We start from the raw sequence: 51010 nt of genomic DNA on the forward strand, positions 1-51010 counted from the left end.
TCGGGTGTTGAAACCGGTAGGTTGAGATGCTACACTTACTATAGCTACATCCGAATAACCAACAGTGCCCGAATTCAATTCAATAACTTTTCTTCTGAAATAAGTTGTTTTTTGCAGGGAGTCTGTCAGCGTGAGATTTTGACTGGTTGCCCCGGGAATATCCGCCCATATCATCTGATCACTGGATTGTTGCCATTGATCATTATACACTGGACTGCAGGAGCCACCCTGGTCGGCGGCGCAAATAATGTCTGCTGGTATGGAATCGTATCCAATGTTCTGAAATGATGATGCACTGTCTAAAGCACCCGGAATCAGGGGCTTCACCACCGTCACATTCAACGTAACGTTACCCGGCGAAGAAGCTACTGAAATAGAAACGGGTCCAAGCGTATCCCACTCAACCATTGCAAATGAAACTGGTTTTTCAGGCGTTATGCAGGCGTGAAGGTTGATGCTGTCGGCAATTGTGCCACCTTGAACACAAAGGTTCATGGTAGAAGTGCTGTCCCAACTACCGTTGATATCATATTGGTATATGGTTCCCTGCACAACACACGTAGGCCCGGTAATATTTACCTGGCTGAAAAGTTTATTCGTTACTGTTGAAAGCAACGCAATTAGTGATACCGTAAAGATTATTTTTTTCATTGTGTTTATTTAATACTGCCTCGTCCACTAACGGTCGCTGAGACGGAAGAATGCTCAATTAATACTGTAATCCCGGAACAGACTGATAGTGATATTGGATAGTTTTGATAATGTTCAAATCCTGGTCTTTTATCCATTTCAGCCTGCCAAGTCCATCGTAGAAATAATAAGTTATCTTGTTATCTGCATCACACGCGCTGGTCATACCCATCAGTGGGGTATAAGTGTAGGTGGTCATTTGCGAATTCGAGGGGTAAAGTCGAAGCTCATCAATCGTTCCCGTGCCTGACACCGTTACAGCTGTCGGTGCGGTAAGCGTATACTCATAATAATACCAGCCGTTAATATTTTTGCCGGCAACAAACGAAGCTGATCCGCCGGTCGGAGTTATGGTTACCGTACCTCCTAGTTTCTGCCAAAAAGAGACAACTGTTTTAACACCGCCAATAGCTGATTTAGAAATGCTTCCATTGCTTAGGTTATAACATTTACCTCCTGTTGGGGAACTGGGGTCAGATACTGGCGCTCCGGCAAATGTCCATCCGCCTTTTCCATCTGCTTCAAAGCTTGTAAATGCAACCTGGCTGACAGGGGCATTTGTGATCTTTGCAATTGGCTCAGTATTTAGGTAATCCCAGATGTAAGAATTAGCGATGCCATCACGTGCTGTAACCTGCACCGGGTTGCCACCCGTAAACGTATAAAACGATTCATCCACATACCGGCCATCTTTGGATATGGTATTTCCCGAAACAGAGGCATTGGTGAAACTGGTTGATGTTGCCTGGAGATTGATCAATTTGGTTCTTCCAGGATACGCGAAGCCAACGGGACTGGTGGACGTATCGAATCTTGTAAAGCTGGCATGCAGCAGGTTGAGATCTTTCCATTCATTGGTTTCAATCGCTGCGTTGTAAAATTCACTCTGCAAGCGCAAGATAGGTTTCAGTAGCGTGTCTGCCGACGTTTGAGCGGAAAGGTAACAGGATGACTGAAGGTTCGGAACATCATTTGCATAGCTCCTGCGTCTGTATGATACAAATTTCTTTCTATCTGCCGCCAAGTTTAACCTGAATTGCAAGGCGACAGTCAACCTGCAGTTATTTATATCATTGGTTTGGGGCGTACACGTTGCAATACTCGAATACATATTGGTTGAATCAACATGGAATTTTGAATAATAGTAACTTAAACTATCGGGAATAGCATCGCAGCTGGCAATCCTGAAATCCATAACGTATTTGGCATTTGTCGCCAGACTATCACCGGTAGAGTTAGTGGTTACTTTCCTGGTAGGCTGGTGATGATAGGGACTAGTAAAATACACGGTAGAGGTAGTTATGAGGGGATTTCCCGTGACCGGATCGAACGTGGTTGATACGGTTTTATCCTGAAACTTATAAGAAGTCCTTAACTCATATTCTGAGTGGCTAAATAATCCGGGGATATTAATCTCAATTAGCCCCGGGGTAGATATCGGATCTTGCTGATAAACAGGGTAATGATCCGTTTCTTTTAGCAATTTACCAGACTGATCGAAATGCATTTCCGTTTGTAACTCATCACGCATGAACTCAAAAGGAATTGGGACGCTGGGATAATTTGGGATATTCTGGTTACACAAACCTGACTGGAAGAGTGTCCGCACACAAACGTCCGGTGGAGTGGTTGCCCACATTCCGGAAGTATAATACAGGTACTTGCTGGTTCCATTGCCAGTTTGCGAAACATCCACCTCATTATAACCAACATTCTCACCCTGTAATGTCGCCAAAGGACGCAAGCTTCCCGATGAAATATAATACTCATGTGCATTAAAGCCATCGCAAGATGAACATCCGTTAGGACTGCAACTATAGGGAGTGATCAGTTCTTTAAAATCGTTTCTTATTACCTGAACATAGGTTGGAATACTATAGAGAACTCCACCACTCGATGTTGAGTTTCCCGCATAGCTGTATGAAGTAACTATGTTTGTGGGTGTGACGGCATCATTATTCGTGATAGTTTTTATGCGAAGACCTCCTACGGTCAGTGAGGCAGATTGAGGTACATATTGATATTGACCTATTTGTCCAGTTGCTCCTCCCCTGAAATAGCCTTGCGCATTAGATGGGAAAGCTAAAGTTCCTGTGTAATTGCCAGCAGGCAAACTTAATTGTGTATTAAAGGTCGAAAGAACCGGAATGTACCCCGAGTAATATACCTGAGTTCCACTACTATTAAGTATCGTCAATGTTGGTGACCAGCTTGTATCCTTATTGTAGACAAAAACAGTACAAGCCCCATCTGAGTTGAGAGTGAAAGGATATGTTTCAGTGTATACGCTCTGGGATTGGCCATAAGCTCCGCCAATTGTGAAGCCCGTAAGAGAAATGTTTTGCAAACTGGAACTAGTATAGGTATATATACTTTTAGGTTCAAATTCAAACTGTGTATACCCGTTTGTGGGGTAGGTAATTTTTTGCAGACTGCCCCCACGCATCTGAGGCCAGGCAGCATCCCTATTAGCTCCCGCGGTTACCTGAGGAACTCCGTTTGTTATTACGGTAAAAGTGGGCACCAGGCCAGGATTTGAAGATTGACCATTTGGGTACCCCCAGTGGTCAATTCCGAACGATAGTTTCCTTGGCACTGCTTCAGAAAAATAACTGAACTTATATGGTGGTATTTTCAAAGAGTTATCACAGGTTAATTCCTGCATGCTATCCAGTCGTAATCTATATTCATCCGAATGAAGATTGTCTGCCGAATAACCATTGTAGAATGTGGAATTTAATGCTGTGTTATCGAAAAAATATCCATAGTAAAAACTGTCTTTCTTACAAAATCCATTCAAATTTGATATATTAATGCTCCCTAGTGAATAAGAACTGGTATTGGAGCCGTCCACCATTGTTGTACCGCTTAGTAAACCGGCGCTGTTTGAAAGATCACTTCGCGGAGATGCGGAAGGAGTAAAAATTATTGATCCGTTCTTGAAATTAATTTGAGAAAGTCGGACTCCTTGCACGATATTTTTTGCCAGGTTAAAACCGTTTTGAATAGTGTTATCCGGCGGTATGGTATGTTGATAGTTAGTGCTCGTTACGGGCGACCAAAGCTGTGCATAATAACTATAGCTTTCCTGCTGATAAACCAAGGTTATGGAATCTGTTCCGTCTGCAGATATTATTTTATTAAGAAACCATGAGGATGCAGCGGCTGTTGTGTTAGAGGGGCCGTTTACTGCGGTAAAAGGATTCGTCGCCTCAAGCGGCTGTACCGCAGGAGTATTATTTCCTACCTGGCCAAAATAATATTTTGTACCATCTGATGAAGTAACAATAAACCCAATAAATCCCTGACCCGATTGGATAAACGGCAGAATTTTAAAATCCCGTTCGGGTACCAGCATTGGAGTTCTGTCGTCATTGAAATAGAATTTTCCGCTGGTTCCCCCAAAATTGAAGAAATAAAGATCAGGTTCCCCATCTTTAAATCCTTTTGCAATAAAACCATCATCATTTTCACTTGTAAAATAGTTACAATATCCGGTATCAGTGTAGTGGCCATTGGTAACATTACTTGTGCTATACCCTCGGTCATCTGGTGCTCCGACAACCGTCCTGGTTATCATGCCACCAGCATTAAGCGACCATCCCGCTCCTACCCAACTCGCCTGTTCCTGTACTTTCAGTCCGGAAGCGTGGTAGCTCAAACTGATCGGCAACTTGAGTGAACCCGACTCAACTGTATAAATTGGTATATCAATATTGGGTAATCCCGTATGGTAACTTACGGGAATATCGCCATATTTACCCAGGGAGGCAGCTGTCGGTGATGCAATAGATACTCGCCCAATAGTGTTGGTAGTATCTTGCGCTTTCACATTTAAGGATGCCATAAAAAAGCAGCCTATCAAAACAATTAATCTTTTAATTTTATCCATATACTATTAATAAAAATTTTACAACTATTCCTCACCGTTAGATGAAGCAATTATATTTAAAAATCATAACCCACCCTGAACTTCAAGGGCTGTGTTCTAATCGGTTGCTCATAACTCAAAAAATCCCATAAAATCTGGACTTTTGTTTTCTTAAACATTTTGCTTTTTATATCTACCACTTTGCTCATTCCTATCAGCCCGCTTTGTTGCCAGATATCCGATTTACCCAGTTGTTGCAATGAGTTGAATGGCTGCTGATAATTATATTCAAAGCCTCCCGTTGCGTAAAAGCTCTTTTTCAGTTTATATTCAAAATAGGAACGCACGCCCAGCCCCTCAGGAGTGAGATGAATATGCTGGATATCTCTACCCCAACCTTGTTTGTAACTGGCTCCGACACCAATGGTACTTTTATTATTTAATTTATATCCAACGGTTAAACCGAGGTCGGTTGTTGTAGGGAAGCTATATGAACCCCTTGTCGTTTGAATGTTGGAGCCATATTCCAATCTCTGCAGAAAAGGTTTTGTTTTCTGTTCATTGGGTTTAAAGTCAGGCATCTCCATATCGCCGCTTCCTCCACCGAGTGAATTGAGCTTATCTTTAAATTTATTTAATTCGCCCTGGGCCGCCTGCATCTGGGATTGCAGCATAGCCATTGCGTTTGGACCCGAGCCAATGCGCCCTGTAATTAACTGCTGTACCTGGCTGGTAGTTTGCAAACCCTGCAATGCCTGGGCGGTGCCATAATTAGCTGGAATACCAAATAAATTACCCAGTAGCGAATGGTCTTTCATGAATTTTTGAAAAGCTGGTAACTGGCTGAGAATGCTCAACGCTTTCTTTTCTATTTTATCTGGGTCTTTCAGCATCTCTTTATATTCTTTTACCTGGGCCGAATAGTAATAAGCAGTTTTATTAAGCTTAGCATATTCATTTTTTAATCCGCCAGGGAGGTGGGTATATTGAGAGAGCAAGTCTTTAATTTGATTCTTACGGTCAGCTATAAATGCTTTTATTTTTTCAGATTCCTGCAAATTGCTTTGCAACAAATCAAAGCTTTTGAGCGGATTACTGGCTTTATCACTAATACTATTAAACTGTTTTAAGAAGGAAAGGGACGTTCCAAGGCTATCCATGTAAGGATTGTATTCGCCACCAACAATTTTCGTTAGTGCAGATGTTCTGCTTTTTATTTTATTTGAGAGTTCCTGGTACTTTTGAGTTGCATCGGTAACCGCAAGCTCCGGATTTAGTTTTTGTAATTTCCGTTGCAGCTTTTGTTCCTGCCTCTGAAATTTTGCAAGGTATTTTACTGACTTCTTTGTAAGCTGGTCATTAACTGAAGAAAGTTTTTTATCAACCTTGGAATAGTATTTAGATGGAAGATCCTGCAACTCTGAAATAGAGCTATCAGCTTTTTGTACAGTGTTTAATGCTGAATCCTTTTGCTGGGAATAGCAAAGATCCGACACAACAAGACATAGCAATAAAAGTAGGCAATCAGTTAGTTAATTCACGCAGCTGATGGGGCAGCTGTTTATTTTTTAATTAGAGATATAAACATAGAATTCATTTTTGAATTTACATATCTTTTATCAAGATATTTTTATAAATGTGTTTATATATTTACTAACAGTTTGATTATCAATAAATTATAGAAATATATGAATCCAAATTTTCGAATATCCATGACCGTTATCTTTTGCAGGCTGCTTTACTTCGGCGCTCCAGGGTCTCATTTTCCGCTAAAGAAAATAACCCGGGAAATGTTTTTAAGATGCCGGCGCAGACTCCTTCTTGTTTCGGGAGATGCGGATAATATAATTGCAGGTACCCTTAACCGTTATCTACATGCGTTGTTCTTTAAATCTAGCCGGCATGCCTCGTAGCTACGCCGGTAGCCTGCTGTTGCATCGGCCCCGGCAACCCAACCGTTATCATTCAACTCATATTATCGTTTACCCGTACACGTTATATTAATAAGGCAATCGAATTGTTACCGCACAACCTTTGCCCAGGGAGCTTTGTATTTCAATTTCCCCGTTAAAAGATTCAACCCTGTCGATCATATTCGAAATACCTATTCCCTTTCGTTCTTTTAACGGATCAAAACCCTTCCCGTCATCTGTCACTATTATCTTAATAAATTTATCTGCTTCCGTTATATGAATACCAACATTCCCTGCGGCAGCGTGTTTTATGATATTATTCAACTGCTCCTGTATGATCCGGTATATATTTAATTTCAGCTCATCATGTAATAAGCCTGGTGTAATGTTGTATTCAAACAAGACCTTTACGGCATTGGTTTGATTTAAATTATCGGCAAGCCCTCCTATTAGTTTTTCAAGATCTATGTTTTTTAAAGGCGTTACCTGTTTGCTGCTGAGAAGCCTGATCTCTTTAATTGAATTGTCTATCAGTTCAATCGGGTACTTCACCAGTGCCTCAACAGCTTTATTGGTTTTAGCTGCCATACCCAGGTATAATTTGGTACCCGCCAGGATCTGGTTAATGTTATCATGTAATTCCTGCCCGATGTGATTTCGTTCCTGCTCCTGTCCTATAATAACAGCCCTGGTAATTTTTTTCTGTTCCTGTATTTTTTGATCCAATATTTTTTGTTCCATCTCTTTTAAATCCTGTTCGGCTTTTTTTCTTTCAGAAATGTCCGTGGAAACGCCAATGATCCCCACGAGTTTACCCTCCTGGTCATACACCGGGGAGTCCGTTACAAATACAGGAAAATTAGTGCCGTCTTTCCGCTGAACTAAAAATTCTCCGGACCATGAATTGCCCTTTTTTAATTCATTCATTATTTCATTGGCCTCTTCCCTGCTTTGCACCGACGGTGTCAGATCCATAATATTATTGCCCATGGCTTCACCGGCTGACCAGCCATATATTTTTTCAGCGGCCTTATTCCAATAAGTCACCGAGCCGTCCATAGTCGTTGCAATTATTGCCTGACCCACGGTAGCCAGGAGAAGGGCTTTAAACCTGTTTTGTTCCTGCTGCTGCCGGAGCGCCTCTTTAGATTTTTTCTTTTGCAGGGAAGCTTCAATTGCAGCGGGTAATCTTGCCAGCCTGTCCTTTAATATATAATCATCTGCGCCCAGCCCTATGATGCCAGCGGCAAATTCTTCCGAGACGGTTCCGGTAACCAAAATAAACGGTATATCTATAGCATTCCGGTGGACTATTTCAAGCGCTTCCGTTGCATCAAATTGTGGCAGGGAGTTATCAGAAATAATAACGTCAGGCTGAAATTGTTTTAGCGCCTGCGTAAATTCGTCTTTATTCATTGCCAGTAAAGATTCAAAGAGAAGCCCTTCTTTTCTAAGCAGGTTTACAATAATTTCGGCATCAGTTACATTGTCTTCCAACATTAAAATTTTTAAAAAATTTTTCATTGTGGTTTTCGGTTAATATGCAGCTTGATGTAATGACCGGCAAAAAGCATTTTGTAAAGTAACTGAAACTAAAGCTATCAATAAAAGTTGAGATGCACCCCGCTTCCTTTTGTTTTTTCGGCGGTAGCTTCCAGGCAGAAATTTATCGGAAAATATTCCATAAATAACATAAATAATTACACCAGTCATTACGGGGCATAAAGCCCGGCTGAAGCCGGGCATTTCAATGTGCTATTGGGTATGAATGGAGCCATTATATTGCGATTCCTTTTTTACGGGTTCTTTTTTTTTTGAGTTCCGGGCCGTCATCCTCTCCGCCGCCTGCCGCTTGTTTCTGATGATTCATTTGCTTTTGTTCCTGCTTTGCTGATTGACCGGGTAAAGAAAGCTCTGCCTTCAGGCCGGCGACCTGCTCCCTGCCGAGCTTCACCTGGTTTTTATTAAACACCTGGATGTCCTTGTATTGCGGATCAGCCTGGATAAAGTAGGTTTCCTCCTTCCCTTTCACTTCCATCTTCACTGCCTGCAGGTTCCCTTTCTCCATTGACTTCATCAGGTCCTCCTTTAATTTTGGATCACCCAATTCTTTTATGGGATACTGGCCCAATGCCTTTTCCAGGTTATAACCATAATTTTCATGGTAGCGGTTTAACTTATAGTTCCCATTTTCCTCTTTCTTTGAAAGATCGAGTTGCACCCAAGCCGTGTATTTTTCCCCCTCTTTGCTGGCAAGCTCTTTATGGACCGGGCGCCCGTTCAGCAAATTAAAAGCCTCCTTCGTCGTTACACCATTGCCTTTATCGAGGTAGAATGTCTGTGATCGTTCCTCTGGTTGTAACAACTTTGCATCATACTTATTGAAAAAGTACATCTCATTCTGGTCGCCTTTTCTAAAATGCAAGGTATTCTCCATTGCCTGGTTGTTGTAGGTGGCTTTGTGCTGCAGGGTAAATTCTGTTTTACCCTCAGTAATATTTTGTTCTAAAGGGCGCTGGAGGCTTTCACCAAAGCCCTGGTACCGGAGGTTATCTTTCAGGTACTCCAAGTTTTTTTCGTTCATAACATTGTTTTTATTGATTAATAATTGTTGTTGTTCTATATGATCGATGAGGGCATCCGTAAAAAAGTTGCCATCGGAATTATATAAGCCATTTGCATGAGGATCATTGCCTTGTTTTCCTATTGAAATAACTACATAGTGATCACTGTCACTGATATTGTTATCAGCAAACTCATTGGCTGCATCTGTGTTATCGAAAAAGAATATATCATCAGGATCGATGAAATAAGGAGAGTTATTATATGCCACCCAATAATTCTCACCGGATATTATCTGCTCATTCATCTGCCTGCATCGTTTTTGCCTTTATGATATCTCTATTCTTTATCTCCAGGGATAAATTACGACCGCCATTGTTTTCCATCAGCTGTATATACAATAGTTTTTGATCAGGAATAGTAAATACGGGAAGGGCAACCACTATGATTATTTTAGACTGGCCAGGCACGGTACCCGTGTTACCATAAACATATAAGGGCGTTTGCTCCAACTCCTGGGAAGAGGTACGTTTGGCCTGCTTTTTATCTTTTATAAAAAAGCGCAACAGTTCTATAACATAAGGGATGTTGGAATAATTTTTTAATTCCAGCTGATAATACAAAATTCCGTTTTCAATGAAAATGCCCTTTAACCGCAGCAGCATTTCATACTTTGCATCTCTTAGACCGCGCATTGATTTTTTCTGTCCAGCAATTTTTTCAAAGATGGAAGGCTTATTATCTATTTGAATTTTTAATGAAGGATCGGTGGCATAATGAACCAAAAAGGAATATAGCTTTCCATCCGCTGTAATGACCGTCATATTGGTTTCGGAAAAATTTTCTTTTGCCGCCTTCACTTCCAACACATTTTCTACTCCCCTTACTCTTTGCACCAGGACATCCTTGCTACCCCTGTCCACGCTTTTGATCATTAAAGGAAAGACCAGGCTGGTAACTTTATTGGTACCTATGGATACACTGTCTGTTTGTGCTGTTAAAGCGCTGCTGCAAAATATGATTAGCAGTAGCATATTGAATCGTTTCATTTTATTTATCTTTTAATAATATTTTATAACCTGCTTTCACCGTTACTTTCACGAGCTTTATTTTTTTACTTAAAATTGTTTTAGCCGCCTGTACACCGGCGGAAGCTGCCCGCATCCCGATGGAAGGATCGAGATCATTCAACCCGATTTGCTGCAGGGAATTATCGGCACTTTGCCTGGCCACATCCCGGGAAATGGCGCCCGGCATATAAATACCTTCTAAACCATCCATATCATAGACTGACAGAGATACCGGCAGGATAGCATTACCGCAGCGTATATCCTTTATCGTTATAATCAGCCGTTCACCATGCAACGAAGCGATCCCATAGATGAAATTGTCTTTGGGCACCAGCCTTCCCGCGATGTTGACTTCATCCGGTAATCTTAATTTCACGGTTGAGCCGGATACGATGGTCTGCGTTTCATGGATGACAGCCGGGATTGCATTGGCCTCATTTGACAAGGGTTCGTCAAGTGAGAAAAATTGACGGCTTGCGCTATCGCCGGTTAGGCAAACTGAAAAGACCTGCTGCTGATGTTCCGGGGATTGCATTTTGTCTTTCAACCGCTCCGGGTGTTGAATATCCAGGATCTTTTCCAACATCCCGTTCACCTGGCTCATTTCAGGGTCATTGCTTCCGCTACCAGCCTGCTGCATAGTTTGTATCATTCTTTGCAGGCGTTCTGTTTCGTGGTTTTCTGCCGGGACGGAAATTTCTTCCGCGTGATTTTTTAATTGGGAAGCGTTGTTTAAGGCTTCATTCAACTGGCTGATCTTATTATACACCTTCGTTTCATTGGGATCGGAATACGGGGTATAGGAAGGAGACGTGTCGCCCGGTAAGGTTACTTGTTTTTTGAAATAGGGATCTTCTTTCATCAAATCCCTGAACTTTTCAGAATCGGCCTGCGCCTTTTCATAAAAGGCTAACTTATCGGCGGGATCTTTCTTAACATTAGCGTCCGGCAATTCCAGGTCTAAGCCGGATTGGCCCGTTGCTTTTTTATTATTATCTCCTTTACCTCCTCCCAGTGCCCAAAAAGCCAGTGTTATAAAGGGTACCATGAGCAGGGGAAGCACGAGTAAAAACCTTCGTTTTCTTAAAAATTGTGGTGAATGCTGTTCCATATTTTATTTTTTAGATGACTGGTAGATAATTTCAATTTGCCGGATACTGTCCGCGAGGCCGGGCCTGACCTGCAAGCCGCAGCTATCCATGTATTTTTTATAGTTTTCAATCCGGTTATATTCCTTGTCTGACATGATAGAGATATTTGCTTTTTTTTCTTCGATCACATGTTTGGGCATACGGATAGCGGTAATTGAAATAGTAGCCTTATAACCTGGGGAAAAGCTTTGAATAATAATGCAGCAACTATAGGTCACCGTTAGTGCAGAAAAAATGATCAGCAAATATTTCTGGCTTTTTACAGAAAGCAGGTCAGCTTTTCGTTGCATAAATTCTGCCCAGCGGGTTTGAAGTTGCATGGTCTTGCCGACGATCCTGGCAGCAATCTTATCTGCAGCAGGGTTTATGGTCTTTCGTTTCATCGCTTTTCAATTTTAAGGTCTTTATTTTCGAGTATCGCCCATCGTTCGATTAAAAATCCATGGGAATTGTTGTCGGAGCGGGATACATTACGCAGGTATCCTTCCGTGATTAAACTGCGGGATACAATGCTGGTGGCACGGATAATCTTTTCTATTGCATAACACCGGAAATACCAGGGTGACTGCGCTATATTTAATACAATGCTGTCAATTGAAATGTGCTGACTGATATTGCCCGCAATGATATTGGTATAGTAACCGCTTTCCTTGAGATCGTCATATTGCCGTTTGGCAGAAGCGTCGGCGAGGTACAATGCTCTTGTAATGTTCGCCTGTATTACCTTCTCGTCCGGGTCAAGGGTAAAGAAATATTCATGAAAGCTTTTGATGTGATCCCTGGCTTCCACAGGAATATTATCTTTTCTTTCAGATGCATAGGCTTCGATAGCTTTGCCGTTGGCAAGAATATAAATTTTCGAACGGGCTTCAGCGATCATGGTGAAACTTTTACCAAGAACAAACATGCAAAGACTGATGCATCCTATGATACAAATGATTGTGAACGTGCGTACGTACTTAAAGGCGCTGTCAATATTTTTCATTTGCCGGAAGATCATTTACCTGAAATTTTATCTTTGAAATATTCGCCTGAAGTTGACTGGTAACCGCCCCCGAAGAATTCTTTGGTATTGCCATAGGCATCAGCAGCGACCGAACTCGTATTGGATACCAGGGAGCGTGTCGTATTGCTGAACCCGGTAGTTACCTTGTGCAATAATGAATTACTTCCTCCCGCGTAGATGATATAATTCGCGACGCTCGGTACGGTGAAATAACCGGCAATGCCAATGATCATAAAGATGAGGTAAGCCATATCGGCGGAACTGAAGAAAGTATTTCCCTGGTCCTGTATCTGGCTGATGTCGAGCTTCAGCATGTTCTCCTGTATTTTGCCCATGACTGCTCCAAAGATATTGGCAACAGGAAGCCACAGGAAGATATTTAAATAGCGTGCAATCCACACCGTTAGTGTATGCTGGAAACCGTCAAATACGGCGATGCCGAATACCAACGGCCCGAGGATAGCGAGCACCAGCAAGTGAAAAGTACGGATGGTGTTGATGCAAAGGGCCGCTGCCTCATAAAGTACTTTTAGTACTTCGGACAAAAATTCCTTAATGCCGTTTTTGAAATTGTAATAATATTTCGACATGGCAAAGCTTACCGAATTGCCAATCCCTTCAATCCATCCTTCATCGGATGGATCTTCGTTGTAGGTATAACGGTACCATTTATCCCTGTCGCCTTCCCCTGACTCGCCCATATACATCTGCCAGTAGACTGTCTTTTTAATCGCTGCTTCCTTCATCTTCAGCAATGCCGTGATGGCTTTATCAGAATCGGTTACCATAGCGGAGGTAGCGCTGACAGTAGGCTGCATGACCCCGTTGATCATCGCGATCACCGCAGGAAATATCAATACCGCAAAGCCCAATACAAACGGGCGGAACAGCGGATAAAAATCGATGGGTTCGGCCCTCGCAATATGCCCCCATACCCGGGAGGCAATATACCAGGTCGCTGCAAATCCAGCCAGGCCACGGCCTACACCGATGAGCCGGCTGCACAACGGCAGCATGTCCGTATAGAGTTGGTCGAGTACACTTTGCATGCTGTGGATTTCGTCCGCCACACCGGCCTGTAGTAGTGTCATAATTTTATTTTAGTTCGTATAAATGGCGCATCACCTCAATATCTTCCTGCTCTTTCTCCTTTTGTATGGAAAGTATGGATGTGCTGTTATTGAAATCCCGCAGGAACACCAGTTTGTCCTGCATATCTTCATAGATCCCGTCAATGGCATGGAGCCGTTCCTCGTCGGACATCCTTAATTTACCGGCGGTGATGACATTGAGCAGCGCGTCGAGATTTTTCAAACTTTCGCTAACCAGGTTCGTGTACACCTTACCGATATAACCTATTTCATTGAGGGTGAAATGAGGGTCCTCTTTAAACCGGGTGAAGTAGCTTCTATACTCCTTCACCAATTGCAGTTGCATGCTGATGATCGCTGCAATCCTGGCATATTTGGCTACTGCCGGACTTGCGGCCAGCAGACCATCCAGGAAGTCTTTATGCAAATTGAAATTGCCCTGCGAGATATTTTTGATAGTATTATAGCCCCCCGAAAGAATTTCATACCCTTTCTTCATGTCGCTCAATATCTGTTTGAACTGCGTAAGCTTTTCTATATCGAGCGCCAGTTGCTGTAGTTCCTGGGCCTGTGCACCGGCTTTATAGCCAGGCATAATTAACAGCAGGATACATAGATATTTCATTACTTTATATTATACAGTGACTTACTTATTTCAGCTTCAGATCGTTCATTGATTCGATGTACAGACAGCAATTGTGCTTCATGGCTGAACGAATTGGCAAAGGCGTATTTACTTTCCATATCCGTATACAAGTCATCGATCCTTTTCATCCGTTCATCATCTTTCATGGTAAAAGTATTCGCTGTGACTAAAGCTAAAAGCTGATCCATATTGGCGGCTATCTCATCGAGTAACTTTGTAAAGACAGCATCGAAATAATCTATTTCATTTGCTGTAAACCCGCCGCTTGTTTTCATACTTTTATAGCTGTTCGTATAGATTTTTTTGATGTCGGCCGCGCGGGCAATAATATCGGTTACCCTTGTATAACTTTTTATTTGAGGGTTGATATCCTTCAATGAATTAAAGAAATCCAGGTGCAAATTGAATTCACCCTTCTTAATAGCGCCGATGGCCGAAAGTCCCTCCTGCGCTATTTTATATCCCTTCCCGGCATATTCGATATAGATTTCATTTGCCGCAACCTGGTCAAGCAAATATTGTATCCGGGTTTTCTTTTGATTGAACCATTCTTTCCACGTTTGGCCGTAACAGGTATGACTAAACGAAATGATAGTTAACAGAAATATCTTTTTCATGGTATTCCGTATAAGGCTTTTACTTCAGCGATTTCCTGCATACTTTTGGAGCGTTGCAGGCTGAGCATCTGATTCTGCGTGTTGAACTGCTGCAGGTCGGCAAAATTTTGATCAATTTTGTCCGCCGCCCGGTCAATGATATTGAGCCGCGCCGCGTCGGTCATCTGCAGGGAAAAAGAATGAATCACCAGGAGAATCTGATCCAGGTTCTTCATGCTTTCACTAAGGATGCCTGAGTACACTTTTGCCATATATTCAACTTCACCGGTTGTGAAATGGCTGTCCTCTTTAAAGAGGCTGAAGGCGCGTTTATAGTCCGCCACGAGCCGGGCTTGCGTTTGCGTAATGTCTTTGATCCTTTGGTAGTAGGTGATGATATCCTTTACTTCCTTCAGCTCCCGGTAATATTGGCTGTACAGGTCTTTTTGTTTCCCAACCCAGTCGCTGATTTCCCCCAGCTTTAGTTTCGACATCGAATTTTCGAGGACCTTCTGGGCATTCTCGAGCCAGATGGTCTTATTCTGTAACCGCTGGACCTTCAGGTCGATGGCGATAATGGCCTTCTTAACGGCAGCCTTAATAACCCCGGCCGGTTGGCTTCGTGCAGGCATATACGTTATGCAGCATAAGGCCATTACCCATATTCTCTTTTTCATAATTTCGTATAAATGGTGGTTCCCATTCTCATTTCGTTTTCTTTGAAATATAATATTCTGCCATTGGCCTGAATAACCAGCGTTTGTGCTTCCGGGTTATAGTCGCCGGTCCAGTGCACCAGCCTGTATTCTGGCTTATGATTTTTCATTACAAACGTTCGCCTTGTGACTTTACAGGCACCCGTATGATCGAAAGACACCTGAATCGTGTCTCTTACCTCTGCAAATTCATTCGACCACCGGGTGGCATATACACCCGAAACATTTACCGGCTTTTTAAAACAAGCCGTAAGGAACAAGCTGATCATTATTATCCCGGCTATTTTCATAATTTTTATTTTAATTCCTGCGCAAGGGCAGCAATGCCTTTTTCTATGCTACCGTATTTCCGGGCATATTGCTTCATTTTCTCTTTTTCAGTTTCCTCCGTGGTATAGGCCAGGTATTCCTCTGGTGACACTTCGGTGCGGTAGACTCTCGATAAGATTCCTCCCAGGGAAATAAAAACTTCCTTATATTTTTTGGTGGGGTCATTGGCTTTATTGACCGATAGCACGAGCGCCTTTTCCTTTTCCGTTAATCCCAGTAATTCCTGTACCTGGTCGAACTTGTTCTGGTACTTCGACTGGTCGAGGAGTATTTTACAGTCGCTGTTATTAATGATTGCCTGTTTAATAACCGGGGAGGAAATAATGTCTTCTACTTCCTGGGTGACCACAATAGCTTCGCCAAAAAATTTACGGACGGTTTTAAAGAGATACTTGATATATTCTGCCATGCCCTCCCTGGCGATAGCCTTCCAGGCTTCTTCGATTAATATCATTTTACGGAGGCCTTTTAATTTCCGCATCTTGGAGATAAATACTTCCATGATGATGAGTGTTACGACGGGAAATAAGATGGGGTGGTCTTTGATATTATCGAGTTCAAAAACAATAAACCGCTGTTGTAATAAATCTATATTTTCCGTGGCATTTAGAAGGTAATCAAATTCGCCTCCTTTATAATAGGGCCGGAGGACATAGAGAAAATTAGTAACGTCAAAATCTTTTTCCTTCACCTTATCGGTTTCGAGTACGCCTACAAAAGTCTCCGTTAGGAATTCGTAGAAGCTGTTAAAGCAGGGAAACTTCGTATTGCTTTCATAATAGAGTTGCAGGGCATTGCTGAGTGCTACATATTCGCTCCGTCCGAAGGTCTCATTGTCTTTTTTCCAAAGCGCCAGCAGGAGGGTTTTGATGCTCTCCTTCTTTTCGGTATCGAGCACATCGCCCTCTCCGATATAAAAGGGATTGAAGCGGATCGGGTCAGTTTCCGAATAGGTGAAATAATACCCGTGCACCATATCGCAGAGTCCTTTATAGCTGTGGCCAACATCCACCAGCACCACGTGGCTTCCCTGCTCGTAATAACTCCGAACCATGTGATTGGTAAAAAACGATTTGCCGCTGCCAGAGGGCCCGAGAATAAATTTATTCCGGTTGGTGCAAATCCCTTTTTTGACCGGTTCATCACTAATGTCGACATGCACCGGTCTGCCGGATAGGCGGTCGCCCAGCCGGATACCGAAGGGACTTATTGATGAACGATAATTCGTTTCCAGGTTGAGAAAGCAGGTAGCTTGTTCGGCAAAAGTGTCAAATGTATCATTCATCGGGAAGTCAGCCGCATTCCCCGGTATGCCCGCCCAGTGGATTTGCGAAGCCCCCGACAGCTCCTGCTTCGGTACCGCATCCATCTGGGCAAGGGCGCTTGACACCAGGTTTTTTAGTTCCTTCAGTTTATCTGCTGAATGGGTCCACATCAGGACATTGAAATGCGCTTTTACCGGCTGGCGCTGCTGGCTGAATGCTTCATTTAGAAAATCATTCGTAGCATCACGGGCAAGGGTATTTTCCCTGGAATAAGCTGACAGAGATTGCAGCCGTAATCTTTTACTCTCCAGTTTTTGAATGGTCTTTTGCACATCGTCAATAAAAATGTACTGGTTATAGATATGATTGCAGGGCAAAAGCTGGCCGAGCACCGAGGCAAAGCCAATACTGAATTTTGTTGTGTCCGTGGAATACCTGTCATAATTGATGCGTGATCCGCAAACGGACGGCAGGTCGGCGGCATCTGCTAAGGTATAGAGCTGGCAGAAATTTTCACCGATACGAAGTTCTTTATAATTGATGTCCCTGATAATCCTGTCATCACTTAAATAGAAATATTTTTCTATGATTCCGGCACGGTGTTCCCGGCTCTCCAGCTCATCATTTTTGAGTCTTTTCATAGAAACAAAACCATTGTCTTCGAGTATCCTTTTGAATTGTCCGCAACCATCCAAAAAGTCCTGTATAAGTTGTGGCTTCAACGTTTCTTCGGGCACAATGTGACTGCGCAAAAGGGTGGAGAATAAAGAACTGGATAATCTGCGGCCCGCCGGTTTTTTAGTCAGCATGAGATAACAGCAGTGGTCCAGGTAGGGCCGCTCATTGAAGAACCGCTCGCTGCTGCAGGACAGGAAGCTGGCATCTTCTTTCGAAAAATCAGGAACATAGGCACTATCGACGAACCAATCCTGTTTGTGTAAAATGGATTGCTTTGGTAACACCTTGATCGCCCTGACCCATGCCTGGTGAAAAGCTTCATACTCCTGGCCCGATAAGGTGAAGATCTCCGGGAGGATCACTTCATAGACCACGGTTATATCTCCCATTTTTGAAAGGATACAGTCATGTTCCACTCCTTTTAGTGGTAAAATGTCATTTAATCTTTTTTCCATTGTATAAATATTTTCCTGCTATTGCATATAACGATGCCGGGTACTCGCTGTTTCGCAATTTTTTTCATCATCCCAAACTCACCATGGGAGTTGCTTAACCGGTAGATATAAAGAAACAATCCGGTTCCCGCCATCAATATCACGCCCAGGCAAATAAAGGTGTTGAGGCCCGTGATGTACATTATTGCAAAGAGCACCAGTAAGCCGATCAGGCCGCCGCCGAGGTACCAGATGTATTGCGCTTTCAGTCCTTTGAATTCTATACTTTTATTGATGCCCTTGTTGACGGCGTACACGCTGTTAGACACCGAAGAAACTTTTGATCACGGTGGCGACTATGACGAGGAATACGCACGATCCGAACCACGCGGCGGCTACCTTGCCGGTATCCGGGTCACCATGGCTCCATTTGGAATATACCTTCACAGCGCCAATCAGGCCCAGTACCGCGCCAACGGCATACATTAAATTGGTTCCGGAATCAAAATAGCCGCGCACCTTTGTATTCGCTTCATTGATGCCGGCGTTACCATCCTGGGCGATGGAAGTCATTGTCACTACCAGCAGAAAGACAAGACTCATTAATTTCTTTTTCATATTTAAATTTAGTTTTACCATAAGTTTCGTATATCCGTTTCCGTTAATAATGTCTGGCATTTTTCTTTACTTTCCTGCTCAATGTGATTATTGATGGAAACCCGGAAAGGGGTGTCTTTTAATTTCGGATAATCGCGCAGTTTGAACTGCAGGGCCATCATTAATTCCTCTTTGGGATAATCCTGCCTGGAAGCCTTATAAAAAATTCCTTTCAACTCTTCCATGAGATCATGGACGGCGGAGAACAAAAGACTATTGTCATCGGTCCCTTTTGTCAGCCCAGGCTGCGGGGCAGGGACAGTATCTTGTTTTTTGGCAAAGAGCGCCAGGTCTTTCCGGTAGTAAATGATTATTATCGTGAAATAATAAATTCCAAGTAGTATGAGTAACGCTGTAGTAAACTGGTGCCATGAAACTGAACTGAACATATAAATGATTGACCACACAAATGTCTGTTCAGTTTTTGCCTGTACCGATATGAAAGGACATTGTGATTTTGTGAAAAAGGAATAATTTTTCCGAAAATGATTGATGCCTGCCCGGCGACCGGAATATCCTTTTCGGATATAACGGGTTGAAGGCAACCATAACGGTTAAACGCAGTAATTAAAATGAACATTTATCAATGCGGGTTGATATAGCTGTATAGCGGCGTAACAGTTGCTAAATGTGTTGCCAATCAGCACCCGTAATTCAACGGCTATTGAAATTCACAATTATCAAATGCTTTTTCAAATCAATTTTGACTGGGTGTGTGATTAGGTTGCCGAAAAAAAAACCTATATGTTATTTTGTAAACCAATGCGCAAGACAGGAATTGTTTTTGAGCAACCGATACTGGCAAATACTAAAGTAACCATTCGTTCCCTGGAGTTAAAGAGGGACATCTGTTACCTGCACAAATGGAGGCATGCTTCTATTGAAACCGCATATGTTCAATATAAAAATTTCTTAAAAGATATGAGTACGCATTCCTTTGTCGGGTTGTTTAAACACAAGAGAATTTGCATCATTAATATATCCGGTGCATCCGCCAGTGAGCTGGGGCAACATATGAGGCTGCGTCCCGATGACTGCAGCATGGAACTTATAATAAACCCTGTGTCCAATGCATCCGCTGACGTTGTCCAGGCTGTTTTAAATACCTTCATTTGTCATTATCTTTCTTTCCCACAGGCCCTATTCCTGTATGGCACGCCGGGTATTTACGAATATACCTTGTGCAGGATACTGGAACAATCTGGCTTTACCTTCCAGGAGAATATTATTCTGCCTTCAAAAGCTGCCAGCCTTTATTTACTGACCAGGAGCCGCTTTTTGCTTAAGAAATAAACCAATAACGCTAATTAGATGTCCGGTTCCGCATCATTCGTATAAGTTAGGGGTTCAATATCTTTGCTTTACAGATTTTTTACAAAATTTGATGGCGTTACGCCAAACTGCCTGTGAAAATCACGCGAAAAATTACTGTTTAAGTGATATCCCACCGTATTGGCAACCTCCGTGACCTTATATTTTCCTTCAGCCAATAATTCTGCGGCCTTTTTAAGGCGTGCAATATTTATTAGTTCATTAGGTGTGAAATCAGACAGTCCTTTAATTTTTCTGTAAAATGTTCCCCTGCTCATGTTCATCATTTTTGCAAGCGTATCTACATCAAGATCCATGTCAGTAATGTTTTGCTCGATAGCTTGTTGCAGCCGTTCGAGAAAATCTTTATCAGCATTGGTACAGGCAATTCCCTTGATATGAGCCAGGGGAGAATGGGCATAATATTGCTGTGTATTTTCACGGTTTACCAGCAGGCTCTTTATTTGAGCAAGTAAATGTTCCAGGATAAATGGCTTTTCGATGTAGGCATCTGCCCCATTTTCCAATCCCTTTATTTTCGACTGCATGGTGTTCTTAGCGGTTAGAAGTATTACCGGTATATGACTGAAATGAACATCTGTTTTTATTCTCCTGCACAATTCTATCCCATCCATAACCGGCATCATTATATCGCTGATAATTATATGAATATTCTCGTTTTTTAAAATATCAAATGCCTGCTGGCCATCCCCGGCTTGATAAACATTATAAATATGGCGCAATTCTTTTTGAAGAAAATTTAAAATTTCATTGTTATCCTCAACTATTAAAATTGACACATTATGCGATGTTACCGTTAACTCTTCGTCTATCCCTTCCTGTGAGTTTTCGCTTTCTATTGTTTCAAATTCATCCAGGTTAATTTCAGTTTCCTGGTGTATAGGTATGGATAATAAAAAAATATTGAAACCATCCGCGGGTTGCTTTAATTCAAGCCTTCCCTTATGTAATTCGGTCAATGAACGGGAAAGGGGTAAGCCGATACCGGTACCCGCAAATTTCTCAGTTTGTTTCAGGCGATAAAAGGGTTCAAATATTTTTTCCTTCATTTCAACCGGAATGACATAACCATCATTTTTAAATTCTATGTGGAATAGATTATCGTCACTGTTAAAAGGCAGTAACTTTATTGTGACGATTTTTTCCGCGTACTTTAAAGCATTGCTAAAAAGATTACTAAGAATTTTTCTGAATGCTTCTGCGTCTACATACGCAAGCAGCGTAATACGTGGCAACTCCAGCCTGAATGATAATTTTTTTTCCTCTGCTACGGGTTTATACGTCGTAAATAATTCTTTCAGCAGATCGTTGACATCCGTTTTTACAAAATTCAATGTATAATTATTTGCTTCGGCTTTACGAAAATCGAGCAGCTGATTGGTAAGATGAATTAGCCGGTTTGTGTTTTTATCGATCATAGAAAGATTCTCATGCAAAGTTGCATCATTTGAAAAGGTCTTTAAAAGTTTTTCCACTGGCAATTTAATTAAGGTAAGCGGTGTTCTTATTTCATGTGTAATATTGGTGAAAAATTCAATTTTGGCATTGTAGATTTCCCTTTCTTTTTCTATTTCAAGTGTTTTAATTTTTCGCTGATTTTTTTCATGCAAAGCAATTGTATAGTATTTAAAAATAATAAAAGCAATACCAAGTGTAATTAACGTGTATAGAATATAAGCCCAGTTACTCGCCCATACGGGCGGCGTTATATGAATGGCCAAAACACTTTCTTTATTATTCCAGACTGCATCACCGTTACTTCCCTTTACTTTGAAAACATAGTCACCGGGCGGAAGTTTGGTGTAATAGATTTTCCGGTTGTTTTGCATAAGCAACCATTCTTTATCGAGCCCTTCCATTTTGTACATGTATTCGTTAATGGCGGGCATGGTGTAGCTTAATGAAGCAACATCTAAAGTAATGGTAGAGCTATCATAAGGAAGTGTAATGGACGATGTATAAGGAATCGCTACCTTAAGCCTGGAGGCTGCATTTCCGATTTTTAAAGATGAATTGTTTACAGCAATATTGGTGATATAAACCGGCGCCACATAGTTGTTTACTTCTATTGATGAAGGCCGAAAACTTATCATTCCTTTCACAGTACCGAAATATAAGGTGCCGCCTTTGCTTTTATAAGCTGAATTATAATTAAACTGTTCACTGAGCAAGCCATTACTGGTTTTATAAATTTTTATTTCGTTACTACGCAAGTTATAATTGACGAGGCCTTTTGAGGTTGAAATCCATAGTGTGCCTTTGTCATCTTCAAGCATCCTGAAAACCTGGTTGTCACGCAGAATAGGTTCATTGGTGGAACGAATAATTTGTTTTAAAGCCGCATCATACCTGCATAAACCACTTTCTGTGCAAAACCATATATTTTTTTTACTGTCTTCAAAAATATTGTTCACATAATTATTGGAAAGTGAATGCTGATTTTTGGCATCATACTTAAAACTCCCTTTAACACCCGTCTTATTGTTATAATAATAAACGCCATTGCCATAGCTGCAGACCCATAGTGTTCCATTTTCATCTTCGTGTATCGCCTGTGCCTGGCGGTTAAAATAAGGCAGCAATGTAAAATCATCATGTTGCTTATCATATTTATATAATCCAACCCAGGTCCCGGCTAAAATATCACCTTCCTGTGTCTTATAAAGTGTAACTATAAAATTACTGCCCAGGGAATTTGGCTTATTACTTTTTTGATAATGGCGAATAACTTTTTCTGTTGTCAGATCCATTACATCAAGCCCATGTTCGTATGTCCCAATCCAAAGTTCATTTCCATCTGCCAGCAAACCATGTACATTTTGATAGGAAATACTTCCCCTTTCTGCACCGGGCTCAAAATGCTTAAATGTACCTGTTTTAGTATCAAGCTTATTTAATCCGGCGTCTTCGGTGCCTATCCATAAATTATTGTTCTTATCAGCGCATATTTCATGTACCAGATTACCGCTTAAACTATTCACACGGGGCATCGGAAAATATTTTTCAAACTGGCTTAGTTGCCTTGAATAATAATTCACCCCGCCAAAAAAAGTGCCTACCCATGTATTGCCTTCTTTGTCTTTACAAAAATCCGTAATTACATTGTCATCGATAGAATAAGGATCAGCATATTGCTTTTGAATATGCCGGCTCTTGCCGGTTGTAAGATCAATAATGTAAAGCCCGTTTTCGGTCCCAATCCAAAAGACTGATGAGGATTGTTTTATTATTTTGTGTACCTGTATATTGTTTTCCCATGGTGTATTTTTGAAAATATTGGTAAGCAGTGATGTTTGTGTATTTAATAAAAGTACCTGTTGCAAAGTGGCAATTAACAGGGTTGTATCAGTTACAGGATATATGGTCTGAATAAAAACCGGTGTGTTCTTCTTATATAATAATTTATTGATGTTATATTCCTCGTAAGAATTTTTTTCAGTATGATATTTTCTCACCATGCTGTTTGCCGACGCACTCCAAACATTCCCGTTGGATGCAACACACAAAGCAACGCAGGGAGTATCATAATTATTATATGCAGTTAATGCCTCGGTGGTTCTGTTCAGTTTGTACAGTATTTGATCTGCTATTAGCCATAAATTATTTTTATTATCCCCATATATACTTCTTACCTGTGCCTGTGGAATTTTACTAAACAATGAAAATTTTTCATGCAATGCATCATAGATGTATAAGCCTTTATAAGTGCCTATCCACAGATGTTCACTATCATCTTCATACAAACTCAGTATTGAATTACTTCCGATACTTTGCGGATCATTTATATCGTTCCTGAATATTTTGAATGTTGTACCATCAAACCTGTTTAAGCCATTGCGTGTGCCAAACCACATGAATCCTTTTTTATCCTGTATCATGCAGGTAATCGTGTTGCTTGATACACCGTCATTAACCTGGTAATTACGAAAATAGTATGGCTGTCCGTTTGATGTAAATGCAGGCAGGCAGCAGATTATTATATAAAGCAATCTCTTTTTCAAATCCTGTTCCAGGTTATATTTTATCAAAAATAGCTAAAGCCATTTCAATAAAATCTGTATTTAAAAAATTGATACAAATTGAAAACAAGTTAACACGCACAGAATACTATTTCGAAAAACTATTGTATTCCTTTGCTCTTATCAATCTATCCTCTTTCTTTTATTTTTTCAAAGAAGCGTTAGAGGATTTTTAATATTCATTACAAAAACGATTGCTTTATGCCAGGTTCTAAACAGTCAATCTTATTTTTGGTTTTTTTGGTATGTCCCTTTTTTCTATTTGCCCAGGCAAAAGAAATAACGGGAACTGTTACGGACAGTTCCGGCAGGGGAATTCCTTCGGTAACAGTTACTGAAAAGGGTACAAAAAATTCTACCGTCACGGGCAGTGATGGAAATTTTAATTTTAATGTTTCCGGCAGCAACGGTGTTCTTGTTATTTCTTGCGTAGGTTATGTTACAAAAGAAATAAAAGTAGATGGGGAAACATCTCTCAACATTGTTCTATCCGTAGCTGTATCGAATCTTGGAGAAGTTGTGGTAGTGGGTTACGGCACCCAACGTAAAAAAGATGTGACCGGAGCTGTAACAACTATCAACACTAAAAATTTTAATTCTATTCCGGTTTCCAATGCCGGCGAAGCTATGCAAGGAAAGGCACCGGGGGTGCAGGTAATTTCATCCGGATCGCCTGGTAGCAATGTTACCTTCAGAATACGCGGAACAGGAACAATTAATAATGCAGACCCGTTACTTGTAATTGATGGTGTGCCAACCGATGCTCCTCTCAACAATTTAAACCCGGATGACATAGCTTCAGTTGATGTTTTGAAAGATGCGTCAGCAGCAGCAATTTATGGTTCTAGAGGCGCTAATGGTGTTGTGCTTATAACCACAAAACACGGTGCTGAAGGTAAAGGCCATCTTTCATTTGATTTTTTTACTGCATGGCAAAAGGCAACCAGTGTGGTAAAGATGCTCAACGCACCGCAATTTGCAGCTTTAAATAATGAAATACTTACTAACGGTAATCAAAATAAAAATCCTGCATTTGCAAATCCTGACACTTTGGGCGTGGGCACAAACTGGCTCGGTGCCTTGTTTAGAACGGCTCCCATGCAAAGCTATTCATTAGCTTACTCAGGAGGTTCTGATAAATACAATTATTATGTTTCAGGAAGTGTATTAGATCAAAAAGGTATTGTTATTAATACAGGTTACAAACGTTATACGGTACAATTTAACAGCCAGGCGAAAGTTCTCAACTGGTTGCGGTTTGGAAACAATGTTACCTTAACCGCAGATGATAAACCCAGTGGCTCGTATGATATACGAAGTGCGATGGCGGCAAACCCCGTGCAGGCTATTTATAATAAAGATGGAAGTTATTCAAATGTATTGGGCAATCCATTATGGTATGGAGATATTACCAACCAGATAGGCACCTCCAATATTAATCAAAACGATACAAAAGGTTATAATATTTTAGGTTCTGTGTACGCGGAAGTCTCGTTGTTTCCAGGGTTAAAATTCAAAAGCACCGCTGGTATCCAGGCCTCCTTTTTTGATAGCAGGTCGTGGGCCCCTGTCTATAACTTTCAGCCCAATCCACAAACAGCTGCTTACCTGGCTGAGCAATTTAATAAAAGCCTTACTTATTTGTGGGATAACTATTTTACTTACGATAAAATATTGGGAACCGATCATCATCTTACTGTTCTTGCGGGAGCGAGTGCACAAAATAATCGTTTCGATTATTTGAGTGGAAATAAAACAACCTTTCCCAGTAATCTTACACAACAATTAAACAGTGGCACCGGCCAGGCAAATGTTGGCGGCGACGCTTCTGAATGGGCCTTGTTATCTTTTATGGGCCGCATAAATTACAGTTATAAAGATAAATATCTAGTTACGGCAACATTACGGAGGGACGGTTCATCAAGATTTGGTACCGACAATAAGTACGGCACCTTCCCGTCCGCATCCGCAGCCTGGCGCATTTCAAAGGAAGATTTTTTTAAAGTGAATTTTATAAACGATCTGAAATTAAGAGCAGGGTATGGTATAACGGGTAATCAAAATATCGGGAACTATTCATTCGCATCTGCACTACAGATTGCCCAATATAATTTCAACAACAACGCTGTAAGCATCGTCTATCCGTTGGTGTTACCTAATCCCGGAGTGCAGTGGGAACAGGTTGAGCAAAGCAATATTGGACTTGACGCAACTATGTTTAATAATCGGGTAAGCGTTACCGTAGATGCTTATATAAAGAACACTTCAAAAATGCTGGTTCCCGCTGTAGTGCCGGTTACTACCGGTTATTCCAGCACCATTGTACCGTCTATCAATGCCGGTAGCATGCAAAACAAAGGCGTTGAAATTGGTGTTCTCACAAAAAATATGACCGGGGCCTTTACATGGAATACAGATTTTAATATTTCTTTCAATCAAAACGAAATTAAAAGCCTCAACGACAGTACCCCTTTATTTGTCGATAATTATGGATTGAATGCAAACTTTGGTATTGACCAAACAGGCCATCCGGCCAACGAGTTTTATGGCTTTGTAACGGATGGAATTTTCCAAAATCAAAAGGACGTAGATAATCACGCGGTACAGCAGGCAGGTACTACTGCCTATAATAGCACCTCGCCCGGTGATATACGGTTTAAAGATATGAACAGTGATGGCGTAATCAACGCCGGTGACAGAACCTATATCGGCAATCCGAATCCAAAATTTATTTATGCAATGAATAACAGCTTTGCCTACAAAGGCTTTGACGTAAGTATTTTTCTACAGGGAGTTTATGGCAATAAAATTTTTAACGCGAATAATATTTACCAGGAGGGTATGTCAACCGCACAAAACCAAACTGAACGTACCTTAAGCAGGTGGGAAGGTGAGGGCACAGGCAACTTTATGCCCCGTGCAATTTATGGGGACCCTAACCAGAACTCCAGAGTATCTACCAGGTATATAGAAGATGGATCTTACCTGCGTATAAAAAATGTTACAATAGGTTATACACTACCGATGCAAGCGGTTCAAAGAATAAAATTTTCGTCGATCAGGATTTATGCTTCGTGTTTGAATCTGGCTACGTTTACGCATTACAGTGGTTTCGATCCTGAAGTAGGTGTAAATGGTGTCGATTACAGTGTTTACCCCGTAACAAGAACAATTAGTGTTGGTGTTAATTTAAATTTATAATAAAAATTATGAAACCCATTTATAATATAGTGTTTTGCCTGATCCTTATTTCCTGTCTGGCAGGCTGTAAAAAATATCTTGATAAGGTACCGCTTGATACCATTAATACATCCAATTATTTTCAAACAGCAGAAGATGCTGTTAATGCGGTAAACTCAGCTTATCAGCCTATGCAAAGACCAAAGCTCTATAACCTGAGAATGTGGACTTCAGACATATTCGCAGGAAATAGCGTTGTAGGTGCAGGTGGTGGAACCGATGGTATTGAAACCGTTGAAGAAGCCAATTTTACTACTGATCCCAGCAACCAGGGAGTTCTCGATTTATGGAGAGGCCCCTGGCCTGGTATCCTCTACTGTAATTTGGTTATTAAAAATGTACCTGGTATAAATATGGATACCACGTTACGCAATCGTATAGTGGGTGAAGCAAAATTTCTAAGAGCCAACTATTATTTTATTTTAGTAAGGTATTTCGGTGACCTGCCCATTATAACTACACCACAATCACCTTCTGACAATTTATACCCCGCCAGATCTCCGAAGCAGGATGTTTATAATCTTATCATACAGGATTTAAAAGACGCTATTAATTTATTACCGTCCCGTGATACTTATAGCGGAGCTGATGTTGGACGGGCTTCCAAAGGTTCGGCGGTTGGCCTGCTTGCAAAAGTATATCTCACTTTAAAAGATTATGCGGATGTGGTTCCGTTATGCCATCAGGTTACTTCATTAGGTTATGCACTAAATGCAAACTATGCTGATAACTTCGACCCTGCTCATAAAAACTCAGTTGAATCTTTATTTGAAGTTCAATATAGCGGCAGTACTACCTATGGCTTTTTTGATGATTTGAACCAGGCTTCATGGACCAGCACTTTTATGGGGCCACGCAACACAACATTTGTTGGCGGGGCTTACGGCTGGAATCAGCCGACACAGGAATTTGTTGATAGCTATGAAGCCGGAGACTTAAGAAAGGATAAAACTATTTTATACCAGGGTTGTCCTGATTTTAATGGGAATATTTATTCAAGCGTTTATTCTACTACCGGTTATAATGTAAGAAAGTTTCTTGTGCCTACCTCTGTATCACCACAATACAATACAAGCAATGAGGATTTTCCTGTATTAAGATATGCCGATGTATTGCTTATGGAAGCAGAAGCCATGAATGAATTGGGACAAACAATACCGGCAGAAACACCACTCAACCAGGTAAGACAACGTGCAGGGCTACCCGAAATTCACGGGCAGTCGCAATCAGCCATGCGAAATAACATCTTACATGAAAGACGTATGGAGCTTGCTTTTGAGGGCGACAGATGGTTTGATCTTATTCGTGTTGATAATGGACAGTACGGATTAAATTTCCTTCATTCCATTGGCAAAACAAATGCAACTTCAAAAAATTTGCTGATGCCGATACCACAGGTGGAACTTGATGCCAATCCAAATCTTACTCAAAATCCAGGTTATTAATTTTAAAAAAAATTGTTATGCAATCATATCTCAATAAAATAAAGAGCTTAAATTTTAGTAAGATTTATATAGTTGGAGTTGCATGTTTGTTCTTGTTGTGCGGGACTTTTTCGGGTTGTAAAAAAACAGAAGATTTCACGCCAAAAGATATAAACGGACCGCTTGCTGTAACAGTGTCTGATTCCTCTCTGCAACTAAACGAAGCCAATAAGAACAATACAGCTATTACGTTCAATTGGACCACCGGTTCTAATTATAAAAGCGGTGCTTCTATAACGTACGTCCTGCAATTGGATAAGCAAGGAAATAATTTTGCTTCACCGTTAGTTAACAATGTTGGCAAGGCCATTTACTCCATAAGTTACACAAGCGGAAGTTTAAATACATTGCTGGCGACTTATTGGAAAGCCGCTCCCAATAAAGCTTTTGCATTGGAGGGAAGGGTTTATACAATCATCGGCGACGGAACGGCTAAAGGTGATACATCCGCGCCTGTCACCATAACAGTTACTCCTTATGAGCCTGTGTCGACATCATTGTATATAACAGGTGGCGCTACTCCAACCGGTTCAGATGTGAGCATTGCCGATTCATTAACACCGGATGCAACCATCCCGGGGGAATTTCATTACACCGCAACGCTCACGCCAGGCCAATTTAAATTTATTACAACCCGTGGTTCTTTACTGCCATCCTATAACAGAGGCGCAGATTCTGCCCATTTGATTTATCGTACTGCTGACTCCCAACCAGATGATCTTTTTACAATTGCTTCAGTCAATGTTTATAATATTGACGTGAACCTGATTTCACTTACCATTTCAGTGACGAAAGCTGTTGCACCTCTATATTCGCAGTTATGGATAGTGGGAGATGCAACACCCAACGGGTGGAACATTGATAACCCCAACCAGATGAAAGTAGATGTATTTAATCCTTATATATTTCATTACAACGAAATATTGAATGCAGGTGAGTTTAAAATGCCCACAACAACGGGTAACTGGGGAGGAGATTTTTACAGGCCTTTATCGAATCATCCTCCAATTACCGATACCACCGCTGCATTGGTTTTGGGAAGCACTAATCCGCCCGATAATAAATGGCAGATTACGACTGCAGGAGCCTATAAAATTTCATTAAATATCGCCTATAACTCTATTCATATCGCGCCATTCACTCCTTACACCGCTCTATGGCTATTAGGCGACGCCGCACCCAATGGATGGGACGATAATAATCCTACACCCATGGTTGCGACAAGCGATCCTTATACATTCATCTACGAAGGCGCGCTGAACGCCGGAGAATTTAAAATTCCTGTTGCGATAGCAAACGGTTTTGCGGGTCCTTATTTCAGACCCGAAAAAAATCATCCCCCTATAACAGATACTAATGCACCATTTGTTGCGCAGGCATCAGGAAAAGCAGATAGCGATGATTATAAGTGGCAAATAACCGAAGCAGGAAATTATAAAATAACAATTAATCAATTGTACGAAACCATTTCAATAGTAAAAGAATAATAAGCAAATGATGACGATGAAGTTTGTAAGCTATTTCCTGGCCGCTTTTATTTCTTTCGGTTGTAAAAAAAATATCACTGCCGGCGGAAGTGGAATTCATGTAAATCCTTCAGGTGATACAACAATAACCATAACTACAAATAAAGCCATTTATAATCCCGGCGACATAGTCAAATTTTCAATTGATCAAGTTCTACCGTCATCTGCCAAAATAAGATACAGGCAACTTTCTAGTGATATTGCGGAAGTAAATCTTTCCGCAACAAGCTGGACATGGACAGCCCCGTCCAAAGATTTCACCGGCTATATGGTAGATATTTATCGTGTTGAAAATGGTGTTGAAAAAATTTACGGCGCGACCGCGATAGATGTATCTTCAGACTGGTCGCATTTTCCAAGATATGGCTTCCTTTCTGCGTATGGCCAGTTGAGCAATAATTATATGGATTCTGTAATAGATAATCTCAGCAGGCTTCATATAAACGGTTTGCAGTTTTATGATTGGGATTACGATCACCACCGGCCGCTTGCCGGAACCGTATCTAACCCCGCACCTGACTGGCTCGATATTGCCAGCCGTACCAATTATAAAGTAACTGTTGATCATTACATTTCGTCTGCGCATGCACGTAATATGAAGGCGATGTCATACAATCTTTGCTACGGCGCATTGAATGATGCGGGGGCAGACGGTGTATCAGATGAATGGTATATGTATAAAGATCAAAATCATCAGAATAAAGAGGTATTAAATTTAAGTGCTCCTTTTAAAAGTAATATCTATTTGGTTGATCCGGGTAATACAGCCTGGCAGCAATATATTGCCGCTAAAACGCAGGATATGTATGATGTATATGCTTTTGATGGTTACCATGTTGACCAGGTTGGTGATCTTGGAAATATGTATGATTACAATGGCAACAGGATTGATGTTGCTGCGGGCTTTGGTTCCTTTATTTCTGCAATGAAAACTGACGCGCCGTTAAAGCGGCTTGTTATGAACGCAGTAAATCAATTTGGGCAGCAGAATAGCATCGCAACAGCTCCTGTTGATTTTTTGTATACGGAAGTATGGTCGCCGAATGAAGGATATAGTGACCTTTCGAATATTATTAAGAATAATGACTCATGGGGCCATAACACAAAAAAAAGTGTGCTTACCGCGTATATGGATTATAATATTGCAAAAAGCAAAGGCAGTTTTAATACACCCGGTGTATTGCTTACCGATGCAGTAATATTTGCTTGCGGCGGTGCACACCTTGAGATGGGCGATCACATGTTATGTAATGAATATTTCCCCAATGCCAATTTACAAATGAAACCTGACCTGCAACAAGCCATTGTTCATTATTATGATTTTCTTACAGGGTATGAAAATTTATTACGTGATGGTGGTACATTTAATTCTCCCAACATAATCTCTGCTGATGGTAAAACTTTTGTCAATAATTTTCCTCCGCAAAGCGGAAGCATTTCAGTTATTGGAAAAGATATGGGCGACAAACAAATTATTCATCTCCTAAACTTTGCCAATGCATCTTCATTTGACTGGCGGGACACGAACGGTAATCAAACCACGCCGAATACATTAAAAAATATTTCTTACATATTTACCGGCACGAAGGCAATAAAAAAATTATGGATGGCATCGCCGGATATTGATGGCGGTGTTTTACAACAAATTTCATTTACGCAATCCGGTAATGCTGTTTCATTCACTTTGCCTTCATTGCAATATTGGGACATGATAGTTGCAGAATATTGAACATTTTTAAAAATGCAACTTGAATAAATCAGAGCGGATGATAGAGGCTTATCATTTTTATAAATTAATTCCTGTTTAAATGTTTTCGAATAAAAATATTTTTATTTCGTGCTTAATATTGGCCCCTTTATTTTGTGCGGCCCAAACGACGCCTATACCTTTATATCAAAATAAAAAATTCATAGTTTATAAGGATAGCATTGTGCAGGGTAAGTTTACTGCAAAGGCATTGTCGTCAACAAAGCTTACATCCAATTATCAAAGCCCGGCCAACCAGTTTAAGAGCAATGACATTTCCTTCAAGTTTAGCATAAATGGAAAGGATAATGAAATGCCCTCAGGGACCGATCATCATTTTATTTGCGCTGCAACAAATGGTACTTGTGAAACGCCGGTGATAAAATTTGGAACCCAGTTAAAAGAGAACCTCAATGTAAAAGATAATACTTACCTGGCGCCTGATACCAGGTTTGTGGTAAGTGTGGATATGAGTGACGTATTTAATGATTTCAGTAAGCAGGGATATTATACCACATTTAACGGCAATAAAATCTATAAAGAAGATTTTAAAGGCGTTTATATTGCCGGCAATTCTTCGCCATTAATCTGGGATTTTGATAACCTCGTAAATCATCCGCAGTTACAGTTAAAAGATGAAAATGGAAATCACGTCTATTCTACAACGCTAGTATTAAATGCGCAGGAAGATGAAAAGAAAACAAATGCAAATTGGGAACTAACAAAAGATATTTTCCATTACCCACAATACAAATCCGGCTACCCGATTTCTGATGCGATTTATAACATGTCGCTGGAAGAAATGATTAAAGCCATCGAACCCGACAGTACTTTCAGAACAGGAAAAGAATGGGCAGGAGTTTGGACAAGAGACATTAGTTACAGCATTATTCTTTCAATGGCTTATTTGCAGCCCCAGGTTGCCATTAATAGTCTGCTGCGCAAAGTGAATGGTAAAAACAGAATTATACAGGATACGGGAACCGGCGGCGCATGGCCTTGTTCAACCGACAGAATAATATGGGCAGTTGCAGCTTATGAAGTGTATAAAGCAACCGGTAATAAAGACTGGCTGGAGCACGCTTATGCCATCATAAAAAATTCGATTGAAGATGACGAACATGTTGCTTACGATAAAATAACAGGAATGGTAAGAGGTGAATCATCATTTCTCGACTGGCGTGAACAGACCTATCCCAAATGGATGCAGCCCGCAGATATTTACCAAAGTGAATGTCTTGGAACCAACGCTGTTCATTATGAAGCCAATAAAGTGCTGTCACAAATGGCGCAGTTATTAAATCATAAAGATGTTGCCGCAAAACATGAAGCGATCGCAAGGGAGATAAAGAATGGTATCAATAAATATTTATGGATGCCCGGCAAAGGATATTATGCACAATATTTATATGGAAGAAATTATAAAATCGTTTCGCCGCGAAGCGAAGCGTTAGGTGAAGCATTATGCATAATTTGGAACATCGCTGATGCGGCAAAGCAAAAAGAAATGGTTGCTAAAATGCCCATTACAGATTTTGGCACCACCTGCATTTACCCACAGATACCAAACATTCCGCCTTATCACAATGATGCAGTCTGGCCTTTTGTGCAAACGTATTATGCATGGGCTGCCGCAAAAGCCGGAAATGAAAAAGCAGTGATGCAAAGTATTGCGGACATATATCGCCCGTCCGCTTTGTTTGTTACCAATAAAGAAAATTTAGTAGCAGAAAATGGCGACTTTGCGGGCACGCAGATAAACTCGAGCAACATGCTCTGGAGTTTATCAGGCAATATAAGTTTAGTACATAAGGTTTTGTTTGGAATACAATTTGAAAAAAATGAATTGACTTTTCATCCTTTTGTACCTGAAGCTTTAAAAGGCGAAAGAAGCCTCGATAATTTTAAATACAGGAATGCAATTTTAAATATACAGATGAGTGGATTTGGAAATAAAATTTCCTCCTTTACGATAGATGGAAAACCAACCTCTGCCTATGTTATACCTTCAACACTTAAAGGAACACATACAATCGAGATACAACTTTCCAATAACAATACAGTCAACAATGCAATTAATCATCAGCCTGTTTATTTTTCATTAGCAGCTCCCGAAGTTTCACTTAATAAGAATAAACTGAGCTGGCAGCCTGTTAAAGAAGCTGTATCGTATAGCGTTTTGAAGAGTGGAAAACAGGTCGCTTCCGTTCAAGCGAATTCATTCAACATTGAAAAAAACGGAACTGCGGAATACCAGGTAATGGCGGTTGATAAAAACAAGATTACTTCTTTTGCCAGCGAACCCGTTTTAATAACCGGCGATAAAAATGTAAAAACTTTTGAAGCAGAAAATTTTGCTGCAAAATCCGATTCAGCATTTAAAGGTTTCACCGGCAATGGTTTCGTTGAAACAAGTACTACCCTAAACCGGAATTTGTCATTCAAAGTTACTATTGAAAACCCGGGCCTTTACCGTATCGATTTCAGGTATGCTAACGGTAACGGACCAACGAACACAGAAAATAAATGCGCTATACGAACACTTAAAATTGACGATAAGGAAAAAGGAACTGTAGTATTTCCGCAACGCGGTAAAAATGAATGGAGCAACTGGGGATATAGCAATGCGGTCAAAGTTTATCTCTCAAAAGGCAAACATACTTTGAACTTATCATTTAAAGATTTTGATGACAATATGAATGGCAGCATTAACCAGGCTGTGATAGATTTTGTAAGAGTTATCAATATGGGAAATTAAAGTTCCTGTATTACTTAGTTTGGAGGAAAATCCGGATCACGCACACAATCGTTTTGATTATTTAATTCAAGGGTTAAGATAACTTTCAATTATTTCGATTTTATTTTTGAATTTAAATTATTAAACTTTTTTGGATATGGTTTTTGCCACTCTTAATTGCTTTTATTTTTCTTTTTTAATTCCCTTAATTTTTCCATCTCACTTTCAATAATATTTGTAATATCCAATTTAACCTGCATATAGTTATCCAGGATTTCCTGGTCAGTAATATTCCTCACTTTAGTAATGGCTTTATAATTTTTTGACTCGTCATTTAACTTAACCTGATCATTTTGAATTGCATTATGAAAAATTTTCAGGGCTATTTTCTGATCGGGATCATCCGCTACTATTCCCACAAATTCCCCACTCGACAGAGATGCAATTTTTGAAGCGGGTATTGCGGATTCGAGTTGTTTACTCTTGCTGAGAGAAGTATCGCTCCGGTTGATGGAAACACTCTCCCTGTCCTGCATGATCTTTCCAAACCGTTCCGAAAGCTGCCTGGCTGTTTCGCCGGTAACCTGGCCGCTGATTACGTTGCCCACTATATTCATAATGACATCGGCCTGGTCTCTTCCATAATCTTTTTTCAACTGGCTGAAATCCTGAACCGCTAACGTAGTCGCTACTTTATTGGAACGGGCCGTAGCGATCAGGTTATCGATACCGTTAAAATAAATCGTGGGAAATTCATCGAAGACTAGACTGCACTTACTTTGTCCTTTTTTATTAACTAATTTTATTAATCTGGAAATATATAAGGATAAGACTGCTCCATAAATTTGCTGTTTTTGTGGGTTATTACCCATACAAACAATTTTCGGTTCTTCAACATTATTGATATCAAGAGTGAAGTCATTGCCGGATAAAACGTAATATAACTGTGGCGATGACAACCGGGCCATCCCGATCTTAGCCGACGCGACCTGGCCCTCCAATTGCTCCATTGCATCATTTTCATAAGCCGATATAAAGGGATTGATCAAAACTTCCGTTTCCGGAATACTCTTAAGTACCGGGAACAATTTTTCATAATCCACCTGCATGAGTTCAATTACATGGGGCAACGTACAAAACTTCCCAAATTTGTATCTCTTTAAAAACCAGATAACTGCCGTGACAAAGTTAATAGGTGACTCAACAAAGAAATCGCCCTGCTTCTTAATCCACTCCCGGTTGAGCCCCATCATAATGGTACGCGATGACTCCGTGGCGTCAGTGATGTCAAACATCGTATGAGGGTCCAGTGGGTTGCATCTATGCGTAGTCGTTAGGTCATCGAAGTTGATAACATAAAATTGTGGAACTTTGGGATACTTGTTTTTATTATGCAGCAAATGGTTATATGCAATTTTAGAAAGGTCATCGTATTTAAAATCATAAATGAACATGCAAAATCCCTTTTCGATATGTTGCCGGATCACATGCTGAATAACGAACCATGACTTACCTGAACCGGGAGAGCCTATCACTAACAAGGAACGGAAGGGATTAATGACATTGATCCAGCTTTTTCTAACGGCACTTTTTAGATTGTAGATTGCGGGAAGATTGATGGAATATTCATTGATTAATAGTCGTTCTTCCTGCGGAAAGGTTTCATTGAGATTGTTGAAAATATCTTTGCTTAAACGAAGTTTAATGAGTCTTGAGAGCAAAATACCACCCGACAAAATCAGCAGGAAACCGGTGCCGGTAACTGCCATATAAATAATCGCAACGCTTTCGATTGAGGCCTCAACTTTCAATAACCAATAACTTCCAAAATACAAAGATGTTCCGATCATGAAATATGCGGTAAGGGATTTGAAATTTATCTTTTCTTCTTTCTTCCCCTTCGCTCCCATCAGTGAAACAATAAGTAATCCTAACGAGATTAATTTGGAACTGTTGAAGTTTATAAATAACCCTGAGTGGATCAAATTCTTCAGTAAATTGTCCGACAACTTTGCAGTCCATCCCCAAAGTTTAAATGCCTGGTAACAATAGAAGTAAAAATGCAGGAATAAAATTATCAAGGCTGAGAGCCTTGTAAAATCCAATATCTTTCTTAACGCCTGTTCATTTTCTCCTGTTGACATTACCTTCTTTTTTTGCGTTTACGTCTTCTAAATTCATAAGGCAGGTGATGGAAAGTTTTTGAAGGCTGGGTAAAGATATCCAACGGGCTATTTTTTTGCGTTTGTACGCGCAGGTTATAATTTACATTATTTTTTTCAGAGGTCTCATTAGCTATTTTCATATTGGGGCCTTCGGCCAGTGTCAATGGTTTATCCAATTGATCCCGGATACCCGCAGCGCTATATTCCTTTCCTAAGTCACTACCGTTGAAAACCGACTTAGTAGTATGATCTACATAGGTGATTCCATAAATAAAATTTTGATCATTGGTTCTGAATACTACAATTACTCCTTTCTCCTTTAAGTCATTTACAAATAATTGCTTTGTTGGATTTTTATCCAAAATCAGATCAATCTTATTTTTTAAATCTTGTTTAAAAGGCAGTCTTGCTACTCTATTCACTTCATATTTACTTTCTAAATTTGATAAGATGGGTTTCCCATAAATGCTACTTGCCTTAATCGGTTTGCCCACCTTGTTTCCCAGTTCGTCCAGTATGCTATACTGCAATCCGTTCTTTTGAAATATCCGGGTATTGGCCGCTCCCCTGTCTGCCATAACATTATACTGCTTCAGAACTGCATTAAGCTCCGGCAGTGATGCAAATTTGTATTGGCTTACTACGGATGTTACTATATTACTGATGGCCCTCTTTGTTTCAACTTTCCCATATAACATTTTCTCAAGTCTTATAGCCTGCAATGAGTCTAATGATTTATTTTTTTTATCGCCTGCCTTTACCAATCCAAAACTGATCTCCATTTCCTTTCTTGCTTTTTCTGATTGGAGTCTTCCGAGATTGTGCAGCGAGATTCGCTTACCATTACTTTGAATATTCGTGGTGACTATATGCACATGCTGGTGGGCTGCATCGCGGTGCTCGTATACAAGGAACGGTTGTTTCCCAAAGCCAATTTTATCCATATATTCACATGATATCTGTTGTAGCTTTTCTTTATCCAGGTCTTCACTCACGTCAAAATTCAGCGATACATGCAGGCAGTGGGTAACTACTCTTGTATTCAGGTCGGCAAGCCTTTGTAATCTGTTCACTTTATCATTGAATTTTAGATGTGCTGCATCTTTACTATATCCTTTTGCCATTAATAATTCGGCTTTACCTTCCTTTACTTTATGCTCATTGTAATTGACGGCGCCTTTCAGGCTTTTACCACTTCTTATTCGTGCAACCATTTGTCCGAAATTTGATTGATGCATTGCTGGATCAATTGTGTCTTTTCCAACAATTTCTGTTTGGTTTCTTCATTCATCAGTAACCAGCTCCTGAATTCAGGAATCTGGCTTAGCGTATGTAATTTTTTCACCGATTGGTTGAAGTTATTTCCGATTGCATTCAATTCCTGCCGGAGTACTATAATCTCCTCCATGATTGCATCCAGTGATTCGTTCCTGTATTTAATCACCACCGGCTTCTCTAATAAGATATTTCGTATATAACAGCTAAGTTGGGGGCTGGTAGTATTTTTGAATTTATTAATCACTTTTTCATATTCATTTACTGTAAACCGCACCGTTACTTTTCTTGTTCTTTTGTCCTTTTTCATTTCGAATGCCCGTTGTCGTTATTATTTAAAAAATCCTCCTGCCATACCCGGCAACGAGTTCCGAGTGAAGGGCAAGATGCCCCGTTTGCCCGACAAACGTACATCTTGCTGACTGCGATAAAGAGGCAGTCTCCCCGACCTATAAAGTTCATTTTGAAGTGAATTATCATGAATTATTTATTTGAGAATCTGCGATAAATTGTTATACCAGGAATTACACTGTAATATTTATTTCATCGAAAACGGCTACGCTAATTTTTACTTCCGTCAATCAATTTGTCAACATCTTCTGACCTGAAAAAACGCCTGGATCCTATCTTTACCGAAGGAAGTTTGCCGAGGCTCATCCATTCATATAAAGTCGGTTTGGAGATTTTAAAAAGAGCGCATACTTCTTTTGCGTTCAGAAGCCTGGGTTGTAATTTATCATTGGAATGCATCGGGTTTTTTTTATCATGTTGGATGATTACCTCATCTACAATCGCTCTTAATTGCTTCCAGAACTCCTTTGGTTCCATTGGGAATAAAATATACATGTCTGCCATAAATTTATTTTTAGAAAATAAATTTACTTTGGTTGCTTTCCTTTTACAATATGCTTTGACGATTCATTTTTATGAAAGAGGAAATGTAAAGGCGCACCTTATGTTAAGATGAATAAAATTTGAGATTTGGGAGCTATAGCGGCAAGGATAAATTATGAGCAAAAAAAAAGGCTTTAAATTAGCCCTTCATCTGCAAATGAATAATAACTTTCACTGGTAATAATAATATGGTCGTGTAACCTTATATCCAGGAATTTTCCGGCATGTTTGATCTTTTGGGTCAGCTCCTCATCAACCTTACTTGGCTTTAAATTCCCGGAAGGATGATTGTGGCTGATAATTAAGTTACAGGCGTTAGCTTTTAAAGCTGCAACAAATACCAGCTTGCAGTCAACTACTGTGCCGGTTACACCCCCGGTGGAAATTTCCACTATTCCCAGTACTTTGTTAGACCGGTTTAATAAAAGCACCTTAAATTGTTCTACAAAATCGATCTTGTTGGCATCCCATAGCTGAAGAAGCAATTGAGCTGCATCTTTGGAGGATCCTATCTTTGGCCTTTGAGACGCCTTCACTTTAGGTTTGTAGATCAGTTCTACTTCACTTACTTCATAAAAATTTACGCTTTCCATAATTTAAAATTTTAAAAATTAATTATGGTGCGTCTTACGGCTTAGGGCAATCAAGTCCGTGAGGCAAAGGAATAAATGTCAGCTTGTGCCCGGCCCTGTGTTTATGCCGGAAGCTCGCGGACGCTTCAGCAGCCCTAAGCCGAACTTTGTAGCGGAATTAATGTGAATAAAATAAGAAAAATGAAAAGTGTGTTTGACGAAGATAGTCGCCTAAACTACAGCCGGGAGCAAATGAATAAGCAAGACCTTTCTTCGCATGACGCCGGTAATAATCACCCTTTCAAAATGTTCTTTTGCAGATATCGGCTTACGTAGTCATCCGTATCTAAACTTTGATTGAGTCCCTGGGATTCCATCCATTGAATCAGTTCTGATCGTTTGAACTTATATAATTTGCCCATACGAAAAGAGGGAATCTGCCCGTTGGCACTTTTCGCATACAGCACGTGTTTTTCAATACCTGTAAACTCGCTGGCCTCATTAACACTCATAATTCTTTCCTGCGTGGTGGTATCAACGTTAGCCTGGTTATGCAGTATTTCTTTGAGCATACTTTTGATCAGATGAAGGTCTCCTTCTATTTTTTTCAGCCGGTCTTCGCCCGGCAAATATTTATCCGTTTTCATATAGCTTCGTTTATATCCTGACTTTACCGGATGCCTTAGCTTTAATTTTATCTGCAACCTTGGCATATATCTGCGTTGTAGAAACATTCTTGTGGTTCAGCATTTTACTAACCACGTAAATATCCTCCCCTCCGCTAATGAGATGCGTTGCATAGGTATGCCTGAAATTATGATACGTAATATCCTTTTTGATTCCTGCCCGCAGGCACCACTCTTTTACAATCCGTCTTGTCCTCGAGTAATTCAAATCTTTAAACAGCCGCTCGTCATCATTGCCTTTTTCTTCCAGCAGGTCCACCGCCTGCTGGCTGATATAATGTTTGAAAGGCCGCTTCGGTTTAGGATCAATCAAATTGAGATACCATGTGTTCAGCTCCTTATCAAAGTGCAAATCTTTCCAGTACAAGACTTCCACTCCGCTGAACCGAAGCCCGGTGAGAATAGAAAACAGGGAAGCCCGGTATATCAGGTCGTCCTCGCAAGGCTCATTCTTCAATCGTTCAATTTCCTCTTCGGTAAGGTACTCTCTTATCACCTCAACATTTTTTATCCGTTGCACTTTCAGCGTATAATTTTCAGGCAGATAATTATCCAGGAAAGCTTGTTCGACAATAGTACAAAACTTGTCAAAATAGGAGGAAGCCGTATTCACCTGCAGTAGCTTTATCTTTGAACGAAGTGAATGGGTAGTTAGTAAAAACTCTTTGAATTTACCCAACGTAATTTCATCGATATGGCGGAATTTAAAATGATCACCTGCAAATCTTTTCAGGTATTTTAAAGCGCTTTTGTAATGTTCGGTATCGGTCCCTCCCTTTTCCTTTCCTCTAATATAATTATATGCGTACACATAGAAATCACTATTTAATATATCCTTATTAAAGATCCGGTTCTCTTCCAGCATAAATGATTTCATCCGTTTCAAATATATCTTTTCGGCTATCTCCTTATTTAGTTCGTTCTTCCGTCTCTCCAACATATTTTTTGGATTTGGATCAATGTAAAGTTTCAGAAATTCTCTTCTGGTATATATTTTTTTAAGGGGGTTCCATACCGGTGGATAGTAATCAATGTACAAACTGATTTTACCGGTATATAATTTCTTTTGTCTGAGCTTGCCTCTCATAAATTCCCATAATTTTGATTGAAATATTTGATAACCTTTACCCTGTCAAACAGCAATCTCCTCCCAACCTTCATTTTCGGAAATTTTTTATCCTTAATCAAACGGAAAAGCGTGCGCTCACTCAGGCCCGTAACTACAGACAGTTCTAATATATTCACAAGTTCCTTTGCAACGTTGATTTCCTTTTCCGCAGGTTGAATACTTTTTAATATTTGCGTCTTGGCGTTTTCGTTAGACTGCCCGATTTTTTTCCGCTTTATCTTCAACTTATAGGCAGTGGAATTGCATCGGTGTGAGCAAAACCTTGTCTTTGTCGTTTTCGCGACAAAGACTTTTTCACACTGTTCGCAAATTTTTTTTAACCTAATGCTACTGCTCATGAATGTGTATTTTTAATTTAAAAGGCAGTTTGCTGACTCCAAATGACATATAATGTCTGCAACTGCCATAAAGTATCTCTTGGAAGATAATGTTTGTACCACACAAAGATAATAAAAAAGGGTACAGATAGAGAACAACAAAACAATAAAAATGGAGAAAAGATACGTTAGTTTCCTGAAACTATTATCTGTATTGCATTGTAAATGAAGTTAAAAGTAAAATGACGTTAAGGAAGGTAGGGGTATTATTTGCCGATACAAAACTTGCTAAAAATATAATCCAACATATCTTCATTCGATATTTCGCCGGTAATTTCTCCAATGTAATGAAGACATCGGCGAATATCGGACGATAATAAGTCACCGGATATTTTATTTTCAATTCCCTTTTGTATGTCAGTAAGAGAAGACTGCACTTCTTTGAGTGCAGCGTAATGACGCGAATTTGTAAGAACAATATTTTCTGATAATTTAGAATCACCTACAACAATATTGAATAACTTTTCTTTGAGCAGTTCAACGCCAGTATCCATCTTTGCTGAAATAAAAAGAACCTCTTGCATACGCTCTTTAAAATGTTGCAATAATTTATCATCACTACAATCTATTTTATTTGCAACAGCTACTACATTATTGTTTTGTTTTTTAATTTCCCTGACAAATGAAACTATTTCATCTTCGTTCGATTCATTAATGTCGAATAAATACAACACGATATCCGCCAGTTGAATTTTTTCTTTGCTTTTTAAAACTCCCATATTTTCAATTACATCCTGTGAATGTTCACGTATTCCGGCGGTATCAATCAGCCTGAATAAAATTCCGTTTATGTTAATGATCTCTTCAATTGTATCCCTGGTGGTTCCCGCAATTTCGCTCACGATGGCCCTGTTCTCATTAAGAAGCGTATTCAATAAAGTTGATTTACCCGCATTGGGGCTTCCGACAATTGCAACGCTCACACCATTTTTGATAACGTTGCCAAGCTGAAATGATTCCAATAATTTTTTTACGGTTTTACTTACTTCGTCCAAAAGCTCAAGAAATTTTTTCCTGTCAGCAAACTCAACATCCTCTTCACTAAAATCCAATTCCAATTCAATTAAAGCAGAAAATTGAATGAGACGTTCCCGCATTTCTTTTAAGATAGAAGAGAAGCCGCCTCTCATATTTTTTAATGCCGCGTTTTGTGACGCAGTTGTATTACTTGAAATAAGATCGGCAACGGCTTCAGCCTGGGTAAGATCGAGTTTGCCATTTAGAAAAGCTCTTTGAGTAAATTCTCCGGCTTTTGCGAGACGGGCGCCGTAATGAACAAGGGTATTGATTACATGCTGCTGCACATAGGGCGATCCATGGCAACTGATTTCAATAACATCTTCGCCGGTGTATGAGGAAGGAGCCTTAAAAATTGAAATTACGACCTCATCAATTATAGTATCGCCATCCTTCAGATATCCAACATGTAACGTATTAGGCTGCTCAATGGAAAGGTCTTTGGCTGGAAACAGGTTATTAATTATTTCAAATGATTTATTACCGCTTAGTCGTATCACTCCTATTGCTCCAATACCGGGCGGCGTAGCGATTGCTACGATTGTATCATCCCATTCAGAAAATTTTCCATGCATGTTGTAAAGATAAGAAAGCGTTTTCAGCTGTTTTTTACGAAGATGAATATAACCGTAAATCAAAAATTTACCTGTCTTTAATTTTGCGGAGTCATAACATAATAATGTCTTATATCATTTATTTGAATTTCATCAAGCGTATTGATAAAGTTTTTATAAGTTGATTGGTTACCCGGATAAATAATTAAGACAGTTTCTAATCGATCCCCTAAAATCGCGGCAACGCGTTTTTGCTTTTCCTGGATAATTGAACGCAGATTTTGAAATGTACAGTATTTACTAACGCGGTCGTTTTGATCAGGCCCTTCAAAATATTTAATCGAATCGTTTCGGGTAAGCAAAAGCGTTAGTGTAGCGTTTGCTTTTACAAAAGTCTTAATTATACTTTCTTTTGGCAAAGCAAGATCTGCAACTGCGGGATCTGAAAGACTTGTGGTTAATATAAAAAAAGTTATCAGTAAAAATCCCAGATCTACCATGGGTGTTAGATCAACTCTAACCGATCTGCATTTCAAATATTTATTCGATTTGTTACGATTATTTTCTTCGATCTGTGGCATGGTTTTTTTTTAATTAGATGCACAAATAAGAAGATTTCACAATGAATTAAATCCGTCAAATATCCCATCTCAAAAAAACGGATAAAAAAAAAGAGATGCAAAGCATCTCTTTCAAAAAGTATACGTTGAATAGATTACTGATCAGGATTAGTAAGAGTAACAGGTTGTAAGCGATAAGCGTTTACATATCTGCCATTCTGTTGAGCGGGCGTCCAGTTTGGACCTTTTCTTATAGCGTTGGTCGCAATCTCGGCAAGTTTTGTTCCTTTCATCGTCGTTGCTTCAACCTGGCTCACCTTGCCGGTTTTGTCAACGATAAATTTTACAACACAAGTACCATAATCAGACTCAGTAAATTCATCTATATCAGCCATAATAGCCCTTTGAACATACTTAGACCATGCGCCTGGCCCTCCGGGAAACGAAGCTTCAATTTCAACTTTAGTAAAAACTTTGTCTTCATCTTCTTTTGCTGCCGGAGCCGCAACTATCTGTGTTCCTTTGTCCTCAACCGGGGGAGCAACTATACCTAAATCTTTCGTTCCTTCAACAGTTTTTACATCGATCTTAGCCTCTTCAATTTGTTTCACTTCTGGTGGCGGTTTAATAACTTCCTCATCTTTTACAACTTTGGGAGGTGTAAACTGAATAGTGGCAATTGGTGGAGGCGGCGGTAATTTCGGTGGAGGCGGCGGAGGAGGAGGCGGCGGCTCATTTGGTGCAGCTTCCATGACCAGTTCCTTCGTTTTAATTTCTTTGGTGTTGTTTGTTGACGAAAGTTTATCTGCGATAACTGAACCTGCAAATATTATCGCCAATATAATAACTGTACTTGCCAAGGCAATTTTTATTCGCCTGTTGTAAGTATTTCGCAGGTCGTAAGCACCATACTCTTTATTTCGACCTTCAAAAAGAATGTCCAAATAAGTAGACTTTAATATTTTATTAGATTCCATACTATTTTATTTAGAGACCTATATAGGTTTTTTTCAGTATTGATTTATTTTACTCCACCGGCAGCTTCTGTCTGTTGAATTAGTTTATATTCATCAGGCGTTGGGTCAACCATTGCATACCTTCCTATATCGTCGATAGTCATTTCATCTAACACATCAACTGCATTTTTGTAGGTTGCATCTTTATCTGGTTTAATAATTATAAAAAGGTCATCTGCAGGTGTTGATTTCTTTTTATCCAGTATCAATTTTCTTACATCCTTGTACCCGGTCGTTTGCATCTTCGTAGGATCATTACCATAGTAATAGTAGATTACATTTCCCTTACCAAGCATTAAAGTTAATGATCCGGATTCCTTTACTTTGTTTTCCTGGTTCGGGTCTTTGGTGTCCTTAGGCATCGCCAAATTCATTGAAGTTGGTTCAGCTAATGTTGTAGTGAAAATGAAAAATGTAATTAACAAAAAACCAAGGTCCACCATTGGTGTTAGGTCTACCCTCGTCGAAAGCTTTTTACCTTTTTTAACACCGGGTCCTTTGTGGCCGCCACCCGATTTTACTTCCATTTCTGCCATGACAAAATATTTTTAATGTTAAACGAATTTATTTTTTGCAGCGTTATTTGCCCTCCCTCTGTGCCTTTAAATTTTCCTCGTATAATACAGTTCCCGGAGGTACGTCCTCGGCATTTGTTACAAGGTTGTATTTGTAAATATCATTTTTCTTAAAGGCATCTATTACACTTCCAAAAGCAGGGAATTTCGAATTATTATCTCCTTTAATAAGGAAATTCAACTTTTTACCTGCACCCGCTGTTGCTGCAGCCTGTATCCAATCTTTCAATTCGTTATTTGTACTGTCAGTGGGTATTCCCGGCATTTTTACATTCTTTTTATCATCAGCCGGAATCTTAATAAATTCCAATAGCTGGCTGAAGGGAACCCCGATGAAATCAGTGCTCATAAAATCAGCTCTGTCTTGTGGAGTAACTTTCAAGTTCTTTTCAGCAACTAATTCATCCCATATATCTCCTTTAATGTCGTCAGTAAGACTTAGGAACACTCTGTTGTCCTTATCAATAGAAACCAGGAAGGCGTCTTTCTGAGGAGCGTGAGTGTTTGATACTGAACTGGGAGGTGATACCTCAACTGCTTCAGACGGTTTAAACTGGCCAGTTAATATAAAGAAAGATAACAAGAGAAACGCTACGTCGCACATCGCTGTCATATCAACATTGGTACTCCCGCGTTTTATTTTAGCTCTTCCCATTATTTATTTTTTAATAATAATTAGATTCAATTCCAGGTTATTTCCATAAAAAATATCAGAATTATTTATAGAGAGAAGCAAAACTTTGCGTAAGTGTAAAGCCTGACTCATCGATGCCATAAGTAATACCATCAATTTTTGTAGTGAAAATATTGTAAGATATAATTGCGAAAGCCGATGTTCCAATACCAAGAGCTGTATTATAGAGCGCTTCCGAAATACCTACTGACAACTGTCTTGTCGCTTCTGAACCGCCTGAAGAACCCAGGTTACTAAATGCACGAATCATACCTACCACAGTTCCTAGCAATCCTATCAGGGTAGCCACAGAAGCAATTGTAGAAAGGAAAACCAGATTTTTTTCAAGCATTGGCAACTCGAGCGCCGTAGCTTCTTCAATTTCTTTTTGTATAGCAAGGACCTTTTGCTCAGTATCAAGACCTGTTTCAGTAATCATTGCTTTATATTTTCTAAGACCAGCTTTCATTACATTACCTACTGAACCTTTTTGTTTGTCGCATTCTGCAAGAGCGGCATCTACTTTTTTATCAGCAAGATAAAATTGAACTTTTCTAATAAATTCTGCATTAGAACCTTTACCATTTGCTTTCGCTACAGTTAGCCATCTTTCAATTACAAAAGTAAAAACTATCAAAAACAACCCTATCAAAACAGGAACTATAATACCACCCTGGTACATACGGGCAATACTTGTTTTTGGGCCTTCATGAGAGGGCCAGAACCCTCCTGATGTATCTGGTTGGGTGAAATTACTATTTGCCCCAATAACGAAACGCCAGATAATATAACCTGCTACAATACAAATTATTGGAGCTAACAAAGAAATAATGTTGCTGGATTTTTTCGCCTGAACCGAGGTGGTGGCTTTAACAGTAGAGCTTGCAGTTGTATTTGAATCTGCCATAACGTTAGGTTTTTTAGTGTTAAAAGTTTAAGATGAAATTGATTAAATTATTTGATTGCACAATTGTAACGAAAAAAAGTTTGAAAAGTCTCATTCAGGCAAAAAAAATTTTTGATGCGAGGACACAAGTTAATAAATTATTAATTTAATGAGCTGAAATAGAAAAAAAATTTATAGCTATTTTCTAGACAAGAATTAATAGAAACATATTAAGAATTTATAAAAAGTTATTATGGATAAACTAACACATTCGAATTAAATATGTGAATGACGAAGAATTGAAAGCCAACTTTTATTCATAACGAAGAGCAACAATGGGATCGAGGCCCGCAGCCTTAATTGCGGGGTATAATCCGGCAAATAAACCAACTGCAGAGCAAACCACAATTCCAATAACTACCCAAAACCAGGGCACAACAAAACCTGTATGAAGCAACATGCCAACTACGTTTCCAATTAGTACGCCTGATATAATTCCAAAAATAGCGCCGATTAGACTTATCAAAACAGATTCAAAAAGAAATTGCGTGCGTATACTTTTTTTTGTGCCGCCAATCGCTTTAATTAATCCTATTTCTCTGGTTCGTTCGTTAACTGCCACTAACATAATATTCATTAATCCTATTGCCGCTCCTATTAATGTAATAAGGCCTATAAAAGCTGCAGCTGTAGTAATAGTGCCAAGGCTACTCATGAATACCTCAGCAATGCTATCGCTTTTATCGATATAAAAATTATTGTCTTCATCAATAGCCACTTTTCTAATTGGCCTGAAGGTGCCCTTTGCTTCGCTTATTGCCGCATCCATATCTTTAATATCGTTTACCATAACGCCTAAATTATAAGTCGTTCCGGTTGTTGAAAAAATACGGCGTATATTATTATAAGTTGCAAGGACAATATTATCTGCGTTAAGGAAAGCGCTCGACCCTTTATCTTTCAGTAATCCAATTACACGATATTTAATACCCGCCACGTCTATTATCTTATCAAGCGCCCGCTGTGTATTATCTCCATACAATTTTTGGGCAACACTGTTTCCGAGAATACAAATACTCCTGCCGCTCTGGACATCTATCTTATTAAAATTTCTACCGTCAGCGAGTGTATAACCGCTTTGGGCCAAGTAATTTTCATCAACGCCCATCATGGCAATGTTTGGATTCGTCTTAACGCTTTCATTATTCACAATGACGTTTTGCGGGCCATTTATTGAGATGCTTACAATGGCGGGAAAATCATACCGTTCTTTAAAGAGTTTTGCTTCCTCGTAGGTAATAATTTTTCCGTTGTTAGATTTCTTTTGTTTCAGGGCTTTCAGGCTTGTTCTCGTGACCTGTCGTCGTCCGCCAATATGAATTTGCCTGTCCTGGTAACGGATGCTGAATGAATTGGCACCCATGGTTGAAAAACTCTCCCGGAGACTTTGGTCCATGGACGAAATTGCAGTAATAATTCCAATTAAGGCCATAATGCCCAACGCAATGATGGTAACAGTAATGCCTGTCCGAAGTTTATTACTTTTTACCGTCCGGAAAGCCAGCGAAAGTGAATCTGAAATTTGCATAGACTAAAGTCAAAAATTGAATACCTGCAATACAGTGAAGGTACAATTTCATAAGAAATCTACAGCACCATTCATAAATTAAAAGTAAAGCCAGTCAACAACAAGAGATGGAAGAATACCGGCTATTATAAGTATGGCGGCAGATATGATAAGCAAATATTTAAAACTTTTCGTAACATCCAATGCAGGATGTATCTCTTTAGGTGGTTCTTTGAAATAAATCGCCTGAATTACTCTAAAATAATAAATAGCGCTTATCGCCGCACATATAACGGCCAATATCACCAGCCAAACCTGGTGGCCATCTTTTACGGCCGCCATCAACATATAAAACTTGGAGGCAAAGCCCGCAGTCAGGGGAATACCGGTAAGCGATAAGAGAAATATAGTAGCTGTAAGTGCTAAAACCGGTTGGTATTTATAAAGACCATTAAAACCTTCAATAGTGTAGTCGTTCATCTTAACCAATATGGCAAACATGCCAATCGTTGCCACACTATAAGATAATGCGTATAACATCAAACCTTCCCTTGCGGTATCATTTAAGGCAAATAGGGCAAACATCATAAACCCCGCATGTGCAATACTTGAATAAGCCAGCATTCGCTTAACACTTTGCTGGAAGACAGCGGTAAGATTTCCTATCAACAATGTAGCCGCAGTAATTACAACAATAAGCATCTGCCATTGTTGTTGTATAATTCCAAATGATACCTGGAATAACCTGATAAATGCAATAAATCCGGCAATTTTTACAATAGTTGCCATGAAAGAAGTAAACACTGTTGGTGCGCCGTCATATACATCAGCTGCCCAAAAATGAAAGGGGGCCGCTGAAACTTTAAAGGACATCGCAACAACCAATAGCACAAGCCCGGCGGCTATCATTACCGGCATTTTACCAGTACCAAGGTCAAGCATATTAATATAGAAAGAACCCAAGGAGTTTCCTCCATAAATTAATGCGATACCCATAAGCATAAGGCCAGTGGAAAATGCTCCCATTAAAAAATATTTCAGGGAAGCCTCATTGCTTTTCAAATTACGTTTATCGCTGCCTGTTAGTATGTAAGAAGGAATTGACATAATCTCAATTCCTAAAAACAACATAAGTAAGGTGTTAAAGGAAGACGAAATGGAAACCCCGCATAAAATAAAAAAAATCAAGGCAAAATATTCTGACACATTCTCACCAACTTTTTCTATTTCCCTTCCATTTAAAAGAAAATATAAGAAGGTGCATGCAAAAGAAATGGTATTGAATTCCAAACCAAAATGATCGAAGTGAAGCATTCCCTTCGTATCAATATTAAAAATCTGGTGACCAAAAAACTCCCAAATATTAGCAGCCAATAAAATAATAATACCTGCAATTGCCCAATATTTTGGAGTGGAGGATTTTTTGAATAAAACTCCTCCGAACATCATCACAACTCCCCAAAGTGCCGATATTATTATAGCGTTCATAATTTGATCCTGTTTCCTTTTTTTATATTTCTATTCACTATCTATTTTATAGCCTGTAAAATTTGTGTTACGCTATCCTGGGTAAGATGCAACAACGGCCCGGGATAAATACCTAATATCAATATAGTTAATACAATTATAGTTAACATCAATTTCTGGCCTTTCGTTATATCAGTAACATTCTCCGTAAAAGAATTCGGCACACCAAAAAAAACTTTTTGCATCACACTTAGCATGTATGCTGCTGAAATGATGATGCTGATGCAGGCAAATGCAGCCAGGTAAGTGTTGTACTCGAAAAGCCCTGTAAACATCAGGAATTCACTCACAAAACCATTCGTTAAAGGAAGCCCGATATTTGCCAAAACTATTATTAAAAAAAAGATGGAAAGCGACGGCGATTTAATAGCAAGACCCCCGAGGTCGGAAATTTTCCTGATCCCTGTTTTCTTTTCAACGATGTCAACAACCATCCACAAAGCGATTATATTAATACCGTGGTTAAACATTTCCAGCATCACACCCTGCAAACTTGTATTGTTGCGGGCAAAAATTGCAGCGCCCATTAAGCCGATATGGGCGATGGACGACCATGCAACAATTCGTTTAAGATCAGACTGAACGAAAGCAATAGAACTTGCATATAGAATACCAATCACACAAAAAATAATGATGAGTGTTTGATATTTTCCCACCGCATCCGGGAAGATTGGCAAGAGCCAGCGCAACATTCCAAATATTCCCATCTTTACCATTATGCCGCTCAACACCATTACAGAAGAATCGGGTGATTGCTCATACAAATCGGGTTGCCA

General features: G+C 39.9%; 42 protein-coding genes. 6 read left to right on the plus strand and 36 right to left on the minus strand.

The features are described from left to right. The 18 genes from ACO1O5_RS15415 to ACO1O5_RS15500 form a co-directional block, all read right to left on the minus strand. The coding region (locus ACO1O5_RS15415; protein ID WP_486271744.1) for a hypothetical protein at positions 1-651 on the minus strand (651 nt) is incomplete at its 3' end. A gap of 58 nt (positions 652-709) precedes the next feature. Continuing rightward, positions 710-4582, minus strand: a complete 3873-nt coding sequence (locus ACO1O5_RS15420) for a hypothetical protein (protein WP_486271746.1) — start codon at positions 4580-4582, stop codon at positions 710-712. A gap of 56 nt (positions 4583-4638) precedes the next feature. After that, a complete protein-coding gene (locus ACO1O5_RS15425; protein WP_486271748.1) occupies positions 4639-6057 on the minus strand; it encodes a hypothetical protein in 1419 nt (472 codons plus the stop codon). 504 nt (positions 6058-6561) lie between these two features. After that, complete coding sequence (locus tag ACO1O5_RS15430; protein WP_486271750.1) at positions 6562-7998, minus strand: PAS domain-containing sensor histidine kinase; 1437 nt, start codon at positions 7996-7998, stop codon at positions 6562-6564. A gap of 253 nt (positions 7999-8251) precedes the next feature. Then, positions 8252-9343, minus strand: coding sequence for a hypothetical protein (locus ACO1O5_RS15435; RefSeq protein ID WP_486271752.1), 1092 nt, complete (start codon positions 9341-9343; stop codon positions 8252-8254). Next, complete coding sequence (locus ACO1O5_RS15440; RefSeq protein WP_486271754.1) at positions 9336-10085, minus strand: DUF4138 domain-containing protein; 750 nt, start codon at positions 10083-10085, stop codon at positions 9336-9338. Before ACO1O5_RS15440 ends, ACO1O5_RS15435 begins: the two co-directional genes overlap by 8 nt. Before the next feature lies 1 nt (position 10086). Further along, entirely contained in the window at positions 10087-11217 is a 1131-nt protein-coding gene (gene traM / locus ACO1O5_RS15445; protein WP_486271756.1) for a conjugative transposon protein TraM, read from the minus strand. Positions 11218-11220: 3 nt separating this feature from the next. Beyond that, positions 11221-11640 carry a hypothetical protein gene (locus ACO1O5_RS15450; RefSeq protein ID WP_486271758.1) on the minus strand — a complete coding sequence of 140 codons (420 nt, stop codon included), beginning with the start codon at positions 11638-11640 and terminating at the stop codon, positions 11221-11223. Further along, positions 11637-12242, minus strand: a complete 606-nt coding sequence (gene traK / locus ACO1O5_RS15455; RefSeq protein WP_486271760.1) for a conjugative transposon protein TraK — start codon at positions 12240-12242, stop codon at positions 11637-11639. Before traK ends, ACO1O5_RS15450 begins: the two co-directional genes overlap by 4 nt. Before the next feature lie 11 nt (positions 12243-12253). Next, positions 12254-13279: a conjugative transposon protein TraJ gene (traJ, locus tag ACO1O5_RS15460; RefSeq protein WP_486271762.1), complete on the minus strand. Its 1026-nt coding sequence runs from the start codon at positions 13277-13279 to the stop codon at positions 12254-12256. Between the two features lie 79 nt (positions 13280-13358). Beyond that, positions 13359-13979: a TerB family tellurite resistance protein gene (locus tag ACO1O5_RS15465; RefSeq protein ID WP_486271765.1), complete on the minus strand. Its 621-nt coding sequence runs from the start codon at positions 13977-13979 to the stop codon at positions 13359-13361. Further along, complete coding sequence (locus tag ACO1O5_RS15470) at positions 13979-14617, minus strand: hypothetical protein (RefSeq protein WP_486271766.1); 639 nt, start codon at positions 14615-14617, stop codon at positions 13979-13981. Before ACO1O5_RS15470 ends, ACO1O5_RS15465 begins: the two co-directional genes overlap by 1 nt. Further along, a complete protein-coding gene (locus tag ACO1O5_RS15475) occupies positions 14614-15273 on the minus strand; it encodes a conjugal transfer protein TraI (RefSeq protein ID WP_486271768.1) in 660 nt (219 codons plus the stop codon). The genes ACO1O5_RS15470 and ACO1O5_RS15475 overlap by 4 nt, the downstream gene beginning before the upstream one ends. Continuing rightward, a complete protein-coding gene (locus ACO1O5_RS15480) occupies positions 15270-15602 on the minus strand; it encodes a hypothetical protein (RefSeq protein WP_486271770.1) in 333 nt (110 codons plus the stop codon). The genes ACO1O5_RS15475 and ACO1O5_RS15480 overlap by 4 nt, the downstream gene beginning before the upstream one ends. Positions 15603-15607: 5 nt before the next feature. Further along, positions 15608-18040: a TraG family conjugative transposon ATPase gene (locus tag ACO1O5_RS15485; protein WP_486271772.1), complete on the minus strand. Its 2433-nt coding sequence runs from the start codon at positions 18038-18040 to the stop codon at positions 15608-15610. Beyond that, entirely contained in the window at positions 18025-18348 is a 324-nt protein-coding gene (locus tag ACO1O5_RS15490) for a DUF4133 domain-containing protein (RefSeq protein ID WP_486271774.1), read from the minus strand. Before ACO1O5_RS15490 ends, ACO1O5_RS15485 begins: the two co-directional genes overlap by 16 nt. Further along, on the minus strand, positions 18341-18697 hold the full coding sequence (locus ACO1O5_RS15495) for a DUF4134 domain-containing protein (protein ID WP_486271776.1): 357 nt from the start codon (positions 18695-18697) through the stop codon (positions 18341-18343). Before ACO1O5_RS15495 ends, ACO1O5_RS15490 begins: the two co-directional genes overlap by 8 nt. After that, on the minus strand, positions 18652-19083 hold the full coding sequence (locus ACO1O5_RS15500; protein ID WP_486271778.1) for a hypothetical protein: 432 nt from the start codon (positions 19081-19083) through the stop codon (positions 18652-18654). Before ACO1O5_RS15500 ends, ACO1O5_RS15495 begins: the two co-directional genes overlap by 46 nt. A gap of 355 nt (positions 19084-19438) precedes the next feature. Here ACO1O5_RS15500 and ACO1O5_RS15505 point away from each other — a divergent pair, with 355 nt between their 5' ends. Next, a complete protein-coding gene (locus ACO1O5_RS15505) occupies positions 19439-19969 on the plus strand; it encodes a GNAT family N-acetyltransferase (RefSeq protein WP_486271780.1) in 531 nt (176 codons plus the stop codon). Positions 19970-20037: 68 nt separating this feature from the next. On the opposite strand, the gene ACO1O5_RS15510 is transcribed toward ACO1O5_RS15505, so the two are convergent. After that, entirely contained in the window at positions 20038-24036 is a 3999-nt protein-coding gene (locus tag ACO1O5_RS15510; protein ID WP_486271782.1) for a hybrid sensor histidine kinase/response regulator transcription factor, read from the minus strand. Positions 24037-24228: 192 nt separating this feature from the next. On the opposite strand from ACO1O5_RS15510, the gene ACO1O5_RS15515 reads away from it, so the two are divergent. The 5 genes from ACO1O5_RS15515 (at position 24229) to ACO1O5_RS15535 (ending at position 34782) form a co-directional block, all read left to right on the plus strand. Further along, entirely contained in the window at positions 24229-27228 is a 3000-nt protein-coding gene (locus ACO1O5_RS15515) for a SusC/RagA family TonB-linked outer membrane protein (RefSeq protein WP_486271784.1), read from the plus strand. An 8-nt stretch (positions 27229-27236) separates the two neighbouring features. Then, positions 27237-28712: a RagB/SusD family nutrient uptake outer membrane protein gene (locus ACO1O5_RS15520; protein WP_486271786.1), complete on the plus strand. Its 1476-nt coding sequence runs from the start codon at positions 27237-27239 to the stop codon at positions 28710-28712. Positions 28713-28729: 17 nt separating this feature from the next. Then, on the plus strand, positions 28730-30238 hold the full coding sequence (locus ACO1O5_RS15525) for a SusE domain-containing protein (protein ID WP_486271787.1): 1509 nt from the start codon (positions 28730-28732) through the stop codon (positions 30236-30238). Between the two features lie 16 nt (positions 30239-30254). Further along, complete coding sequence (locus tag ACO1O5_RS15530) at positions 30255-32006, plus strand: endo-dextranase (RefSeq protein ID WP_486271789.1); 1752 nt, start codon at positions 30255-30257, stop codon at positions 32004-32006. Positions 32007-32085: 79 nt separating this feature from the next. Continuing rightward, positions 32086-34782 (plus strand): alpha-L-rhamnosidase-related protein, encoded by a 2697-nt coding sequence (locus ACO1O5_RS15535; RefSeq protein WP_486271791.1) that lies wholly within the window; start codon positions 32086-32088, stop codon positions 34780-34782. Between the two features lie 152 nt (positions 34783-34934). On the opposite strand, the gene mobC is transcribed toward ACO1O5_RS15535, so the two are convergent. The 17 genes from mobC to ACO1O5_RS15620 all read right to left on the minus strand — a co-directional run. Beyond that, entirely contained in the window at positions 34935-36905 is a 1971-nt protein-coding gene (gene mobC, locus ACO1O5_RS15540) for a conjugal transfer protein MobC (RefSeq protein ID WP_486271793.1), read from the minus strand. After that, on the minus strand, positions 36905-38140 hold the full coding sequence (locus ACO1O5_RS15545; RefSeq protein ID WP_486271795.1) for a relaxase/mobilization nuclease domain-containing protein: 1236 nt from the start codon (positions 38138-38140) through the stop codon (positions 36905-36907). The genes mobC and ACO1O5_RS15545 overlap by 1 nt, the downstream gene beginning before the upstream one ends. Further along, entirely contained in the window at positions 38125-38511 is a 387-nt protein-coding gene (locus ACO1O5_RS15550) for a plasmid mobilization protein (RefSeq protein ID WP_486271797.1), read from the minus strand. The genes ACO1O5_RS15545 and ACO1O5_RS15550 overlap by 16 nt, the downstream gene beginning before the upstream one ends. 251 nt (positions 38512-38762) lie before the next feature. After that, a complete protein-coding gene (locus tag ACO1O5_RS15555; RefSeq protein ID WP_486271799.1) occupies positions 38763-39056 on the minus strand; it encodes a helix-turn-helix transcriptional regulator in 294 nt (97 codons plus the stop codon). Between the two features lie 173 nt (positions 39057-39229). After that, positions 39230-39688 carry a JAB domain-containing protein gene (locus ACO1O5_RS15560; protein ID WP_486271801.1) on the minus strand — a complete coding sequence of 153 codons (459 nt, stop codon included), beginning with the start codon at positions 39686-39688 and terminating at the stop codon, positions 39230-39232. Between the two features lie 272 nt (positions 39689-39960). Continuing rightward, positions 39961-40314 carry an excisionase family DNA-binding protein gene (locus tag ACO1O5_RS15565; RefSeq protein WP_486271803.1) on the minus strand — a complete coding sequence of 118 codons (354 nt, stop codon included), beginning with the start codon at positions 40312-40314 and terminating at the stop codon, positions 39961-39963. 10 nt (positions 40315-40324) lie between these two features. After that, positions 40325-41440, minus strand: coding sequence for a tyrosine-type recombinase/integrase (locus tag ACO1O5_RS15570; protein WP_486271805.1), 1116 nt, complete (start codon positions 41438-41440; stop codon positions 40325-40327). Further along, complete coding sequence (locus tag ACO1O5_RS15575) at positions 41437-41820, minus strand: helix-turn-helix domain-containing protein (RefSeq protein WP_486271807.1); 384 nt, start codon at positions 41818-41820, stop codon at positions 41437-41439. The genes ACO1O5_RS15570 and ACO1O5_RS15575 overlap by 4 nt, the downstream gene beginning before the upstream one ends. Before the next feature lie 245 nt (positions 41821-42065). Continuing rightward, complete coding sequence (gene mnmE, locus ACO1O5_RS15580) at positions 42066-43514, minus strand: tRNA uridine-5-carboxymethylaminomethyl(34) synthesis GTPase MnmE (protein WP_486271809.1); 1449 nt, start codon at positions 43512-43514, stop codon at positions 42066-42068. A gap of 14 nt (positions 43515-43528) precedes the next feature. After that, a complete protein-coding gene (locus ACO1O5_RS15585; RefSeq protein ID WP_486271811.1) occupies positions 43529-44011 on the minus strand; it encodes an ExbD/TolR family protein in 483 nt (160 codons plus the stop codon). 134 nt (positions 44012-44145) lie between these two features. Continuing rightward, positions 44146-44967: an energy transducer TonB gene (locus tag ACO1O5_RS15590; RefSeq protein WP_486271813.1), complete on the minus strand. Its 822-nt coding sequence runs from the start codon at positions 44965-44967 to the stop codon at positions 44146-44148. A gap of 44 nt (positions 44968-45011) precedes the next feature. Beyond that, entirely contained in the window at positions 45012-45542 is a 531-nt protein-coding gene (locus tag ACO1O5_RS15595) for an ExbD/TolR family protein (protein ID WP_486271815.1), read from the minus strand. 43 nt (positions 45543-45585) lie between these two features. After that, positions 45586-46236 carry an ExbD/TolR family protein gene (locus tag ACO1O5_RS15600; RefSeq protein ID WP_486271817.1) on the minus strand — a complete coding sequence of 217 codons (651 nt, stop codon included), beginning with the start codon at positions 46234-46236 and terminating at the stop codon, positions 45586-45588. A 61-nt stretch (positions 46237-46297) separates the two neighbouring features. Then, a complete protein-coding gene (locus tag ACO1O5_RS15605; protein WP_486271819.1) occupies positions 46298-47161 on the minus strand; it encodes a MotA/TolQ/ExbB proton channel family protein in 864 nt (287 codons plus the stop codon). Positions 47162-47453: 292 nt separating this feature from the next. Next, the gene (locus tag ACO1O5_RS15610; RefSeq protein WP_486271821.1) at positions 47454-48728 is read right to left on the minus strand and encodes an ABC transporter permease; all 1275 of its coding nucleotides are present in this window, start codon (positions 48726-48728) and stop codon (positions 47454-47456) included. A gap of 78 nt (positions 48729-48806) precedes the next feature. Then, positions 48807-50195 (minus strand): NADH-quinone oxidoreductase subunit N, encoded by a 1389-nt coding sequence (locus ACO1O5_RS15615; protein ID WP_486271823.1) that lies wholly within the window; start codon positions 50193-50195, stop codon positions 48807-48809. A 41-nt stretch (positions 50196-50236) separates the two neighbouring features. Then, positions 50237-51010 (minus strand): complex I subunit 4 family protein (locus tag ACO1O5_RS15620; RefSeq protein WP_486271825.1); only part of this gene is annotated, 774 nt, incomplete at its 5' end.

The organism is Ginsengibacter sp. (genome assembly GCF_057362405.1).

Coding starts and splice junctions, on each gene's coding strand:
- ACO1O5_RS15420 (WP_486271746.1), bottom strand. CDS start 4,582: ATGGATAAAATTAAAAGATTAATTGTTTTGATAGGCTGCTTTTTTATG.
- ACO1O5_RS15430 (WP_486271750.1), bottom strand. CDS start 7,998: ATGAAAAATTTTTTAAAAATTTTAATGTTGGAAGACAATGTAACTGAT.
- ACO1O5_RS15435 (WP_486271752.1), bottom strand. CDS start 9,343: ATGAATGAGCAGATAATATCCGGTGAGAATTATTGGGTGGCATATAAT.
- ACO1O5_RS15440 (WP_486271754.1), bottom strand. CDS start 10,085: ATGAAACGATTCAATATGCTACTGCTAATCATATTTTGCAGCAGCGCT.
- traM (WP_486271756.1), bottom strand. CDS start 11,217: ATGGAACAGCATTCACCACAATTTTTAAGAAAACGAAGGTTTTTACTC.
- ACO1O5_RS15450 (WP_486271758.1), bottom strand. CDS start 11,640: ATGAAACGAAAGACCATAAACCCTGCTGCAGATAAGATTGCTGCCAGG.
- traK (WP_486271760.1), bottom strand. CDS start 12,242: ATGAAAAATATTGACAGCGCCTTTAAGTACGTACGCACGTTCACAATC.
- traJ (WP_486271762.1), bottom strand. CDS start 13,279: ATGCTGCCGTTGTGCAGCCGGCTCATCGGTGTAGGCCGTGGCCTGGCT.
- ACO1O5_RS15465 (WP_486271765.1), bottom strand. CDS start 13,979: ATGAAATATCTATGTATCCTGCTGTTAATTATGCCTGGCTATAAAGCC.
- ACO1O5_RS15470 (WP_486271766.1), bottom strand. CDS start 14,617: ATGAAAAAGATATTTCTGTTAACTATCATTTCGTTTAGTCATACCTGT.
- ACO1O5_RS15475 (WP_486271768.1), bottom strand. CDS start 15,273: ATGAAAAAGAGAATATGGGTAATGGCCTTATGCTGCATAACGTATATG.
- ACO1O5_RS15480 (WP_486271770.1), bottom strand. CDS start 15,602: ATGAAAATAGCCGGGATAATAATGATCAGCTTGTTCCTTACGGCTTGT.
- ACO1O5_RS15485 (WP_486271772.1), bottom strand. CDS start 18,040: ATGGAAAAAAGATTAAATGACATTTTACCACTAAAAGGAGTGGAACAT.
- ACO1O5_RS15495 (WP_486271776.1), bottom strand. CDS start 18,697: ATGCCAGACATTATTAACGGAAACGGATATACGAAACTTATGGTAAAA.
- ACO1O5_RS15505 (WP_486271780.1), top strand. CDS start 19,439: ATGCGCAAGACAGGAATTGTTTTTGAGCAACCGATACTGGCAAATACT.
- ACO1O5_RS15515 (WP_486271784.1), top strand. CDS start 24,229: ATGCCAGGTTCTAAACAGTCAATCTTATTTTTGGTTTTTTTGGTATGT.
- ACO1O5_RS15520 (WP_486271786.1), top strand. CDS start 27,237: ATGAAACCCATTTATAATATAGTGTTTTGCCTGATCCTTATTTCCTGT.
- ACO1O5_RS15525 (WP_486271787.1), top strand. CDS start 28,730: ATGCAATCATATCTCAATAAAATAAAGAGCTTAAATTTTAGTAAGATT.
- ACO1O5_RS15530 (WP_486271789.1), top strand. CDS start 30,255: ATGAAGTTTGTAAGCTATTTCCTGGCCGCTTTTATTTCTTTCGGTTGT.
- ACO1O5_RS15535 (WP_486271791.1), top strand. CDS start 32,086: ATGTTTTCGAATAAAAATATTTTTATTTCGTGCTTAATATTGGCCCCT.
- mobC (WP_486271793.1), bottom strand. CDS start 36,905: ATGTCAACAGGAGAAAATGAACAGGCGTTAAGAAAGATATTGGATTTT.
- ACO1O5_RS15545 (WP_486271795.1), bottom strand. CDS start 38,140: ATGGTTGCACGAATAAGAAGTGGTAAAAGCCTGAAAGGCGCCGTCAAT.
- ACO1O5_RS15550 (WP_486271797.1), bottom strand. CDS start 38,511: ATGAAAAAGGACAAAAGAACAAGAAAAGTAACGGTGCGGTTTACAGTA.
- ACO1O5_RS15555 (WP_486271799.1), bottom strand. CDS start 39,056: ATGGCAGACATGTATATTTTATTCCCAATGGAACCAAAGGAGTTCTGG.
- ACO1O5_RS15560 (WP_486271801.1), bottom strand. CDS start 39,688: ATGGAAAGCGTAAATTTTTATGAAGTAAGTGAAGTAGAACTGATCTAC.
- ACO1O5_RS15565 (WP_486271803.1), bottom strand. CDS start 40,314: ATGAAAACGGATAAATATTTGCCGGGCGAAGACCGGCTGAAAAAAATA.
- ACO1O5_RS15570 (WP_486271805.1), bottom strand. CDS start 41,440: ATGAGAGGCAAGCTCAGACAAAAGAAATTATATACCGGTAAAATCAGT.
- ACO1O5_RS15575 (WP_486271807.1), bottom strand. CDS start 41,820: ATGAGCAGTAGCATTAGGTTAAAAAAAATTTGCGAACAGTGTGAAAAA.
- ACO1O5_RS15585 (WP_486271811.1), bottom strand. CDS start 44,011: ATGCCACAGATCGAAGAAAATAATCGTAACAAATCGAATAAATATTTG.
- ACO1O5_RS15590 (WP_486271813.1), bottom strand. CDS start 44,967: ATGGAATCTAATAAAATATTAAAGTCTACTTATTTGGACATTCTTTTT.
- ACO1O5_RS15595 (WP_486271815.1), bottom strand. CDS start 45,542: ATGGCAGAAATGGAAGTAAAATCGGGTGGCGGCCACAAAGGACCCGGT.
- ACO1O5_RS15600 (WP_486271817.1), bottom strand. CDS start 46,236: ATGGGAAGAGCTAAAATAAAACGCGGGAGTACCAATGTTGATATGACA.
- ACO1O5_RS15605 (WP_486271819.1), bottom strand. CDS start 47,161: ATGGCAGATTCAAATACAACTGCAAGCTCTACTGTTAAAGCCACCACC.
- ACO1O5_RS15610 (WP_486271821.1), bottom strand. CDS start 48,728: ATGCAAATTTCAGATTCACTTTCGCTGGCTTTCCGGACGGTAAAAAGT.
- ACO1O5_RS15615 (WP_486271823.1), bottom strand. CDS start 50,195: ATGAACGCTATAATAATATCGGCACTTTGGGGAGTTGTGATGATGTTC.